Raw genomic sequence first — 57671 nt, 5'->3', positions numbered from 1 at the left:
TTTCATCATCTAAAGAAGACCTATCCTGCGGTAGAGGATACGTCGTCACAAGTTATGAGACGTTGGAAGAAAAGTATAAGACGATCTCTCACTGGACACCTAACACGTATCGCGGAGGTACGTACTATGACTTTAAAAATCGCATCATCAAAGGACACACGAGAGACAACCTAAAGCAGATCAACGTGATCGGTATGGATATCGACACAAAAGATGTTGACCTTTATGGTTTTTATATCGGATGTGAGGAGTTAGGACTTCCTCGGCCAAACTTGCTGCTTGCTACACCAAGAGGGTACCAGGTCTTCTTTGTGCTTTCCACACCTTTTTATATAACGAAGAATCATGATTATAAAAGCCTTCGAATCGCTGAGAGAATCTCTCTCAATATGCGAAAAGCATTATGTGAATATGCACCTGTCGATGTGAACTGTGTACCTTTTGGCTTCTACCGTATACCAAAAGAAGAGAACGTACTAGACTTCTATCCGGTGCCAGTTGAGACGAATGAACTCATGACATGGTCCCGTGAGTATGAAAAGAAGAACATGTTTCGTGTAATTTATTCAAATAACAGCAATGAGCAGAACCTGATCGGAACAGACTGGTACCAGACGTTGATCCGCTCTGAACATATTGACTCTGGCCATACTGCGGCAAGCAGGAACAACGCACTATTAACTCTTTCTCTAGCAAACTATGTTAGCGGAAGGAACATGGAAGAGGCGTACGATGAACTCGATCAGTTCAACTCCAATCTATCCAAACCACTCTCAAAACAAGAGTTCGAGAGGACTTTAAAGAGCGCATACTCGGGTAAATACAAAGGAGTCAAACGGTCATACGTCGAGCAGCTCTTAGAACTCTGGACAGAAGGGAACGTAAAGTTCACAGGACGGGAGGGCTGGTATAAGTTCAAGAAACCTCGTGAGGAGAGAACGCGCTCACACTATAACGAACGCGAAGAAGATGTCATCAATTACTTAAAAGTGAACACCTCAGAGACCAATCCCTACTTAGAAGGTTCTCTGAAATTACTCGCGGAAACGTTCGGTATGGCGGTATCTACGTTAAAAGAAGTACTGAAGCAATCTAAAAATCTCGTAAAACGAACGATCGGAAGAGGACGCAACGCCGTGACCCAGATTGCAGCAAGAAGTATACTCTTTCATCACATCATCGAACTGAAACAGCTGAAGAACCAAAAAGCGCAATTCATTTTTCAAGATGTGCTGCAAGCAGATTCTAGTAGATTTGTGAATTCTATCGATCATGAGAATCTCGTTTCCCCATATTACGGAAACAGTTCTCCACCGAAGGCCAGATCAAGCTGATAATAAATGAGCCAATGTGCCAATACATATCAAAATTCTCCTGGTACTGTTTTGTTTTTGTTGTGTGTTTTATATTCTCGATACTGAGACTTTACTTCTTTATCGTTTGGGAGAAGAAGGTTCTTTGTTGGCATGTTTGTTAAGCGGAGAAGAACTGTTATGAGTATTGTAGAGCTTGTTTAGTTCTACTGATTTTTATGCATAGTCTAGTTTTATTTACAGAGATTAAATTGTGTCTTTTGAGGTGGTAGGTGAGTGTTTTCGATAGGGGGAGTAGCAAGTCAAAGATCTAATAGAGAATGAGAGATTTAAAGATGGTAAGAAATTCTTATTCTAAAATAATATGTAGTAATATGGAATGATTTACCTTTGAATCTATTGCCAAACAGATGTGCGTATACTATACTTGCGTTGAATTCAGAATATTAAAATAATATAGAAATAATGACGTAAATAAATGGTTAATCAATTTACATCTCGTTTGCGGTTTATAGTGAGTCTCATCCCACGTATTTAAAGGATTACGGGCTCCTGTTCATTTCGTAATCAGCAGAAGACCTCGCCTATACTACGTAAACATAGCCGAGGTCTTCTGCTACTACATGAAGGCGGAGCCAGTTTAAAAGTTTAAGTGGGATGAGTAGTAGTAGTTTTAGAGGTTAGTGAATGAATTGTGAGTTCAAAATAATAAGTTCTTAGAGATTCAAGTTCAAGAGAGTATAAGTTCAAGTTCAAAAGAAGGATCAAGATCAAGAGAGAATTTCAAGAGCGAAAGTAGAAAGAAAGGTAGTTTAATTATCTTGTGTAGAGGTTTGTATTTTAGGTGGAAAAGGATTGTTAAATGTATAAAAATGTTTATCATCTCTTATTTATGCAAGGAGGTGTTCTGTGTTCATAGGGCTTAATCATTGGATAAGAGCGTACTTAGGCATCTTGGTCATTTTATATGGATTCGTTTTCTGGATGGGTATTAAAGCGTTACAGTTAGTTGTGTTTTTAGTTACGGTGTTAATTTCGTTTGTTGTGTATGGAATAAGCTTCTGTTTTGGTCAGCTGCTAAAAGGGAGAGTGGTTCCTATTTTCGCTAAAAAAGGATGATGTTTTCCATGTTGAAGTATACGTCGCTAAAAGAGAAGGATATCGAGTATCTTACGTTTATTTTGAGAAATGGCATGGTCACAGCTAAGCAGATCATGTTGAAATTTAGAGAACCAAATATTCATCGGGTCTACCGGCGCTTAAGAAAATTAGAGGAAAAGAAATATGTGAGACATGAGAGAATCGCTCACAAGGTCGGGGTTTACTTGGGAACACTTGAAGCTCGAAAATTAACAAATGTGAGTGTAACGGTTCCTACTAAAGCTTCCGTTTATACGATGCAACACGATCTTCTATTGACGGATCTGGTACTGTACTACGAGTTTCAAGCAGAGAACCAAGGGGTTGAATTTAAATATCGAACCGAAAGAGAGATTCGCCACTCGATGATCGGAGAAGGGGATAATCAGACTAAATTAAAAGTGTACAACGCTAAACGAGACAGGATACCAGATGCGGTCTTCTTCTTCAAAGCTCTTGACGGTAGAGTAACGACGACTTGGGTAGAACTAGAACTCAATAAAAAAGAACGAAAGCGATATGATGAAAAGTTTAAGCTGTTTGAAGCCTTCCTTTCAGATGGACGAATCACAGATCAGCCCTATAGTTACGATCAAGTTATGTACTTTGCGGATGATATTAAAATCCATAACGTGATCAATGAAGCCAAAGAACGAATGATCAATGCCAACAAGATAACCATACGAAAGATTCCACCTGTTATTATCAACGAACGTTGGGAAGAGGTGATGCCACGTGGATCCGATGGCGAAACATCAAGAACAGACACAGCAGACTGAAACGGACAGAATGATCGGTGACCTTGTCATCTATGGTTTGATCGGAATCATTGGAATTCTGTTTTTTCTTCCGGCCCTACTCGGAATGCTGATCTTTGCCATTTTGCACTTGTTCAAACGGGACTGGCTTTTTTATGCAGCACTTGTATCAGGAATTGTGATTCTTTTTTGGCAAGTTCAAACCGGGAGTATCCTCACCTATTTTGGATTGATCTCAGAAATGAACGCACCTTACCTTTCTACGGGTGCTGAACGATTGTTAAATGACGGGAATGCTATCACCGTCTCCTATTCTTCCTATGTGGTATTAGGAGGACTCGCTTTACTCTTTTCATTTGTATTCTTCATCTTTGCTAAGTTTTTTTGGAAAAGAAGAGTGACGACTAAATCGGGTGAAGTACAGAAGCAGAAGGCGGAACAACGTTATAAATCCTTCCGGAAAAATCGTGTGAAGTTTCTGGCCAAAAAACAACTGCTCTATCGGAAAAGACCTTCTAAGGAAGTGTTTGTCGGGTATACCGATTTCAAAGAGCGTGTGTCTCTTGAATCGAAGGAACTCAACTACCACATGCTTGCGACAGGTGGAACGGGTACAGGGAAAACCACGTTAATCGCATCGTTAATGGAAGCCGCCTTGCAACAAGATAAACCCATCATCTTCGTTGACGGTAAAGGCGAACGAAAATCTATGCTAGAGTTTAAAGCTCTGTGCGAAGCATATGGCAGAAACGTATTTCTTTTTTCTGAAATGGATGATCTCACGTATAACCCCATCAAGAATGGAACCCCTACCGAGACACGAGATAAGCTCATGTCCCTGTTTCAATTTTCGAGTGAAGGAGACGGAGCGTATTATACAGACATCGCTTCTCGGTATCTGCAACTCATCATCAAACTAATAGATGAAGCAAACGCGCCTCGAGACATACAAACCATTGCCAAGTTAACCAACCTCAAGTATATGAATCAGTTTTTTAAAGAACATAGCAGCACGGAAGAAATTGAGGAAGAGTTTGAAGTGGAAGTAGAAGAAGAAGTCGTAATCCAGAAAGATAAACAAGCTTCTTTGGATGATGATTTAAGTGATTTCATGACTTCTCCCACCCCCCAAAGAGAGACTGTGAAAAAAACCGTTAAAAAGAAGCGTATGCGATCTGTTACAACCCTTCAAGAGGGCTTGAAACGTATCAAGAGCATACTAGATGATGAATTTCCTGAAGAGATCGTGGAAGGTTGTCTCACTCGTCTGAAAATGCAATTAGGGGAACTTCTAGAATCTGATTTAGGACATTTGTTCATCGAAAGTGAAAATGGAATCGACCTTCAAAAGATAACCGATCACAACGATGTCGTGATCTTCAGTATCTCCGGGAGTCGTTATGCTGATTATATTCGGAAAATTGGGAAAATGATAATCTTAGACGTTAACAGTTTGGTCGCTTATCGCCAGGCGAGAGGACGTAAATCTATCTTTGGTATCTATGATGAGTTTTCAGCTTATGGTGACCGTCGAATCGTCGACATCGTTAATAAGTCACGTTCGGCTGGGTTCGAATGTATCATTTCTACTCAAACGTTATCAGATATAGACGCTGTTGACCCTATCATGACGGAGCAAATCATCTCAAACTGCAACGTAATCGCGACAGGACGTGTCAATTCTTCCAAGGATGCAGAGCGTATCGCGCAAGTTTTCGGTACGTTTTCTGATCAAGAGATCACGCAGCAGATCGAAAAGAAATATCCTCATCTTCGTTATGAATCAGAGATGGGTACGGTACGAGATGTTGAGCGATTTAAAGCGAACCCAAGTGAGATAAAAAATCTGCAGATCGGTGAGATCTTTATCAATCGAAAAATGGTAGAGGAAGAAGACAGTGATACTTATTTCCGCCGTGTCTATGTACGAAACGCCTTAGAGTTGGGAGGGATTAGATGACTTTTTTCGGCAAGTTGAAAGGTGGGCTGAAAAGAAGCGCATTTCAAGGAAGAAAGAAGGTCTTGAAAGATGAAAGGCGATTGAAATCTTCTCGTTTTAATGCAAGGATGGCGTTCTCATTCGTGTTTTGGATGGTCTTAGTTGGTGTTATCTTTATCAGCTTTCAGTCATGGGCTCGGACGGGTTTTTTAAACGAAAAAGTAAACGGATATCAGAACAAATCAAGTGAGCAGATCGCCAGTCTAAATGAGGTTGGTTTTGCCAATTCTCCTGCAGGAGAAACCTATGCTAGCCGGTTTATCGATACGTATATCAATGTCTCAAACGATGAAAAGGAACGAGAAGAACGAGAGAAAGCACTTCAAGGATTCTTGGCTGAGGGATTAAGGGTAGGAGGATTAGAGAACCTCACAGACTTCCAAGGTAAACGAGTTTTGAAGAGTGCTAGTTTGTATGATGTAAAGGACGTTGGGGAAGAAGCTGCCAGTTATGTTTACGAAATCGAATATGAGCTCTTCAAGACATTAGAGAAAAAAGAACAGGTAGATGTGAAGAAAGAGAATGCAGGGAAAGAAGAAGTTGCAAAAGAGGAAAAAGTGACGACGCAAGAGGAATCGCTTGGAACGAAGAAACAAATGATCGTCGTTCGCCTTGGAACGGACGGGAACTCATTCAATGTCATCGAACAGCCCTATTACCAAGCTCTACCGAGTGAAACAAGAATGACAGCAGTGCAGGACCAAACCGATCCATCCAAGAAGAACGTGAAAGTCGAAGATGAAATACAGCAGTTTGCCACACAGTTTTTCACTTCATACACCACGAATTCTACTCAGGAAATGTCTTACTTGATGGAGAACCCGGAATCTTTAAAAGATCTTTATCAATACAAAGGGCTTGAAGACTTTGTTGTTTATGATGGGGAAAAGGAAGGACAGTATATTGTGAAAACCCTTGTTCTCTTACAGGAAGGTGATACGGGACTTCAAACGAAACATCCGTTTACCCTAATCGTGTCTAAAGAGAACAATAAATTTTATGTGCAAGCACTCAAACACACATTAGGAGGATGATTCAAATGCCGGATATTACAGGTCTTACCGATTACGTTTCAGGTCAGGTTGCAGCCGTCCTATTTATCATCATGGTCGTCATGATCGTTAGAGCGTTCATCTCACAACGGTGGGGACAGTTCTTTTCCAGCTTTATCTTTGCGGTTGTCTGCTATGTGATCGTGGCGAATCCAGGGGAATTTGAAAGCGTGGCAAATGCGATTTGGGATCAAGTGAAAAGCGGTGGTTTAAATTGAGGTCAGCTGCCTATAACTACCGAAAGTTCTTTAGGTATCCTTTGAAAATCTGGAAGATCGGAAAAGGCGAAAAATCACTCGTTTTCTCTAAAGGAATCGAGGTTAGACAAATCCTTGTGGCTGCTTTGCTTTTTGGTATTCTATTTCTCTTCCGAGGAAGTATCAATCAAGTTTTACCTACGACTCTACAGCTCGCCTTTTATGCCGTTTTGCCGTGGATAATCGCAGGGGCAATCTGTAGAAGCCGGCTCGATGGTAAACGTTTAGACCGTTTTTTCATCGGTTACTTTCGTTATCTGTTCAATAAACGGTTCAGTTACAGCAATCATAAACCCGTTTATCAGCCACAAATGAAAAAGGCGCAAACTTACGAGCAATTTCAATAAGGTGGTGGACCCATGATACAGTTTCCGATCCAATCGTACCAAGATAATGTCATCTATACGCATGATATGGAGGCCTGGGCTTATTACCGTCTGCACGAAAACACCGTAGGCGTAAATGAGCAAGAAGCTGAGAACAATCTTGTAAGTCGACTTCAGAGACTCGCTTGGCAGCTCTCAGCATTTGAGGAGATCGATTATAAAATCGTTCCGATCCCCGTTGATATCGACAAAAGGATGGAAAGGTTAAAAGCGCAGTATGAAGGAAACTATGCCGAAACAGGAAGATATTATGCGGAACGCGCGAAAGAGATCTTACGAGAAGAAGCGAAAAACGTTGTAGAATATAAATTCTTTATCGGTGTGAAACTGAAACGCCAGGAACTAGATGATAACCTAATCAGCACCTTCTCTTCCTCCTTTAAAAGTATGAACCGTTATCTACAGAAACTTGCCGGTTTTGGAGGGCATGAAGTCGATCATTTGATCGTCGACATGTTCGCGGAATCAGAAGAGGATGCTTATACGACGATCAATAATTATTCAGGCGCGTATCGGCTAAAAGAGAAAGAATTACGTTATATCATCCGTCATCAGTTTGTCAGAGGACAGATTCAGCCCGATGGTGAAGGCAGTGTTTACAGCCTCACCGAAGGGATACTTGATCCCGGAAAAGCTGGCTATGTAAACATCAAACAACTGGATGAAGAATCGTGGTGTGCGTTTCTTCCGGTTTCAGAGTTTCCGATCGATTTAAGTTATAAGCAGTGGGCTTATTTCTTTCAGTCGTATCATTTTCCTGTTGAAGTAAACATGCGTACCGTCTACAAACATAAAAAAGAGGACGAGAACCAAACGAACAAGATCAAAAAGCGTTTTCGTGATCAGGATGCTCAACTCATTGAAGCAAACGAAGATGATGACAGCTTAATCAATACGGGGCGCGAACTGTTGCACGAATTAGAGAATCAAATCAAAAATCAAGGAAAACCACTTCTTAGAGCGCACATCAACTTGGTTGTCTATGGCAAAACAAGAGAAGAAGTACGAAAAAGAGCGAGAAGGCTCAAAATCGACTTTAAGGATCAACAGATAGAGATTGTGCAACCATTAGCCGATCAACTCCTATTATTCCATCAATCATTACCTGCAGCTAAAATCGTAGCCGAAGATTGGGAGCAAATCCTTACTCCTGAATCTTTCGCGGAATCCCTTTTTTCACTGACACGCAAAATTGGCAACACGGTCGGTTTTTATCTTGGGAAAAACATCTCCCATGAGGGTGAAAGTATCGAAAACTCTCAATCTCTTGTTTTTTACCATCCCTTTTTAGCTCACTTAGGTTTAAAAGGTTCCAAATATTCCTCTCCACATGTCACCATCTCTGGACCGACAGGTATGGGGAAATCGTATCTCTTAAAAGACATCTTACTCAATTCCGTGTTTTTCGGGGCAAAGATCTTGATGACCGACCCAAAAGATGAAGTGGAAAAGAAATTCAAGCAGTCGCTTACGCCTGAAATGCAGAAAACGGCTCCATTTTTTAAAAAGTTAATCGAAAGTTTTAACTACATCACACTTTCCAGTGAAAAGAAGGACGCCGGGAAACTGGATCCTCTTACCTTTCTTCAAGGAGAAGAGGCGCAGGATGCAGCTGTTGGTGTTTTAGAATATCTATCCGAACTTCAGTCCAACGAACGGAACGTGAAGACCGCCATCTATAAAGGGGTCCGTCACATCATGCAACAAGAGAAAAAGCCAGGACTTCTAAAAGTCGTTCGTTATTTACAAACGTCTAGTGACCAAGATGTAAAAAATGTAGGCGATCTTCTTTATGAAATCGGAACGAACGGGGTAGCCAAGCTCATGTTTTCTGAAGGGGATGTAGAAGGGATCAGTCTCAATGAGCAGGTCAACATCCTTCAGATCCAAAACTTGAATCTTCCGGATGAAGGAGAAAAGGCTGCCACTCGTGACGAACATATTGCCGTTGCACTCATGCAGCCGTTAGCCAAATTCGCAACGAAATTCGCGCGTGATGATTCCGTTGTAAAAATGACCATCTTTGAGGAAGCCTGGATGCTGATGAATACCAATGCAGGTGATCGGTTGATCAATGAGTTGCTGCGGACAGGACGATCTTTACGCTCAGCCGTTTATATCATCACGCAATCTACTTATGAATACAACAAACCACAGATCAAAGAAAATATCGGGACGAAGTTTGCATTTAAAGCAAAAACAACTGAAGAGGCGGCGAACATCATCGAGTTTCTTGGCATGGAGGATAACAAAGCGAATCGGGATATGCTAAAGAACCTCACGGAAGGTCAATGTATCGTCGAGGATATGTACGGGCGGACGGCCAAAATTCAAACAGACGTATTGTTTGACGAATGGATCAGTGCCTTCAACACAAAAGAAAACGATCGTGGAAGAGCAGAAACCGAGGAGGCGTTCATCTAATGAAAAAACTAGTATTCTTATTTATCACTTTAATTGTAGTTTTAACAGGATGCAGTCAAAATACATCTCCTGAAGAGATAGCAGATACCGCATATAAGTGGGAAAAGGCAAAGTTTGATAGAGATTATAAAAAGGAACAAAAATTCATTTACGAAAAGGGCTCATATGAAGTTCATAAGACAGCAAAAAAAGTTAATTCAGGGTTGAGATATGAAGATATTCGTTTTGAAATATATTACGACAAAGAACTAGAGCAATATTATGTACTTGCAGATTTTGATAATCCCAATGGTGATAATGCGGTAGAGGAAAATATTGTATTACGCGAAAGAGATGATATGTGGAAGATCGACATAAGTAAAAGTTCGGATATTGTCAGGGATGAAATTAAAAAGGATTATAAAAGAGAAGCTTGTATCCACTGTAAATAAGGAGGGATTAGATGAACTTCCTAAAACGTTGTATAGCTTTATGTGTAGCTCTGCTGTTCCTTCTTATACCAACGGCTTCACTTGCGGAAGATCCTTCGCCAACTGTTCAAAAAAAGGAAGAAACTGTAGGGCGCGTGACACTAGAGAGCAAAGAATATCCCCTAGATCATTATAAGATGGAAGCTGACATTGGAGACGGACTGAAAGATACAGGCGATAATGCCTTACACTCTATCAATCAAGGAATGTGGGGATTTAATAAAACGATCGCAAGCTTTATCTTATATTCGATCAATCAGCTCATGTCTTTTGATTTAATCAGTACCATAGCAAGTGAAGCAGGTATCATGAGTGAACGAATCTATGAAATTATGTCCGGGACATTCCTTTCCTTGTTTATCATTATTGTTGGAGGAACAGCTGCTTGGAGATATTTTGTTAATCAACAAGTCGGTCATGCAGTAAAAGCCATTGTAGGAGCTTTAGGTATCATGGTTATCACCTTTTGGTTTTACTCAGATGCGACCGGAAACATTAAATGGCTGAATGAAAGGGGCGCAGAACTTGAAGGGATAGCAAGCTCTGCAAACGTTCTTGTTAGTTCCGACGAATTCAATAGCAATGCAGCTTATAATCCCAACGAAGGAATTGCGGTATTAGAAAATCAATTGTTTAACCTGATGGTGAAACGTCCGTATCTACTCTTGAATTATGGTTCGACAAAAGAGAGTGAAATAGTAAGTGAAGATCCGAACAGAATAGACAAACTTCTAGAAATTAAACCATATTCAAAGGAAGGAAAAGAAGAAAGAGAAAATATTGTAAGTGATGAAGTAAATAACTTTGATAATAAGCAAATGACACCCGATTTTAGTGGAGAACGATTTGGTTTCTTAAGTGTCACTATTATATCTACAGTCGCCCTTTCGATACCGGTCTTGTTATTAGGGATTTTTAAGTTCTTGCTTCAAGTATGGTTTTTGGCACTCGTGATTTTTACTGCCATTCCACTAGTTCTTTCACTTATCCCTTCTTATAGTGAAAGTGCCTTAAATCATGGAAAGAAAATCGTAGGAGTTCTACTCATGAAAGCAGGATTGGTCCTTTTAATCGCGGTTATTACTGGAATTGTTACTTTGCTTTATGAATCGGTTAAAGTCACCAACGGAGTAGAAGGCTATGCGTTTGTTGTTTTCCTTATTTGTATTACTATGTGGGGCTTATTCAAGTATCGAACTGAGGTCTTTGAGGTCGCTTCTAGTGGCATGATTCACGGCCAACAAGTCGTAGAAAGAGCGACAACTAGTACATTTGGCAAGATGAGCGATACGGGAGAGAAAAGCGTTAAAGGAGCAAAGCGTATGGTTGGTACAGCTTATAAAAACCACCAACATAAAAAACTGCGTGAAAGTTTTCAGTCAGGAGAAGAAGGTTCGGGACGGAAAACTTCTACAAGGAGTGCAGCAATGATAGCAGGAACAGCTAAACGATCAGCATCACGAAATGCAGGAGTACCTATCGTTCATTTAGATGATTACAAAAGTGGAAAAGGTGAAGGAGTTAGTAAAAACCACAACTCTACTCGCAAGATGCCAAATGCTAACCGAGAGGTTTCAGAAGCTCGAAATCCTCATTTAAAAGTGTCAACAGAAACAAGAAAAAACGGAGAGACTCAACCTCCTAAGCAACACACAGTAACTAAACATCAGACATCCTCTTACCGTATGCCGGCTGGAAGAATAGATAGCAAGAGGGAAGTGGCAGCTGCAAGAGAACCCCATAAACATCTAACAAAGTGGGAAGCCCAGCAACAGATAAATAAGAGAAATGGGAATCCTCCTTCTGCAACAATCAAGAGGTCAAAAGAAAGAAACCCGAGAGTAAAGGAATCAAAACATCAAAAATGATGTTGGAGAAAAGCGTTTTGACGTAATTACATAGTGATTCATGAACCATTACCTGTGTGGTTGCGTCAGGATAGCTTTTAGAAAGGAGAGCATATGCAAGGCGTTTTAAAAAAAGGTGCAAAGTCTGCAGCGACCATAACCATTCTTAAAAACCCTCTGACTTGGATCATTGCAGGTATTCTTCTTCTTCTCACATCTATTTTTGGTATCTCACTATTCCTTTCTATCAGTTTAGGTGGTGAGAATCAATTTGAATCAGGTATGACAGGTGGAGCAGGACAAGTATCTGCTGAAGTATTACGATACGAACCACTGATACGTAAATATGCAGAGGAATATGGGATCGGAAAACATGTAGGACTAATTATGGCCCTTATCCAACAAGAAAGTGGAGGCAGGCATTTAGACGTTATGCAGGCGTCTGAATCGATTGGTCTTCCTCCTGGAACTATTACAGACCCTGAATATTCCATACAAATCGGTGTGAAGTACTTTGCAGAAATCTTAAAGCAAACTAAGGGTGATATCCAGTTATCTTTGCAAGCTTATAACTTCGGAAATGGGTTCATTGGATATGCTATAGAACGCGGGGGTTATTCTAAAGAAGTTGCAGCGGAATTTAGTGAGATGATGGCAGTTAAAATGGGATGGTCCAAATATGGTGACGTAAATTATGTTCAGCATGTACTTCGCTATTACAATACCGATAACGGAGAAGTAGTGGTAGTAGGAGATGGGACACAACGATTTGATGTTAAAGAAGTTCATAACATCATGGAAGAGTTTCTTGGCCGACCTTATGTGTGGGGGGGCAGGACGCCTGCTGCAGGAGGTTTTGATTGTTCAGGATTGCTCGAATATGCTTTTGGACAAGTAGGAATTGATCTATATGGTACAGCTGAGTCCCAATACAACAAAACCGTCCCAATCTCTGAAGATCAAATCAAGCCTGGGGACCTAGTGTTCTTCTCCACGTATAAGCTAGGACCATCTCATGTAGGTATGTACGTAGGAAAAGATCAGTTCATTAATACAAACAGCAGCAAAGGAACATCTTATTCATCTGTAGAAGAATGGAAAAGGCTATATCCTTTCTTAGGCTTTAGACGAATTCAGTAACGGAGGTGAAAAGGTTATGGAGTCTAGACAAAAGAAACACTATGTATTACTAATGATTGGATTTTTCGCAGCTCTGGTCGTTGTCATGTATGTTTTTAGTTTGCGGTCACAGTTGCAAGAAGTAAGAGCCAACCAAAATAATTATGAAGAGAAAATAGCCACACTATCTTCTATCCAGAACACGGACGCATTAGAAGTGAATCGAAAGTTTTTAAATAGCTTTTTCACCTACCAAACTACTACTGAAAGGTATGAAAAAATTAAGCCATTGATGACGGATCAGGGATACAAAGCAACTCATCCTTCTGGAACAGAACTACCAAATTCCGAGCAATCCGTAAAGTCTTTAATGACAGGATTAAAGGCTTATGAATATCAATCTTCCAAAACGGAATTTGAATTTTTCAATGAATTCAAGCTTTCCACAGAGTATAATAATGTATCTAATACTGAAACGGTGATAGTCAAAACCTTTCTTATTCATGTGAAACAGCAAGGTTGGAAAATCGATGATGTAGAATTTGTCGGGGAATTAACCGGGCGTTCTACTTCTTAAAGGAGATATAACTAGTGTTGTAAGAAAAGTAGAGGAACTAAGCAGAAGCTTTAGTCTTATTAAAGTAAAAAGAGTTACGATGATTGGAATTGAACTTAATGCCTATCTTTCTGACCAATCTTCATTAAAAATGCCAAAGCCTTCTGCAAAACCGATACATTCTTCAATTGAGTCAAGAAGATAATCATTTTGCACTTCCCAAACCTTGTCACACAGAAATAGATAGTATCTGTCGTCTTTATCGTATTGTGCAATTGCTAATGCGGTTATTGGTACTTCATTTGTTGAACCATCTTCCTCTTTAAAAACCATTAAACTTAGTTGTTTAGTAGTGTCGTTTTTGGTGTACATTAATACCTTTGCACCGTCTAATTCAAGTGGAATACTCATAACACCCTCCTAAAAAAAACACCCGTTACATGAAAGGGTTTTTAAAGATAATTAACAGATTTACCGATTTCTACGTACCCATAAACCCTGACCACATCATTTAATATCTCTCCAGGAACGTGAATGATATTAAGTATTTCTAAAACATCATTCATTATTTCTTCGGTTTCTGCTTTTATCTCCAACCATTCAATGGTCTTATATCCGCCCAGCTTAAAATGATAGTACCATTCCCCGTCCCAAGGGCAAATGTAGCCAGTTTCAATATCTTTTGTTCTCCATTGTCGATTGTTTGGATAGTCATACATTTCTATCCTAATTTCTCCCACTTTGTATCGTTCATTACTTGCTGGTATTGATTAAATTCCACTATTTAAACACCACTATTCATGAATATCTCTTTAAGACAATTCTATAATTATTAATGGGAATCCTTCTTCAACTATCTTGCTACGTTTGTTTGTTTAATAATTTCATCGGATTTTTACTCTTACTTTTAATTCAGTTCAACGGCCACTTATTCCTTTTACATGACCATAGTTATTGTTACCTTGCTAAAACCTATCCGAATTAGGATTTAAGATAAAAAAGCGGTCTATATCCATCTGGAAATTCAACTTTCTGTTATGTGTGGATTGGACTTTACCCTCTGTGAGAACCTTTTAACGTTAAACCTCGCTCAGGAACTTCTCGCTGAAAAACGTTCACTGTTTCTTTCCCTGTGTTCTGAATAGCTATGGATCTTTAGGTCTATGTGATCCTTCAGAATCTAAGTATGTTTCATTAAATTCATAAAGTTTTAAAACTATGTAGTTGAAAGGTATTTTTTTATTTAACAGTTATAAAATATATTTTAATATACAAATCATTGTTAAATATGACATATAAATATATGTCATAATTATTTTATAAAAGTTAAGTTTATACATCTCCTGAAAAATTTATCTGATTGGAATATGAACGGATGATTATGCTAGAGGTTCCTTCAAAATAGATATTCTATATTATGGTAGTTTATAATGGAAATAGAATGATTTAAGGATCTGGAGGATAAAATGAAGAACGAAATTAAGCTAGTTGGGGATATGATTCAAAAACGTAAAAAAGAAATTGCAGAACAAGTTCATTCAGACCGGATGTCTGGAGTGGTCATGACACGAACAGAAAAGGAAGAGTTCGAGAAGATCGAGCCAAATATCATGGAATTGCGTGCTTCATTCATCACTCTTTTTGGGGAAGCGTTAACTAATATGGATGAAAAAGAAAAATCAATTGAAAAAATATCAAGATGGGGGAAAGACACTGGAGAATATCTATTTCAGTTAGGAGCCCCTCTTGATGAAGCGTTAAAAGATACTAGTTTTTACCGGGAACACATATGGAGAGCCATTGAAGAAGAGGCGATGAAACAAGGAATGTCAGCTGCGACCATCTTTCGGATCATCGAGATCCTCGACCCGCTTTTAGATCATGCGGTATATTGTTTTAGTTTAAACTATGTACAGTCTTTTCAAAAAGTTCTCGAAAAGGCCAAGTCTGCTTTCTTAGAGTTATCGATTCCTGTTGTTCCCTTGATCAAAGGGACGGGAGTACTCCCACTTATCGGTAACATTGATACGGAAAGGGCACAGTTATTGATGGAAGAAACGATGAATCAGGCTATGAAGTTAAACTTGGAACACTTGATCATCGATGTATCCGGTGTGTTGTTCGTCGACACGATGGTTGCTGATCAGTTGTTCAAAGTCGTGGACGCATTATCGCTATTAGGGGTAAAGACAGTTCTGACAGGAATTCGTCCAGAGGTGGCACAAACCATGGTCGGATTGGGGTTGAAACTAGATAGCCTTCATATAAAAGGTAATCTTCACCAAGCCTTTATCGAAATAAAAGAGCAAAGATAAGAAGCGGGCCCTGCCGCTTCTTTTTTTTAAAAGTATAAAAGAATCTTCTGTTCAGCTTATCAGATTTTTTATAGTCCCGAGGCTTAAGGGAGCACAGTTACTTAAGAGATTGGATAATAAGAGCATAGCGTGCGGTCATTTCTTCTTTAACGTATAGCAGGATAAAGCACGATTAAAAAGCTTAAAGCTTCTTGAATCTAGGCATCATGACTCCAAATCTAATATCTTGCTATGATGTCACATGTTAACCTCTCTATGCTTTTTTTGATTATAAAATAAAAACTATCGTTAATTCGTCGCAATTAAATAAATACACTTTTTAAACATAAAACAACTCTCCAGGAACTAGAGAGTTGTTATTTGTTCTTATTCATAAAATTGCTGCCATTCTTCGGGTGTTAACTCATCGGGTGTGATGCCTTTTTGTTTACAATAGGCTAACATGGGACGCAGTTTGGTACGTGGCTTCTGGAGTCTATTCAAGGTGAAAACTCCATCTATAAATACATCGTCAAAGTGCTGCAAGTCTTTTTTTATATCATGTTCACTCACCCTTCTTACTCTTAGGCCGCGTTCTGTCCTCTCGATTACCTGTATCATCTTATCCATGTTACACACCTCCTGATAAGTATGTATTCACGTTCTTTTTAGAACTCTGAGGATAAAAGATCATGGGATGTCCGCCATCTACGTCGTCCTTGAAACCACCAATGAAAGCTCCCATTCCTTGATAGAGCGGAACTTTACTGGTTTTAGAGGAGAGCATCACATGTCCATCAAAATGTTCTAAGCTATACCAGCATGCAAAAAACACTAACGTTTTTCCGACACCCATGTATCTTCTGTAATAATCATATGCTATCCATTCTTCATTCCCTCTTTTTATGTTGTCTCAATTGTAACATACCTGTATATTTCGTTGGTTTGGTAATGATTATTGAGGAGTTTTGATAATATATTTATCTTTTTTATATAAAATAACATCATATATGTATATGTTAATATATATGAAAAAATCAATTGAGTAAATTCATAAGACCTTATTTATAAAGGTAAGTAAACCTATATAGTTATTATTGTGTGATTTACGAACTATCATTAATCATAATAAACAACTAAATAAATGCGTTCACAAAACTACTAAAGTAAATTTACAAACGTTCATATTAATTACATGCTTTAGCAAACGATTTGCAGCTATGGATTCTCATAAAAACTCATTTACAATAAAATACATTTTAACCAATAATATGATATAATTTTTTAATAGGCTAGTAGGTAAAGAAACAGAATAATATTGCTTGCAGCCAGAGTTGATCGATAGTTGGATGTTATTGGATATTTAGTGGTAAGGTCAGGACTATTGAGTGGATTTAAGTTTATTTTGTAGGAGTGTGTATAAATGAGTGTAAAGGAAAAACATTTTCAAAAAAGAGACATTCAAACAGTACTTAAACATATCTTACTTGAAAATTATTTAGTTCGATGGGCTAAAGTATTAAGTAACGCTTCTTTCGGAACAAATTTAAAACGAGTCCACTTTGTGGATTGTTTTGCTGGTAAGGGAACTTTTGATGATGGAGATCACGGTTCACCTAAAATTGCATCAGAAAATCTTTTTCATTTACAAGGGTCACTCCAAAAAAAATATGAGAAAAGTATTAAATTTTTCATCCACACAATAGAAGCACATAGAGAATACTACAATGCGCTGCAAAGTTTAAAACGACAAGCCCCTTTCCCTGAACAAGTTTCAAACAATTATGGGACTTTTGAAGAACATATAGACAATATGTTAAGAAAGACTAAAGGTTATCCATCGTTATTTTTTATTGATCCATTTGGATATAAAGGATTACCTATGCCGAAAATTCAACAAATTTTAAATCAACAATCACATGAAATACTAATAAATGTTATGAGCTACTCCCTTGTAAGAAATCATAATATTAAAAATAACCAGTTGCCTCTTAAGGAATTTTTTGGACTTAATGAACTTAATGAGGATATATCAGAATATTTAGAGATAGCAACAGAAAATAATATTACTACATTACAAACTAAAAACTTGCTTCAATTAGAAGATAAAATTATTGAATTATATAAAAGCCAATTAAAGAAAAACTCAGGAGAAGAACTCTTTGTATTAAGCAAAAGAATTTTTAGTAAACTTAATCCTAATGTTTATTTTCATCTCGTATTTGCTACTAAAAACTTAGAGGGATTACGACAAATGAAAGAGTCAATGGTAGATTTTGAACAATTGAAAATAACTGCAGAAGATAAGTACATACGCAATTATCAATTAGGCGGAATCACCGTAGAAAATGATCTTTTTTCTGATGACGTACAATCTTCTTCTTATGAATATAGAGATTTTTTGAATGATTTTTTGAGTCAATTCAACAATAAAAAAACAAGCTACTTTGAATTTGTTAAATTTTATTTAGAAGAAACTCCACTTCCATTTAGGTCAGACGTGGATAAATCAATCTATAACTTTATGAAAAGACTTTCAAAAACAAAATCACTTACCTTTTTATCCCAAAATAATACGATATCTACAATAAGAAATGCTAAAGAAATTATATTCACTGCTCGTTTAAATAAAACTTTAATTGATGATCTTTGTGAAAGCGATAAGATGGAACAACTGAAACTATTTTAGACAAAACAGAACATAAGTTCTGTTTTGTGGTATAATTTACTTATAAAGGAGGGATGATACTATGGCTGGTTCTTCAAATATTGAATGGACGGAAGCTACATGGAATCCCGTTACAGGCTGTACAAAAGTGTCTGAAGGTTGTCGTAATTGTTACGCACACCGGATGTCAAAAAGACTTCATGCTATGGGAAACAATCGTTATGTTAACGAATTCAAGGTAACTTTACATCATGATTTAATTAATAAACCTTTAGAATGGAAGAAACCTAAAAGGATATTTGTTAATTCTATGTCTGATTTATTTCACAAAGATGTACCTGATTCTTTTATTTTATCTGTATTTGATACCATGATTGAGGCTTCTCATCATACTTTCCAAGTTTTAACGAAAAGAAGTGAAAGATTAGCAGAAATGGGACATAAACTTCCCTGGGCACCAAATATATGGATTGGTGTTAGTGTTGAAAATGATAGAGTCATTAATCGAATTGATCATTTACGAAAGGTACCAGCTGATGTACGTTTCTTATCCTGTGAACCTTTAATCGGTCCTTTAAACAAATTAAACTTAAATGAGATTCATTGGGTAATAGTAGGCGGAGAGTCCGGTCCTGGTGCAAGACCTATGAAAGAGGAATGGGTCACTGCCATACGTGATCAATGTATAGATCAACAAACTGCATTTTTCTTTAAACAATGGGGTGGTGTTCAGAAACACCGTTACGGTCGTATATTAGAAGGAAGGACTTATGATGAATATCCTGAAGAAGTGATTCATTAGACCTTAATTTAAGGTCTTTTTTTATTTATTTTCTCAATAATACTGTTTTTTTCTAACTAATTTTTCATTCCGATTACTTGTTATACATGAATGCCTTTTTTTAGATTAATATGGATAAATAGTATGAAAACCTAATTATCATTTATCCGTAATTATCCTTTCTTGATAAGATTTTATGCAAGATATTAGAAAGTGACAAGAACAACTTTTTATAAAAAAATAAGTTTAACGGATAAAGTTTAAAAGATCTTGATATTGAACTCCTTTGGCCGCTCATGCGAAAGAAATAAGACTAGTAGGTGATTTAAACAACTGGGGATGTGAATTTTACCGTTATCTTATTGAATTATCGACCATTGATTTAGAATTCGAAAATGATGTTTATTATCACAATAATGATGATATTCAGGTTTGGATATATATAATAAAAGATGATTAATCATTTTAATTCTAAATAATCTATAATCGGGTGCATTTTTCATGAAGTAGGTCTTTCTAGTCGAGGGCTTTAAAACGTTCTTTATCAATCTGTCCTGTTATGAAGTCAATAATCATTCTTCATTCCCTCTTTTTTGTTATCGAAATTATAACTGTTAATTCTAACAAAATTAAGTTCAATATTTTCCTGCTTTTTAGGTAAATTATAAATAAATCCTTAACTTTTCCTGGGAATATTATGAATTTTATAAAAAGGACGATAAAATAGAATGAATTGATTAAGTCATATGGTAATAAACTGAGCTAGGTAGGTTCCTAGAATGTTTCAAAATATCTTCTCCTTTAAAACGTGCATTATAAATTTATTAACCATAGCCAACTTAACAGGGATGCCAATTAAGATAGGTTTAAAAATACATTGAAATAAGAAAGAGGTTAATTATGTTAGAAGTAGTAATCCCCTTTTCAGAATATAATAACGATGATGAAGCTATAGCATTCGTTAAACACTTACAGGAAAATCAGAAAAACCTAAAATTAGAAAATGCTACAATATATTATAAATTTCCGATGTTTAAAGAGTTTGATGAAGAAGTAAAAGCTCCTGGATTTTTAATAATAAGTCCTGTTCACGGAGTTATTATAATTACTAAGGAAAATAAAAGCCACAGAATGTTAGATGATGAAGCAATAGATGTGATCTATGAAGAAATAGACTCTATCTATAGTTTAATTCTTTCAAAATTAATAAAAATAACGGGATTAAGAAAAAAAAGATCAAGAAATGAATTGAAAATTCCTATAAACTCAATTATTTATCTTCCCAATTTTGAAGAAACATTAGAGGAAAACGAAGGGGATAATTATTTTGCTAATAGCTTAATTGGTGTAACCCAAGTATTAAATGCTATTGAGGTTAATCCTATAGATGAAGCAGTGTTAACTGATATTTACTCTGTAATAGACGGGACACGGAGTATGCCAAGGCCGGTAAAACGTGATGTAACTGATGTTGAAGACAGAACAAAGGGAGCAATTTTAAGTAAATTAGATTTACAAATCGCTAAGTTCGACCAAAAGCAAAAAATAGCAGCACTTACAATTATAGATGGCCCTCAAAGGATTAGAGGTATGGCTGGCTCGGGTAAAACAATTATTTTAGCGATGAAGGCAGCACTGATTCATATGGAGAATCCAGATGCAAAAATTTTATATACTTTCTATACAAAAAGTTTATACGATCAAATAAAACAATTAATAACTAGGTTTTATAGAATGCACGAAGACCATGATCCTAATTGGGATAATATTCATATATTGCATGCTTGGGGTGGAAAGACATTGCCCGGTGTTTATTACAATACATGTATTTCTAATGGCATATCTCCCTTAAATTTAGGTGAAGCTAAATTTGGTGCGAGTAAAGCTAAAATGAATAACTTTGAGTACGTGTGTTATGACCTTCTTTCAAGAACAAAAGGGAAAGTTAGAAATACATATGATTACGTACTAATGGATGAGGGACAAGATTTTCCAAAAACATTCTACTGGTTATGTAGAAAACTGGCGGTTAATGATCGTTTGGTTTGGGCTTATGATGAATTGCAAAATATATTAGATATAGAACTTCAGGAAACGATGGAACTTTTTGAAAATGAATTTGGAGACAAAGGGTTTTCATTATCAGATTTACAAGAAAATCACCCATATCAAAATAACGATATAGTTCTTCATAAGAGTTACCGAAACCCAATGGAAATTCTATTAGCTGCCCATGCAGTTGGTTTTGGTTTGTACAATGATAAAGCCATTCAGATATTAGAGAACAAAGATCATTGGGAAGATTTAGGTTATGAAGTAAAAGAAGGGAAATGCTTTAAAGGTGAACACACGGTTATCCACCGGTCAAAACAAAACAGCCCTTCTATTATTTCAGATTATTTCACCTTGGATGAAATTATACAAACGCATAACGCTTCCGATGCTGATGCCGAAGCAAAATGGGTTAGTGATTTAATCAAAGAAGATATTGAAAAAAATTTATTACCTGAAGACATCATGGTAATAAGTTTGGACGATAAGTATGCAAGAAGGTATTTTGAAAAAATTGAAATGTTATTGGAAAAAGAGAATATTTATGTAAACAACTTGCTTAATTCGTATAGTGGTGACAATTTTATCATTCAAGGGAAAGTTACACTAACAACTGTTTACCGTGCAAAAGGTAATGAGTCAGCAGCAGTATACGTAATAGGAGCTGATAGTTTAAGTAATGGAAGATACGATATTTTATCAAGGAACAAATTGTTTACGGCTTTTACGCGCTCAAAAGCTTGGCTAAGCTTATCGGGCGTTGGTACGAATTTCAACTATATAATTGAAGAAATAAATAAAGCTAAGATTCATTTTCCTGATTTGGTATTCGAATATCCAGGATTTGAAGAAATCAAAACACTACGGAGAGAATTAGCTTTAGAAAATGCAGAAATGAACAAAAAGCGTGAAAAATTATTGGAAAGATTAGATGAGCTTGGCTTAGATAGAAACACAGCATTAAACCTATTGCAAGGTGAGAATGAAAAATGACAATTTCACCTGCAAAAATTTTTATAGATTATAAAGATGCTAAAAAGATATTGAAACAATTAGAGATTAGTTTTATTGAAGAGAAAGAGAAGGCGACCTCTCTTCGTAAGTCTGATCTTACTAAAGAATTTATTACTCATTCTTACAAAAACGATTATAGAAATACCTACAGGATTGCTAGAGAAAATTTAGATTACAATCTTCTAATTGAAGAAGACGGATCAATCTTTCAGTTTGGTTATGAATTGGACGGAAATGAAAAAATTTGTGATTTAAGATATGCCTATTATGAAGCACCCTCAATTCAAGTTAGTTATGAAGAATATCTACATGATTTAGAACTAAACATCGAGGAATGTGGAGAGGTATTTTTTGAAGAATACTCTCAAGCATTAAGTGAGGGTGAACTAAAGAAAAATGTAACTAGTGTTAGGTACGACTTTAGCATTGAACATCGGCAAGAGTTAATTCATCCAGTATCTCATATCCATATTGGTCAACAGAACGACATAAGAATCCCTGTTTCATTTATCATGACACCGAAAAACTTTGTAGCTTTTATAGTAAGGCATATCTATTGGAACAAATGGAGAATTGGTATGATAGATCCACATTTTCGAGAAGACTATTTATCTAGTTATTCTACAGGAGAAGTAATGGGAAGTGTATTGTTCTCAGCTGAAGAAAAAAGGGATTTATGTTTTAAATTTAATGTCTAACTGCATTAAGCATTTTTTTTTGTTAGTAGTCATTAGTTCAGATACTAAATTATTGGTATTTATAAAAATTAATTGATAGAGTTTCAATAGAAGAATTAGAAGAGAATTATTTATTTTTTGTAATAGAGTTGTTGAGATAATAGATATCAGAAAGGTAGAGGCGAAGGAGTAAGTAAAACTGGTTGTTATTCCACAATCAGAAGATACGTTTGTAAAGATAGATATAAAATAAATAAATATTTTATTTGGTTATTTAGGTCAGTGCATTACTTTATTTCTTCGTTTTTAAAATTTACCACCTGGGCTACAACTTTAAAACATTTTAAAATACACTTACTTTTTAAATGAATTGATTTTATGCGGTTTTACAGCATTATTATACTTAGAAATATACATTGTATAGTTCCTCTCTCAAGTTCACCCTTCGGAACCCCATCCATATCGTTTCGTGCCAACTGAACTTGAAAAGCATTGATATAAAATAACAATCAAAACTTGAAAAACCCTGATATAACAAGGCTTTTTCATCTGTTGAGTACGTTATGAAAGCCTTCATTAATCAAGTTCGAGATGGAAGGTTCTAATTGAATAATATCTAAGAGACGTAGTATCAGTACAAGCATAAAAATTGAAATTGGAGGAATCTACTTCTACACCAAAGATGACATCTTGGATTCGACACCTCCTACCCATCTAATGAAGAGTAGTTATTGATATGCAATGGACTGATTTTTTGGCATAGATTCAGCACAAAGCTGATTTCCCTTTCTATGGAATTGAATACTCTTGAAAAAATTTTATGACAAAAAAAATCTTTTAAAACGGAGTAACAAATCTTAGTAATAACATTAAACTTGAATTTTTATTATTTCTAATGTCTTACTTATAAAAAGCGCGAGTCGAGGGTAAATTATTGAAATTGTTTTACTATATCAATTCAACTTCTAATTATTTTAGGAGTAAATCCTTTATTTTTTATCTAGGTTAAAGTCAGAAAGATAAAAGTATTAGAACAGAGAAAGAGGCTGTTCTATGATATACTGACTACATACAGTTACATATGCAGGGTGGGCAGTGGCAATCCCCGGTAAGAAAGGGGGTGTCGCTGATGGTTACTGTTTCTGACACACTAACGCTCATGATCTCTTTTGCAACACTGATCGTTGCAGTAATCGCGGTTACGACAAAAAAGTAACCCACCCTGCTGGCCGCTGGTGATAGGTTACTTTTTTGTATCTCTATTTACTTAAGCCACTGCACTTCTTGCAGAGTAGCTGTTGTTGGGGGTATCGGTTGGTGGCCGATGCTCCCTTTTTTATACTATGTTCATCTTATTCTTATTATAAACCTTAAAATTAAAATTTACAATGAAGTGCGGTTTATGAGAATTAATAGTAACTTTTGTATAACTTACCCCCACATCAGAAAGCTTACAAACAGTGCACACAAGTGACCACTGAATTAAAAATCACTATAATATATATTATTTTATAATGCGTTTTTGACATATATGTATATATCCGATTATATATTGTTTATCCGAGTGGATTATTAATATAATCGTTAACCCATTAGGAATTCTAGTACGTAACTGTGCTAAAGAAATAGCGAATCAGGCTGCAGAAAAAGCCATTGGGCATATTAAAGAAAATGGTGTGGAGTATGAACAACAGATCGTAAAGACTATCATAATGAAGAAGAAGTAATATGGTATACTAACAAGACAAACACCTCGCCCAGGGAACAGCGCCTGGGCTTTTTTTCTCCCTTCATCGAGAGAACTTCTAAATTTTCTTTTTAATTGTTGGTACTAAAAATCCACGTATTGATTCGTATCAGTATGACAGACGACAACCTTACATATTAATTTGTAAGACTAGATGATTGAAGATGGGTAAGATCAATTATTCTGATCATCTATATTACGAAAGAGTTCGTGATGGAGAAGAATAAAGCGGAGTTCGCGATTCGAGTTAAGTTTCATTAAAAAGTGTTATTAAAGGAAGCAGTCATACTTGGCTGCTTCCTTTATATATGAACTCATCATCAATTCCTGTTAGCACGATCTCATCCTTAAAGATTAACCTGTCCATGTACTCGTTAAAATATAAAAGCTTGTGTTCTCTGTTTTTGTAGGGGTCTTTTGCTATACCTAATCCTTCAGAGAACTCACCCCAGAACACTTCTATATCAATACCGTGCAGCATGCCATGCGCTTGTATTCCATATGATTTCCAATCTCACGTCCTAAAGTGAAGAACAGTTCTTTAGCGAATTCTTAACTAAAAGCATACATAATATTTCTGTACTCACTGTAAACAAAGATGTCTAATGTTAATGATAATTGAAACAAGAATAATCATATCTTTTATGTTCAAACTAACCTTAGAGGTGGGGTTATTGAAAAAGCGAGAAATCAAAAAGCTACTTTACAAAGAGGTTCCTGGTGAGAAAGAACAACAAATCATATCCGATATTCCACTAAGTTCTAACAAGTTAAAAGAACTGTTGATTCAAATATTCCATAATACCTCAGATTTGAAGTTTATTACGATATCAAATCTAACTCTATTTTATATTGATAATCAAATCGATAAGCATGAATTAAACAAAAATATTATAAGTAAGTTACAGAAAGAGGAACATTCATACACAATATCTGAAGCTTTATCAAACCTCGCCGTCAGTGACTTGGAAGAATCTAATGAAATACAATTCGTTATCCTTTCTGTTTTGAAAGGGAGTGCAGGGGTTTACATCGAAGGGGAACGAAAAATCATACTAGCTAAGATTCCTGCTGAAAATAGCCGGGCTCTAACAAAGCCGGAGAATGAATCTCAAGTGGTTGGGCCCCAAATTGGTTTTAATGAGAACCTTTCCACTAACGTATCAATTATCAGAAAATATATTAAAACACCTGACCTTTGTAACGAGCTGTTCTTATTCGGAACTCGAACGAATACGCCTGTATCATTGTTATACATAAAAGGAGTAGCTTCTGAGGATCTTATAATCCGTCTACGAGAGAAGTTAAAAAAAATAAAAATCGATGGTCTACTGGACAGCGCAGTTCTCAATCAATTAATCAATGATGACTATCTATCGATCTTTCCTCAGATGTTATTAACAGAAAGACCAGACCGGATTAGCGACGGTTTATTAAATGGAAAGATAGCCCTAATTGTCGATGGAAGTACAATGGCTATCTTGTGTCCAATGTCTTTTCTTGAGTTCTTTCATAGTAGAGAGGATTATAATGTACGCTGGCCAATCGCCACATTTGTTAGGCTGCTTAGAATTATAGCGATGTTTCTCTCGGTTTTCTTTACCGCCTTATATGTGGCGGCTTTAACGTTCCATTATGAAGTAATCCCGCAGGCCCTTTTGTTACCTCTAGGTGAATCTAGGTCAAGAGTTCCTTTCCCTCCACTCTTTGAAGCTGTACTCTTAGAGTTTATCATTGAACTTCTTCGAGAAGCTGGTGCTAGGTTGCCGACTAAAGTAGGTCAGACAATGGGTATTGTCGGCGGGATCGTTATTGGGACTGCCGCAGTTCAAGCAGGCTTTACGAGTAACATCCTCATTATAATAGTCGCTCTTGGTGCGTTAGCTTCTTTTACTACTCCAAGCTATACGATGGGTAGTCTAATCAGGATCATTCGCTTTCCTATCCTCTTTTTAGCTGGGTTTTGGGGTTTTTATGGAATCATGTTCGGTTTCTGTCTAACGTTAATCCATTTATTACGACTTTCTACGTTAGAAAGTCCTTACATGGCACCATTCTATCCGCCCCGATTGAAGGATTGGTCAGATAGTGTTATCCGTTTGCCCTTTAATTTAACTTATAAGCGACCTGCATTAACACGTCCGGAGGACGACCAAAAATATGATCCAGAGGAAATTAAATAGGATGGTGTAGATAATGGAGGTGGCAATTAGAGTAAAATCAAACTATCTGTTCAACGCATTCTTAATATTCTTTGTAGTTCACGCGACTCAGCTAGGTGTTGGTGTGCAAGGGTTTCAGAGAATTATCTTTCAAGATGCCCAACAGGATGCCTGGATCTCGGTCCTCATATCAGGTGTTGCGACAAACCTACTCGTCTTTTTCATTGTAAAGACGTTAGAATTGTACAGCTCAACAGACATATACGGAATCCATCATGACCTTTTTGGTCTCTTAATAGGAAAACTCTTAAATGTAAGTTACATCTTCTACTTGCTCATGAGTTTCTTTGTTGTATTACGAAACTATATAGAAGTTATTCAAGCTTGGATCTTTCCGGAAATTCCTTTATGGTTCTTATCTTCATCTATGTTGTTACTTGTCATTTACGGTATAAGTTCAGGAATCCGCAGCATCGTAGGAATCGCTTTTTTTAGCGTGACCCTATCACTATGGCTTCTAATCTTTATCGCGTACCCTCTGCAATATGCAAATTGGAAGCAGATGCTACCAATGTTTGAGTCGGATATTAAGGGTTTGTTAAAAGGCGCTTATAATATGACGTTCACGGTATTGGGTTATGAAATCCTTTATACCATCTATCCTTTTGTAAAGGAAAAGAAGAAAGTACAAAAGTTCGCTCAACTAGGGGTGGTCTTTACAACTTTTATCTATACGTCTCTGATGGTAGTTGCAACTGTTTATTTTAGTGGTGAACAGTTGGAAAGAACAATATGGGCGACCTTGTCCTTGTTTAAAGTAGTTAGACTTCCTTTTATCGAAAGATTTGAATATGTGGCGATTACTTACTGGATGTTAATCATTTTGCCGAACTTAATTCTATATATGTGGTCAGCTTGCAGGGGATTGGAACGTGTTTTCAACATCAAGAGTAAGAATGCAATCTGGGGCATATCTATACTCATAATTATTTGTATACAACTCTTTGTGACACGTAACCAGGTAGACGCTTTAAATGGAATATTTGCTAAGTTTGCATTCTTTGTAGTCGCTGGGTATCCCGTAATTCTATATCTATTTGCAATGTTTAAACGTAAAATTTTTAACAAAGGGGCAAGTTCATGTGACTAGGTGGTTACCATGGTTCGTTTGTCTTATTTTACTGAGTGGTTGTGCTGAAAAAAAAATCCTAGAAAAAATCGGTCTAATCACAACAGTTGGTTATGATTTAGAAAATGACAAAAAGGTTAAATCGACTGTAGTTGTTCTTCAGATCAACCCCGAAGCCGCAAAGAATATTGACGTTATAACAAGTAAGGGGAAAACAAGTAAAGGTAGCCGTTTAGACGCTAATCTTAAAACATCAAAAGAGCTCCTATCAGGGCAGTTAAGGGTAGCCCTGTACAATGAGGAGATTTCTAGAAAAGGGATAAAACCTTACGTTGATACTTTGGCTAGGGATCCTTCTATCAGTGACCTTGTCAATATCGGAGTAGTCGAAGGCTCTACAGAAGAGATCCTAAAACACGACTATAAAAATATTCCTGATGTCGGGCAACATTTGTTCAATATGATCGAGCAGCTGACTAAGAGGGAACAGATACCCAACTCGACACTACAGGATTTTCGACAAAGTTATTACTCCCCAGGAATAGATCCGGTTGTACCATTGATCAAACGAAGTGGTAATTCAATAATCGTATCTGGCAATGCGGTTATGAGAAATGATAAGATGGTCGGTAAACTATCACCCGAAGAAAGTTTTTTTGTAAAATTAATTCGCGATGATTACCGTGCGGGAAGTATAGAACTCACATTCCCAGTAAAAGATATACGTGGTGAAAAACACAACATAACAACAGTCATTGATACCATTAAGAGTTCTAAAAAAGTAAAACTTATGGATAAGACACAACCTCGGTTTGATCTGAATTTAAAGGTAAAAGGAAGATTGTTGGAATTACAGGGAGAATTCGATCTTAAAAACCCCAAGAACATTCAATTATTAGAAAATGCCATAAGTCTTAAGTTAAAACAGGAAACACAAAAGGTGATTGCCTATTGTCAGGAGCGTAATTCTGATGTTTTTGGATTCGGGGAGACTTATAGAAGTTCTGTTCGGTTCGCGCACCTAACAAGAAAGGGATGGCATCAAAAATATAAAGCTATGAAATATGATATCTCAGTTGATTTCAAACTCATTCGAACAGGTATTACAGAGTAATAATTTGAGTAGGCAGTTGCAACTATAATCATTATAAATAAGTTTCTTATAAATGATCATACCTCTTCTCTAAACAATTTTGTTATGCTTACTCAACCTACATCATCGTCTAATAATTAGCACCTAAAGTTTATGAAGCGTTGAGTGCTGCACATTTTGTTGCCTTTAGTTCAGGTTTATTTGGGTATACAATGATCTTCCTGGCGATTTAATTCCCGTTTCTTTTTGAAGAGAAAAAAATAACACCATTATTCATATAATATATGTATTTTTATATGTTATTAATGAAAACAATAGTAATATATATAAATTATGTTGTTTTTTAACAAAAAATATTTCTTCTTCGATTCTTAAGAATTTTGGGCGGCAGCACGACAGAGTGATCAGAAAAGAAAAGCTTCTTTCTGTCACTCTTTAACGTGTCGCTTCGGTATTAAATGAATCGATAACCACGGTCTGTACGGTTCATACTTCACCTACACACCGATAGGTTCCTGTTCCATTTACAGGTAACCGCCATACCGAACGAGCCGAATGAAAAATGCAGTTATAGTGGAGGGCAGCCCGAGTGGCTGCCTTTTTGTATTCTGCCCTTTGTCTTCCGAATCGTAAAACGACCATAATCGGACTAACCTTACGGCAGGAAGGACACCGGAACCTTACCTGTCGTAAGCCAAGCCGCTTTGCCATGCGGTAAAGGGGCACAAAAATTTTTTTCGCAATGCTCATTTCTAAAATTTTTTGTGCAGAGACCCTTGACCTCTGTCCGTCTTCGTTTTTCTCATCTCCACGTCAAAGGGGCGAAAATCCTCCCCTTTAGGGGACAGGAATCGCTTCGGAAGACAAAAGATGTTGAGGAGGAGATACACATGAGAAAAAGTGTGTACGAAATGGTGACAGAGAGAATCATCGAAGAGCTTGAAAAAGGGACAGTACCGTGGCAAAGGCATTGGTTGAACGGAGGAGCAGTAAACTGGAAGACACAAAGACCATACCGGGGCATCAATGCTTTTTTACTTCAGAGCGGTGAGTATGCGACGTTTAAGCAGATTACAGAAGCAGGCGGAAAGGTTAAGAGAGGAGCAAAATCTCATATCGTCGTGTTTTGGACATGGCTCGATAAAGAAAATTCCGAGAATGGAGAAGAGGAGAAGATACCTTATCTTCGATACTACCGGGTGTTTGATATTGCGGGACAAGTTGAAGGATTAGAGAGCAATCGGACCACTACTGAACTTGAACATGAACCAATCGATAAAGCAGAAGAGATATTTAAAGGGTATCAAGAGGAACTAACTTTTACTTTTTTTTCAGGGCATCCCATGTATATTCCGAGTGAAGACCGGGTGAACTGTCCGCCTCTCGAACAGTTTACGGTTCCGGAAGAATATTATTGTACACTTTTTCATGAAATGATCCACAGCACCGGTCATCAATCCCGTCTCGCGAGGCGGGGGGTAACCATCCCACATGTGAAATTCGGAGATGAGAATTATTCGAAGGAGGAACTCATTGCCGAGATGGGCGCGGCAATGTTGTGCGGGGTGGCAAACATCCACAACACCATAGAGAACAGCGCAAGTTATATTCATTCCTGGATAAAGGTGTTGAAAGATGACAATCGATTGGTCGTACAGGCTGCAGCACAGGCTCAGAAAGCGGCAGACTTCGTTTTAGGAGAAAAAGAGAGCGGGATAAGGATTGATCCATAAAAAATAGTCGTTTCAATCAGTTCCAAGAATTTGGAGCTGATTTTTTTCGCATGGAGAAAAAAACTAAAGTTTTTTTATTCATTGGCAGGCATCGAGCCTGCTGAATACATCATAAAAAAAATAGAGGAAACAGCTGATGGTCTTCAAACATTGTAACGGATCGTTTAAGAAGGATTCTCGTTTCTTTTATTGAGTTTATGCTAGTAATAAAACAGGTCTGTTGCACGAACGAGCAGAATAGTTCAAGAAGGGATATATTTAATCATAGTGTTGTTTAAGGGAGGAGATAATAAATGGCAAAAGAAAACCATTTTTTTGCAACAAGAAATGATTTGGTTTCTAATCTAATGGCTCTTGAAGAGAACCGTCCACTAAAATATATAAGATGTGGTTCATTTGAAGATATAGACTTTATTGAATATACTTCTATATTTGAATTTCAGGATCTAGGTATAAATATATCTGGAAATCGTCTTGATGATGCTTTTTTAGTCATTGACCAGTCCACTAATTTAAATTATCGTGCGGTAGAACAAGAAAGAGATGGTAGTTTAAGATATTTCATCGACCAATCGGCAAATGATGATTCGATTGTTTTTAGTCAAGGTGGAATATATAAAAATGACTACTTCATATGGGGAAGAATATCATCAGTTAAAGATAACGAACATTCAAAAAGTTTATATAAGGATTTTATTAATTCTTTTAAAAAGCATTATAAAAAAGTGAAGGGGGTTTATTTTGGTCAGGAGGCTTATGAAATTGCCCCTCTTAAACGCTTGATTACAATGGATTTCCAACAAGATTTTGAATATGATTTTAAGATTTAGTGTGGTTGTGCGGGATGTTTTTTAGTTCAACATCTCTTTGAAACTTTTTTTGAAATAGGCATCTCTGGTTTTGTGTATTTTATTCATTATTTTTTGAAAGACCGAAACTTTGCCGAAAATACTCAACACTTTCCGAACATAGGAGAAGAACCTAAAATTTCAGTTACATAATTTGTTGCTCCCGATCAGCTTCTGTGGGTCGGGAATTTTATTCTTCTCTTTGTTTCTCTTCAGTGTAATCGTTTCTTCAGGAGAGCAGTAAAGGGATGCTTCCGTTTTCCTCCAGCAAACTTTGTGAACTTTTTTGGAAAGAGCACTCAAAAAACTTACACAAACTTCCCTAGCCCCTTGACTACTCTTTTCAGAAAGATTTTTGGCTCCTCAAACAAAGAAAGGAGCTGTTAAAGCTATGAAGAAAGTGTATGAAATTCAACGAATCAAGCAAGTGATCTCGGAAATCGACGGTGGTGAGCGTTACATCGTCCGCAGTCCGGAAGACGGGGCGAAGGTTGCTGCTTCGTTTATCGGGGAGGACGATCGTGAGGTGTTCTTCGTGATGTGTCTGAATACGAAAAATCGCGTTGTTGCGGTCCATCGGTGTCATGTTGGAGCTTTGAACACGAGTGTTGTGCATCCTCGCGAGGTGTTTAAGTGTGCCATACTGAACAATGCTTCATCAATCATCGTGTATCATCAACATCCGAGTCAGGATACGCAGCCATCCTTTGAAGATGTCTCTGTCACAAAGAGGTTGGTGGAAGCGGGTAAATTGATCGGGATCGAAGTTCTAGATCATTTAATCGTAAATGCGAAAGCTGAATACACTAGCTTAAAAGAAAAAGGTCATATATAGACTATCGAAGAGGAAAGAGCGAACTTCGTTCTTTTCTCTTTTTTTTTTTTTGAAAAATCTAATGTGAGAAAGCTTTATCATGTAATCCAGGATGTTAAACACAAAATCGTATTATGATCAGTGTGTTTTTGAAGGGGGGACTAATCGTTCATAAACACACTGACCCCGATGGGGTGAACCGCTTATAGCGGTGAGGGGAGAGCGTATTCTCCCCTAATAATGTTATTGTTTTTAATGTATATGATATTGTATACATATAAGAATTATCGAAGCTACGAAGAAGAATATCTAAGTAAAAATAGATTACCTATCTTTAACAGAATCATAGAGTATCCATTCGTTTTTTATCGCCAGTACGACAGCGGCAGTTCGATCTTTAACTTTTAATTTATGAAGTATTGCACTTACATGGTTCTTAACTGTATTTTCGGTAAGGTACAATTCTTTTGCTATTTTACTGTTTCCATACCCCTTTGTTAAACAGATCAGGACTTCCTTTTCTCGTTTAGTTAGTGTCCTATTCAAATCTTGATTAATAATAGGTATAACAACATCTTCTTTTCCTTCTTTGTGAATTTCGTAAAGATATTCTTTTAATAAAAGCGAGCTCAACCGTGGATGAAGATAAGGGGTATCATTAAAAGCGTTTTCTATCGCTTTTAATATCTCATCCTCTTCAATATCATTTATGAGATAACCTAAAAACCCTTTTTGAAAAAGAGACCTAATAGTCGTTTCATCTGAAAAGTCCATCCAAATGATGATTTTCACTTTGTTTTTTTGTAAATAATTTAGTCTATGTAACGTTTCATCTGTTATAAACTGTAAATAGATAATGATTACATCGTCTGGTTGGATGAGATCTGTGTTGTAATCTTCAAATGATGAAGATTGGTTAATAACATAGTCTTTATAGTTATTTTGAATACATGAATATAATCCTTTTCTTAATATCGAAAAAGGATGGAAAATAAAAATATCTCTCACTTCAAGCCTCCTTTGGTTATAGTTCGTCCACTTGGATTGAATTTATAGATATGTTACTCGCTTCAAGAAATCTACACTAACAGTAATTTTTTCGGTCTTTTTAAATTACTATAATACTTACTAGGTAGCTAATTTCATTGATGGCATTTTTTACTCAACGACAAAGTAGACTGCATATTCATTTTTATCGGTAAGTGATAAAATTTCTATAGGAATTTAAACACATAATTTTATATGATTTAAAAAGGAGCAAATATCAATGACAAAAATTAATTTGTGTGAAGCCTGTAAGCGAAAAGAGATACATGTAGTGGAAACGTCTGATGACCCTGATCAGCCATACAAATTATGCAATCATTGTCACAAAAGGCTAGTTACATATTCATTAAGACCCTTAGAATGGTACAACCTTGCTGTTATCCATTCTCCAAACAAATTTTTATTACACGATGATTTATATGAAGAAGACGGAGTCGCATGTCAACCTGAAGAAAATATAGATGTAAGTAGTAAAGATAAAGCCCCAACGTTAAAAAATGTTCAAGATGATTTGGAGTCACTATTAGACTTTTCTATAACCAGGTGGTTTCTCGAGGATGATGTGGTCAAATGCCTTAAGAAACATCCTGACCTATCGATCTTGAATTCTGTAAGATCAAGATTTTATGGAACTGAAAATTACGAAGTAAAATCACGGATGCTGGAAATCATAGCTGATGTTTTAGGTGCTATCGCTTCTGAGTGGATAAAAGAACTTTGGATCAATTATGATGAAACATATCTTTATCCGCTTTCTAGGGCAACGGCCAGTAGTTTACCAGCCGAGGAGGGATTAAATCATGTATTTGAGAAACTGAGGCAGGTAAATGAAAAGGAACTCCCAATAGCAGCTTTTACCTGTTTGAACCGTTTTCGTACAATCGAAATACTTGATTGGATCGAGTCAACTTGCACATCTTTTAACGATAACTGGGGAAGGTTGGCTGCCGTTTGTCTTCCGACCTGGGAAAGAATGAAATCTTGGCTTTACAAAGGAAGGCCTTTTAGTTTAATCGCATTGGATACGATGGCGAACTGTGTAAAAGGTTATGGGGATTATTATGTTGAACGATTTTCTCCAAAGGTACTCGGAACGAACAAGGATGAGATCGAGAAAGTATTGAGAGATTATTATCAACAAGACGGGGTTCCTCGTGTGAGAATGAAAGTTAATTTTATCTTGGAGAACAGAGAGGAAATATTTGATTAAGAGAATCTATAAAAACTTGCGGTTCCATTTCAGAAACACCTATTAAATGAAACATGAACGGTGAATGTTTTTATTATATGAAGCAGTCTTTAGAGGAATCTATTTATTGTAGTGACTAAAAACAATTAAAATAAAGTAAAGAGGCTTGAATCATTACAAGAATAGATTCAAGCCTAACAGGTTTGTCTAATTCATTTGATTAAGATACTTTTAATCCCATGATTCATGGTTTGCCACTCAGGTGAGTGGCTACCTGATAAAACCATATTTACTCAATGTAGTAATGCTAGAAAAACTAAAATTGGAAACTAGCAGACCAATATTTTTGTGGATGAGCAGGTTCTAAATACATCGCACCCATTAAATCATGTCTAAAAACTGTAGTACTATAATATGTTGCACCTGGTCCTTTAATATACATCTCATGGTTTGGCATTTGATCATGACTACCATGTAAATAAACAGAACCATTTTGTCTAAAAGTTCCCGAATAATCATAGTCTATATCTGGGGAACTCCATATTAATACATTATTGGAAGCATGTAATAATGTAAAACCAATAGCACCTGCAGTTGTGTAATCAGTCCGACCAATGTAAATTTCTTCTGGAGTATCTCTTGCCTCTGCCATTAAGTTATAGTTCGCATCGTACCCCTTTGACATACCTATTGCTCTTGTTGGTAATGTTACACTACGTGTAGTATCCGAAACCGTCACATTGGTTACAGTCTTTGTCTTATACCTAATATCAGTATCACTCGAACTATAAGATCTTGCATCCCCATTAAAATATGCATATTCATTCCCGTAATAAGGATAAGGTTGTTTATAAATAGGGTTATAGACATATTGAGAAGGAATAAAAGTTTTGTACATTATACTCCAATTTTTAGTTACACCTTGTACTTCATTCTCAGTTTTCTTTGGAGATAGATTGAACATCATTGATAAATCTTCGTAGTAATATTTTTCTCTCTCGCTCATCGTAATAAATGGATTGTTTTCTATAGACTTATCTATCTCTACTTTCTGCTTTTCATCGACCATCCTTTTAGAAAGAATGTTATATTGAGAATCCTCAGAAAGATTTGGTGAATAATCTATAAATTCACTGTTTTTTAAATTAGTGATTTGTTCTCCATTAATTGATACTTCATAAGTTTTAACCTTCATAATATCTTGCCAATCTAACTTTAAGACATTTTCCGATCTATCAATTATGCTTGTAATTTTAGAATAATTAAAGGGGTTCTTTTGTTCCTTCTCTGACATTTTAGAAATATCAGCAATTGTACTGGTCTTTATTTCAACAACATCTACAACATTATTTTTGTTATCATATGCTTTCAATTCATAATTATATTGACTTCCTTCATCTAACATTTTATGTGAAAAAGAATTACGAGATCCTTCATAAATTTTTTCACCATCTTGTAATACTTCATAACGACTTCCGATATTACTCCAAAGCAATTTGACATTATCAGTCTTTGTATTAACTTTTAATGATTTAAGTAATCCAAGATTTTTCACAGCAGCTGCGGATGTTTCGGTTTGAAATGCAAAAGAGAGAGCTAATGTTAACATACCCATGCCCAGTACTTTTTTAATTTTCACTTTATCATCTCCTAGTGCGTTTGATATTTGATTTGAGTAGCTAGATTGAATCTCCTTTCTTATATACTGTTGGTCGAATCTAAGTCAATTAAATCAAAACTGACTATACAGTTTATTATATTTAAGTTAATAAAAATATGTCAATTACAAAAGGTAAACATTACCAAAAACACTCTAATGGAACTATATATAGGAGATTAGTCTTAGTAAATAAAGAAAGGAAAGGAAATACTCGAATATCAATTCTTTTGAGGGCAAAACTTGTTTACCAATATAAATCTTCTTTTTTTCGTTCAAGAATAGTTATATGTTCGTTCTCAAAGAGGAAATCTTTACACGTTCAAGTACAAACAGACCATTGGGGTACATTACAAAGGAGGAGAGGCGTAATATAAATTATACTAAAATGCGCATGTGTGTATATTAAAATTATCAAAACATGTATAGCCATTTTTAAATAAAAGTGAGGTTGAGATGGGAAAGTTAGTAAAAAAAAGTTCTGCCGTCAAATTTTATGTTGACTCTTTATTTAAAATCTAAATTATTTTATATATTAATGCTATTAAAATAAATTTAATATTTTTTCTAAAAAGAATCCTCCGGGCCCCATTGAAAAAAAGAATGACCAGAAGAAAAAAGCGAATATTATATTTAATATAAAGCCTGAAAATCCAATAAATTTATACCTTTCTTTATTTATTGAAATAATACCAAAAACTACACCAACAAGGTTTAATATATACGGGATTATTCCAATGATTCTTTCCAGAGTGGATAAGGACCAATCTGAGAAGTAGATAGTATAAATATTGTTGATAATAAATATCACAAAACAGGCAAGAGAGAATAAACCATATTTTATATTTTTCACAGATACCACCCTTAATAAAATGACTTCACAGTTTATTTTAAACCCGGAATATTGATTCTATTCAAAATGCAAATGAAAATACATTCCATTAGCCGAAGTTTATAGCTGGGAAATTCAGGTACAATTCTATTGTCCTATGATGATTTTAAAGAAGATGATACGTCCTATAAGCAGGCTCTTCCTGTTAAATTTAACACTTAGCTTTAACTACAATTGACAATAAATTTTACCACCTCTAAAATAAACTATACATTCAGTTTTTTAACTGGTTGTAACATTGAAATCAGGAGGACAACATGAAAATAACGAATCAAGTTAACTTGGTGAAAAAGGCTATTGCTAGTGTACTGACAGGTAAAGATGATTTGGTCGAACTGACCATGATCTCTTTGGTGAATAAAGGACACCTTCTATTAGAGGATGTTCCTGGCACAGGGAAGACGGTACTCGCTAAGAGTCTCGCTAGATTGATAGGCGGAGATTTTAAACGCATCCAGTTTACTCCTGATATCCTGCCCGCAGATATTACAGGAATTCAGTTTTTTCACCCTAAGCATCAGGAATTTGAAATGCGCCCGGGGCCGGTCATGACAAATATCTTGCTAGCCGATGAAATCAACCGAGCAACTCCGCGTGCACAATCGAGTCTCCTGGAAGTAATGGAAGAGCGGCAAGTGACGATCGATGGGGAGACCCTAAAGCTTCCTTCTCCATTTCTGGTTATCGCGACACAAAATCCAATCGAATCACACGGGACGTTTCCGCTTCCCGAAGCGCAGCTTGACCGGTTCTTTATGAAACTACCATCAGGCTATCCGGACTTCACAGAAGAAAAGGAAATGCTACATATGTACCGAGCGCAGAATCCGCAGGACCTTCTTGAACCCGTGTTCACATTGGAAGATATACTCGAGATGCAGCAAGAAGTACAAGAGGTATTCGTAAGTGATGAGATCGAGAACTACTTATTAGCCATCGTTCATGCGACCCGTCAACATGCATATATCGAAAACGGTGTTTCTCCCCGTGGGACGCTTGCTTTTATGAGAGCGGCTCAAGGATCTGCCTACGTGAAAGGCAGGACGTTCGTTTCTCCGGATGACGTCCAGCTTGTAGCTCCTTTCGTTCTTTCTCATCGCCTAGTCCTGTCAATGGAAGGGACTATGCGAAAAACAAAGGAACAGGTGTTGAGGGAAATTCTAGAGTCCATCGATGTACCGGTAGAATCTGAGGTAGGAAGATAGATATGAACTGGAACCAACAGATTACGATCAAACCTTTGTTCGTCGCTTTGATGTCAGCAGGTGTTTTCGTCTTGGTCATCGGTTTCTACAAGGAGATCTCGTTTCTATTTAGTCTTGGGGTAATCATCCTCCTTCTTTATGCAACCTCACTTATGCAGTTCAAATTATCAACAAGAGACCTAGGAGTGGAACAAAACAAACAGGTTTATCGTCTCTTTCCTGGAGATCAGGACGAGTTTTATATAAAGCTCGTGCATACGGGCAAGTGGCCATCTTATCGCGGTGAGGTTACTCTTTCTCACCACGATATTATATCCAGTTCTCTGAACGAAGTGGGTTCACAACCACATGGAAAGGTCGAACAAACACGACCTTTTGTAATTAATAAAAGAACAGCCTACGAAGAAAAGGTCTCCTTTGTAGCGAAGAAGAGGGGAATCACAAAAATCTCCAACCTAACACTTCGGATTGATGATCCGATGCAGACGAGTTTAACGACCTTAAACTATCAGTCTCAGATCCCGCTTGAGTTCATCGTTTATCCTTCCCCCATGATCGTCCAGGGAATCGAACAACTCTTTCAAGAGGGAAGCGGAAACAAATCTCGGCCGTTTGCACTTTATGAAAATGACTCGTTGCCAGCGGGGAACAGGGACTATACATCAGGCGACTCTTTTCACAGAATGCACTGGAAGGCAACAGCTCGGACAGGAACACTTCAGACAAAACTCTTTGAGAAGTCAGTGGTCTATCATTGGACGTTCGTGTATACCATCCAACACGACCATAAAGGAACAAAATCTACTGATACGATCGAAAGGGAGATCAGTTATCTAGCATTCATGTGCCAGTATGCCACTGTAAAAGGAATCCCGTTTGAGTTATACATAAATGTTAGAGTACCAGGTCCTTCTGGGTTGTATCATCTATCTTCTGAAAGTGGACCGGATCAATTAAGTAGGATCTTCGAAGGATTAGCTCGTATCGATCGATTCAACATTCCTGTGATGCCGGATGTTATGTGGAAGAGAATTGATCAAAACTTATACACAACTCCGTTTATCATACTCCTCGGTCATATTCCATCAGATTCTGACTCAAGAGGAATCATGAACAGATGGATCAGAAGAGGGGGAAAGGTTTTTTATGTAGATCATAGTGAGGGTGGCGCTCTGCTGCGATCATACTCTTCTTTGGAGGTGCTAACATGATGAAGAGCAGGAAAGTTTTAATATTGGCGATATACCAACTGCCTGAAGTACTTCTTTTATATTCAATCTATGCACCTTTCTCAGATCAATTTTCTTGGTATGAGCTGTTGTTACTAATTCTTTCATATACCTTGGTGATCTCCATAAGTGGATTTCTGAATTGTTTTTTCAAATTATCTTTACCTCTTCAGTATACGGTGATCATATCCATGACTTTTGTGGTTTCGTGGTTGGTCACTTCTTCGTTCCTATTCTCTATTCCTTTTTCACTATTTTTGGCGGTAAGAAGTAGAAATAAGTGGATGGGGGAACTTGAATCAAATATTGAGGCAGTGTTAGCTTTGAATTTAGTGGTGGTCGTTGGGTATATCTTTTTGATGAAGCAAGGGCTTACCCTTCTTTTGGGTATCATCGGATTACAGTTCGCTTTGTTGGTAGGAATGAAAATAGGTATTTATTTCACTATTCCTAAAGAAGACAAAAACGTATGGAATGAATTCAAGGTGCCTTTTATAGTCATTCTGATCGGTGTGTGTAGTTTTGTCATGATAGAACCATTGAAGCGATTCTATGTTCATTCTATAGATGGAATTCTTCTTTTGTTGTATTACGTCCTCTATATACCGGTCTGGTTTGTTTTTACTTATATATTCATCCCCATTATTAACCTCTTCAAAAAAGACTATGTACCTTCAAAAACAATAGGGGAGGGGGATGGTACGGAGGTCGTTTTATCGGAAGTATCATACAGAATTCCAACAGCTTTCTATTGGGTATGTATTGCTTTATTACTCTTAATGATTTTGTTATTGTTTTTGGTCTATCGAAAACGGGTGAATAAAATATCTAGTGGAACCATGGTTTCCTTAGCGACTATTCCAGAACCTCGAAATATTAAGTCTAAACAAAAAAAGTGGTTATACTCAAACGATCGTACTAGAATGAAATTTTTGAAGTTTGAGAAGAAGATGGAAAAAATGGGGTATGGCAGGAAGATAGCGGAATCGCCTTCGATATGGTTTAGGAGGTTACACCTAGCCGGATTAAACGCAGAAGTGGTCCTAGCGGGATATGAAAGAGTTCGCTATGGTGAGATTAGTCTTGAAAAGGAAGAATTCGACCTGTATCATATGGCAATTAAGGAATTAGAACGCACCCTCTTAAACAAAAGAGATTAAGAGGAATATTTAAAAGCACTTTACGACATTTTATGCGTAAAAGGTTTTATATAACTATCCATTTATATTGAATCGTTTTGATAATAGTCTTATTACAGCTTATACCGTGTAGTTTCCACTGAATCTTCTCACCTCGTTCTTGACCGTATTCACCCTGATCACCCTCTTCAAGTAACAAAACCTGCTACACTTGTTAAAATGCAGCTGACCAAAGGGAGAAAGATGTCGGGGTAAAAAAATGTAATATGGAAGTTTAACAACTGTTTAAATTCATTAAAAAAAGCACGCTTTTGGCGTGCTTTTTTTCTTTTCAATTATGAAGTTTTCTAGTTGTATACCTTTTTTTGACTAGAGTTTATGGGACTATTTATTAGTTAATATTTTCAATGCCTCTTTATCTTTACTAAAAATAACGATTTTATATTTATATTCTTTAATCAACTTTAGTGCTTGTTCTGAATGAAGGAAGTCTTCGACTGTGTTCCTTATTTTATTTATTACTTCTACTTTATCTGGATCATCCGATGATAGAGTTGTTCTAATTTCAATGTAGAAATTTTCTTTTGATTTATTGGAATATCCGACTCCGTCTACTTTAAAGTCAGTGTCTGCAGTCAAACCCTTAGTAATTGTTCTATACAAAGGCTCTAATCTTTCTTCTCGTTCTTTAATCTTTGGATCATAGAAGTGTACTTTGAATGAGTATTCTTCCATTTGCTCTTGCTTTAACCTTTCATTAATTTCATTTAGAATCTCTTTAACCCTTGTCTCTGTATTCGGTAGTTGCAAATAAAATAATCCCTCTTCTTTCCCGGTTTCGTGTCCAAAAGAGTTATATCCGTATTTTTTTAGCACTCTAGAGGCTAAATCCATAACCTTCTTAAACTCTTCATCTTGTTCTGTCGGATTATTCATTTTGCTCCATTCTTGAGCTAGGACTGGATCATTTAAAACATTTATCTTATAATTCTCCTCATTTCTTGCCTTCAATATATCTTTAATCAGATCTTTAATAGGTGATTTCACTTCGGTGTAGTATTCTTCCGAATCGATAACCATAACTTCTACCTCTTTATCTTTAATACTGACACGAACACCTACATTTTTATATTCTTTATTATATAGTGCTTGAGTAATTTCTTGATTTAGTGGTTTAGCATCAAGCTTATTTTCAAATATTAAATTTAGATACGGAATAGTAGAAGCCATTTGTGCTACAGATGGAGAAACAAATGCACCTCCAATGAAAAGACAAAAAGTTGCAACAAAGGCTAATGAAAAAGTAATCCTTTTTTTTCTCAACCATTTGGCTTTATTATTAGAGGTGTAATTCAATGTATTCTTATTCATTTTCTCATCTATTTTGTTTTTTTTCACTGTACTTGGTACTGTTTCGATAAACTTATAAAGACTTTTTGGAACATCAATTTGTTCTAACTTAGTATGTATCTCTTCTTTTAGCTTCCTGTCAATATTTTTCATTTGCACGCCTCCATCCCTTTCCTTAAGATGAAATTTCTACTTAGTACTTCTCTTGCTCTTCTAAGATGAGTTTTCACGGTTGATACGTTCACGTCCAATATTTCTGCAATTTCAGAAACTTGGAGTTCCTGATAGTAATACATGACTAGTACTCTTTGATAATCTGCATTCTCTAGTGAATCAATTGCCATTCTTACTTCATTATTCGTTTCTGTTGCAATAACTTCTTCAAATGGATTCGGCCGGTTACTTTGAAAGGAATCGTTATCTCCAATATCAAGATTCCTTCTTTTTTCCTTCCTCAGCATGTCAATCGACCGCCGAGATACAAGTTTATGGAACCAAGCCGGGAAATTATTTATTTTATCACTCGAAATAATATTTGAATAAGATTCGATTAGTGAATTTTGAACCACATCTTCTGCATCTACCCTTGAGCCCACGATGAAAAAAGCTGTTTTATATGCCTTATCTATTAAAGGTTGAACTAGTTTAGTAAATGCAGAGTCATCACCATCTCGTATTCTCTCCATTAATAATTTTGATTTCTCCATTACAATCTCTCCTTCCAATTAATAGTCGTAAATAATAAAAAGTAGGATTCAATTAAATAATATTTATTTAAAAAACTGACTGGGCATTTTATAATATTATATATGTAATCAATTGGGAAGTTTAAAAATAATAGAAGTTATGGATATGTTCAGGAGGATGGAAAAATGATATCAAAGGCAAAATTGATACACCTACCGTACTCGGGACAATACTTAGAGAAGACGTATGATATTTCAAGTCCCTGGAACTCCCAAGATTGGACATGGGTGAAATTTGAAAATGAAGACTTTACGGAATGGTGTGGTGTATTCAGGGGTTCACCAAGAGCACTTGCGATCTCGAAAAAGCATAATAGTGTTTTGGTCCTTACATCTGATTACTTTTATCAGCTCGACCGTCTTAACGGAAAGTTAACGGAATATGAAACGCAGCCTCAGTATCAGAGTCTGACCGTAACACCATCAGGAGATTTCCTAATCGCTGATGACTATTACATTGAAATTATTGGGTCGACATTAATAGATAAGAAGATGGTGGAGAGTCCAATAGAAATGGACACAATTAGATTCCATAGTTGGACGGAAAACAAATTATCAATAACTTCTCATGAATTTCTCAACTGGGACAATCAGTTGGAGTTAGAATTTGATAGTAAAACACTTAAATTAACAATGATCAGTTCTTATCGCTAAGAAATAGAAAATAAGGGCAAGAGTGTATAGTTTTGTGTATTAAAAACAAACTTACCTAAATATGTGTTCAATCTTTACTCAATTTGAGCAGTCGTTATGGAGTGACTGGAACTCAATTTGTTTCGGAAAATAGTATCTTTTTTAATTACTTGTTTAATTTTGAAACAAACTTCTCTGTTCAAATTGTTAAAAATGTTTCTTACAGTAGAGGGGATGAATTTGTTGCTACGGCTATTTGTCACAAGGCATGGTGAAACTATATGGAATACACAACAAAAACTTCAGGGATGGAAAGACTCCGACCTCACAAAAAATGGAGTTAAAAATGCTTTATCACTTGGTAGTAGGTTAAGGGATTTAGAATTTCAATCTATCTATGCTAGCCCCAGTAGACGAACCCTAATAACTGCTGAGCTAATCAGAGGTGAAAGGGAACAGGAGATTATAGAAGATGAAAACCTTAGGGAGATAAACCTAGGAGATTGGGAAGGACAAACGCACGACTACGTAAAAGGGCAATATCCGGATGAATACTCAGCCTTTTGGAACACACCACACCTTTACACTACCTCATCAGGGGAGGATTTCTACCAGCTGCAAGAGAGAGTAAATCGTTTTTTGAATAAGATCTTATCAAAACATGATAAAGGAGATATTCTAATCGTTACACATTCCGTTTTTATCAAGGCATTATTATCACAATGTAAAAGATTATCTATCGCGGATCTGTGGAATCCCCCACACATACATGATACCAGCCTAACGGTCGTTGAGGTTCATGGCAATCAATTAGAAATTAAGCTAGAAGGAGATGTAGAGCACCTAAATGAAGGCGTACAGAATGGTTAGAAATGCAGTCGGGGCCATAATCTTTCAAGGAACGAAGTTTCTATTGGTACATAAAGTTAAGATAAGTTCTATAAAAAATGCAAATAAGAACATAAAGGGTGAATGGGATTTCCCAAAAGGTGGAGTAGAAGAAACTGATAAGGATCTAGAGGTTGCAATCTTACGAGAACTAAAAGAGGAAACGGGTTCGACTCAGTATAAGTTAATCAAGCGACTAGATGAAGTATTAAGTTTCTCGTTTGATGAAGATATCGCGAAGAGAACAGGTTTTAAAAAGCAAATAACTACGATGTTTATTGTAGAGTATGTTGGAGATGGATCTGATTTGATTCCGCTTGATTGTGAGATCAAAGAAGTAAAGTTTATCAATTTTGAAGACGTACTAGAGAGACTAACACATGACATTACTAAAGATTATTTTAAGGGAATTCCATTTAAATTTAATAGGGACTAGTCAGTGTGATCCTCTTCATCCTGGAATTAAACTATTGTTTAAAGCAAATAAACAAAATGGATCGTTGATATGCAGCTCTTGAACAAGAAAAGGTTAAATTTACATTTTATATAGTTTATATTTATATCAGCTTATTCAGTAAACGAGCAGGATTGCGGAATAATTGATTTTCTAAATTAATTTTGAGGTGAATAATGAACGATAATAAAGAAGTTTGGAAACCGCTTTCTATCAACGAGATTCATAATATGTTCAACAAAATTCCTCTGCAGTGGTGGATTGCTGGTGGATTGGCACTCGACTTGTATTTAGAAAGAACCACGCGGGAGCACGGTGATATAGACATTGTGATCTTAAGGTCTGAGCACTTGATCTTACAAAAATATCTGTATGGAGATTGGGAAATGTTTAAGGCGTCCAAAGGACGATTAATACCTTGGGAGCTGGAAGAACAGCTTGATTCCCAATTCGATAACGTTTGGGTAAAGAAAAAAAGTGAAACAACGTGGGCTTTCCAAGTGATGATATTAGATACAGAGGAGAACCATTGGATTTATAAACGGAACGATACTATAAGAAGATCTATAGAGGATATCGGATTAGAATCTTATTCTGGAGTACCGTATTTAAAACCAGAGATACAGCTTCTTTATAAAGGTGGAAGTTCATTTATTAGAGAAAAAGATATTATTGATTTAACAAATGTATTACCGGTAATGAGTGATGAGTATCGTCATTGGTTAATAGATTCATTGAATATTCAGTATCCTAATGGACATCAATGGATTGATTTATTAAACTCATTTACCGTAAAACAATTTAATGACAAATAGAAGATAATGTTCCACATAAGCTGTTTAGATTCCAATGCATCGTTTCATAATGTTATTGATTGTACTCATTGTGATACATGCTGGATGAGGGTGTAATTGCTGTGTCTTATTTCGTAACTGTGATTACAAAAACATGTTAAATACGGAGGATTATTTTTATTAAGACGAAGACCCTGTTTCTTTTTTTAACCGATTGGCAACTCAATTTTTGGAAATAATTTTAGTATGAGTGTGTATTACCATAAAGTGAATTTTGACAGAGTAAAAAATTGCTTTAATGACTGGTTTATAAATTCCGCTTTGAAAACAAAAGCTAATTTTATGAGGAGGGCTAGGGGGAATATGTTGCTATTATCGGTAGTGTTAATCATCTTAGGGGTACTATCTATAGTCTATTCTTTTAAGTTTGATAAAAAAAATTTACATGGATCAACAGGAGAGATTATGGAGTTGATAATAAGTGTTTTACCTAATATGATGGGTAAGATCTTTTTCTTTTGTATTGGTTCCTTCTTGATATTCATGGTGGTTTATAGCTGGTTGGTAGAGCGCAACATAATAGAGTAATGAAGAAATTATTAATAATATAGTGGGTCAACGATTTTCGTCATAAATCTACATCATTCTTTGTCAAAGGCTCTTTTCGCATAGATTGTTGCTATTTTGACCGCCATCCTTATAAGAGGTGATAAAATACTCTTTCAGGAGGCAGTTACTCAATAATTAAAGACATCTATGCCACGTTTTCGGACTTAACTAAAGGCGAGCAAAGCCAACTATTCAACCTATTAAAAGAAGACTTTATCGATAATGAAGATGCTAATATGAAAGATGCATATACAACAATTAGAGAAACCCCGTTTTAAAGAGGGGGTAGGCTGCATACATTGCGGAAGTGTGAAAGGTAGAGCGATAGACGTTTATGATAGTTTATTTACGTTTTGCAAATGCACAGATACAGCTACGAACTACAAGAAATTCGCCTAAATCAAGGCACTTAAACACGAGCTTATAAACCTGAGCAAAGAGGACAAAATTCAAGAAGTATTATTTACCGTCAATTTCCCTGCGTAAGGTATAAAAAAACAGCCATTCCTATATGGAACGACGAGTGTGTTCCCTTGTGCATTAAGATATAAGGAAGAAATTATAGATTGTTTTCGTAAATAACTTTACCTTCTTTGTCGTAAATCGATAACTCAAGTTCATTGTTAATTGTTATATTATTTTTGGTTTTGTCATAAAACATTAACAACCCTTTATTGCTGCCAAATTGTCTAGTCGTAGCATTCCCATCACTAAACTTAACTGTTGCTTTATATGCTTCGTTTAATAATTTTTTGTCTTGAACAATTACATAAGCGTGAGGACTTCCAGTGCTGGTCATACCTAATTGCACTTTCTCTTTGCTATTGCCGCCCCATACAGTTTTATTTACTATAATTTCATCTTCATTTTTAGATAAATAATAAATGCCACTTTGATATAAGACCATTGTAGAGTCTTGCGCTTCTTCTATTGCAAATGGTTCAATATTTTTTTCTTCAATAAATTGTTCAACTTCAGATTTCGATAAAGAAGCGTAATTAAGTTCTTCTCCGCTTTTAGAACATCCGATTGCAATTCCACCAAAGGAAATAAAAAGCATCAATAAAATAAACCTTTTCAACGAATTCCCCCTTTTTATCTTAACAAGATTTCATCAAACTGTCCCTAAAGCTTAATATGCCTTTGTTTATATAGTACCATAAAAAGTAAAGTATTCCTTGTACATACTTATAAGCAACAATCTTTACGAAAAGAGCCTTGTCAAAAAAACCTTCCGGCCATGTGGAAGGTTTTTAAGGGCTACAATCTGAATTTAATTTATAAAGTTTTATATAATTTTGATACCAATGGAAGTATTGAAAAGAGTTTTCTCAGGTTCCTTGATAAATCATATGATTGATATATTCTTTATCAATCCTCTTCCGATTTGATTAGTCCTAGTTGTTCAGCGTCTTCTACACGATAACTAATTAAAACATATTGAAAAGTTCCTTCTTCATCATCTCTTACATCAGTAGGGATTTCTGGCCAGGGATCCTGAATATCCTTGTTTTTACCCATAGCTTTCATGATAGGTTCAATGGATTCTCGCCACTCTTGACCAGTCATTTTTGAAGAAGAAGTATCGATTGAAACCTGGAAGGGAAGTTTCTTAAAAGTTTTACCGTTCTTTTTTTCTTCGCGTATCTTCTCCAACGCCTTTTGGTAAAGATGTAATCCGGGATCAAGACGTTTATGTAATAAGGAAAGTGCTAAATCTACATGCTCTGCCTGTTCCTCGATGTTCCCTTTGTAGATAACATCACTTAAATTAATCGTTTTGTAATACTTCTCTGTAAGATTTCCTATCTGCCTCGTTTCAACCACTTCCAATAAATCTGCATTGACCAGCATCTTTATATGATAGTAAAGCCGAACGGGTTCCTCATTCATCTCTTCAGCCAATTTTTTAACTGTTACAGGTTCTTCAGAAGCTAGATGAAGAATCTTGTTTCTTCTCGGATCCGAAAGTATCTTCATTAGTTCCATCGATAACATTTTCCACTTCACATTTACACCTCCACATTCACACTCTTTTATATTAAGATAACACAAAATTTATTTTTTTCGCTTAATCGATTGTCCATACGATTCTCACCCTCCAAAGAACCATTAATGAAAACAATGCCATTAGTGTGCAAGAGACGAACATAATATGAGATATCGATACTTCAAAGGATAACAAGACGGACACGAGTGCAAAAGATAATGGAGCCAGACCGGCAGAAGAGGTAGCCATCATGCTTTGAACTCTCCCCATCATCTTCGTCTCAACGAGTTCTTGCGTGAGAGAAGGGCTTATGATGTTGCTGATAGAAAGACAGAGACCTGCCGCACTGAGGATCAACAGACCTTGCCAGAGTGTATCTATCTGACTAAAGAGTGCACACAATATTCCTAAGAGAAAGATCAAAAATAAACTTATAACTGACCGTTTTCTTCTGATGTTCAAGATGCCAACCAAAACGGCCCCTATGATCATTCCGATCGCTATAGAACTTTCTAAATAGCTGAGGTCTAGTGCATCTCCACTCAAAGAGTCCTTCACAAGAATTGGAATTCCAATGTTCAACGGGCCTACCAGTAAAAGGTTAACAACAACAGAACTGCACATCGTAACAATCAAGAACGGTATCCCTCTTACATATAAGAAGCCTTCTTTTAAATCTTGAAACACAGATCGTTTTTCATTTCTATCAGATCCCTTACTCGTTTCTTCGTTCATGTTTCGAACAAGAAACGAACTTAATAAAAGCAATACTCCTGTTAATGCAAATGCTTCTTCATACGACCTAAACTTCATCATAAAACCAGCAATAGCAGGTGCTATCATAAAAGTCATCTGGTTAGTCGTCTGCAAGATAGAGTTAGCACGTGTGATTTGTTCCTTTCTTATTACCGCAGGGAGTAAAGAGCTGCTTGACGGCCAGAAGAATGCATCAAGTATGCCAAAACAAAACGCAAAAGCAGCAAGTATCCATATGTTTAGACTACCTGCGTAAAGCAGTACTACAAGTCCGAATACTAAAGAAGCCCTGATCAAGTTTAAGATGAATAATACTTGTGAGCGTTTTTGTCGGTCTGCAAGAACCCCTCCAAAGACCATCAAGAAAACTCTAGGCAGGGTGGTCATCATCATGATGATGCCTAACCAAACTTTCAAGTCCATCCCATCCACCACGAGCCAAGCTTCAGTCGTCAAATATATGGAGAATGCCAGACTAGAGAAAGCAGAGGCTAACCATAAAACAACAAATTTCGGGTTTTTTATAACAGAAGGTTCCAGGTTTTCGGTTTCCAACTTTTCCATTCTTTTCTCAGCTTCCATAAAATTACCTCCATTAAAATAAATTTAATCGTTGTAATTTATTTTAATGATAATTACTTATTTTGTAAATAACAATTTTTTAATGAAAAAAGGAAAGATGTTGGATGAAAAAACTGAGACTTCACAGAAGAAAATATTAAAACTGACTATTCATTTTTCCGGCTATTTATTATAATAAGATATAAAGTGAAACGTAATTATCTCTGATCGAAGGAGTAGTTTAAATGAGAATCGGAGGTTGTAAAATTGTATATATTTACTAATCGTTTATTCAGTGAGGTTAATACAAGTTTTTCTATATCCTATAAAGTAGATTTAAAGATCAGAGAATATTTAAATGAATACATCTGCCCTTATCTGAAATTTCCAGCTAAAGAGCAGAATATGGACTATATGTATCTGTCGGTAAGCACTAAAAAAGACGTAAAGGAAGTAGAAGTAAAAGGTCCTGATATCTCTCGAAAAGATAAGGAGGTCGTCTGGGCCTTGTGGCTGCCGTATCATAAAATCTCTAATGAGTCAGATCAGAGAGAGAGGTACATCAAATTTTATTTCGAAGCTCTAGTAATGTTATTTGAAAGATATAATATTGATGAAGAGTTAATACGCCAAGTCCAAACGAAAATAGAAAAAGAAGTAATTGGGAATAAAGAGTATGAATTTGAAGAAGAAGATGTTCTTGAGGTCGATTTGTCAGACCTTGATTTGGATTGATAACAAGAAAATTTGTTAAACGCATATTCAGTCAGACGACCTTACACTTTTTTTAACAATAGGGGAAGAAATAATGTTTGGACCGTTAAGCGTACGGGTAGCTAGAATTCACAAGTGAAATTGGAGAGTGAAAAAATGGGTAAAATGGGTGCAGCGATAAAAGATGTTATAACGCTCCTCAAAAGTGATAATGAAGAGAAACGTTTTAAAGGGTTAAATATCCTTCAGAAGTTAAAAAAGAATGAGGAAGAAACGATAGAGATCGATTTGTTGGTAGATTTTGTAAAAGTAGCCGCTACGAAATTTCAATCTAGTGGAGAAGAATGGGATGATCCAAGTTTTCATATCATCGATTTTATCTCGGATTATAGAGACGAAAGGCTAGTTAAAGCCATGCGGGACAATTTTAAAAACCTGAGTCCAGATGCAAAGGATCGGGTGATCGATCATCTTCTTGATAACACTGATGACACCAGCATGTTTGCTCTAGTAGATATATTAGAAGAAAACATGCCGAATGGCGACGTAAAGTTACCGCTTACTTTCTTGCAGGAAAACACATTCTGGACAAAAAGAGTTGTTGAAAAAACATATAAGTATCTTAAATCAGATACCTATAAACTCGATCTTTACAAGCTGCTCTTAAAGCTCCATGAAGATGATGTTTTCTATCAATTCAAAAGAGATGAAGTCATTCCAGTGCTGATTGAAGATTATAACAAAGCAGCAGATAAGATCCAGTCATATAACGAGGCGTACTCAAGAAAAAACGTGTATTGCTCTTGGAAAGAAACTTACCTAGAATTACGGATAGAGCTTGAAACCTATCTGAATCTATTCGAATATTATTACACCGATGAACTAAAAGAAAAAGTAAGGGAAGCGTTGGGGTTTAACGACCCTACGCTAAAAGCACGAGCTGTGATCACATCACTGCGTAAAGACTTGCCGGTATCTGATGACGTACTTCGTTATTGTGCAAAAAACATCGAATCATCTGAGATGTTTCAATGGGAGCTGATGCGTATTAGGAAGGAACATAAGAACCCAGTCCCAAAGAAAAAACAAGAGACAACCGCTCCAACTCACTTATTTTATCATCTTTTGTATGAAAGAGAAGAACCGGTTTACGCTACACAAATTAAGGTGATCGATCATGTTAATACAGAAAATGCTTACAGTCAACCCGTACGATATTACATGTGCAGCTTTACCGATCAATCTAACGAAGTATTTGTAGCTTGGGTAGGAGCATACAACCTCGAAGAGGGAAATGATTCTTTGTTCATGTGGGAAGGTACGTATACTGATTTAGTATTATTCAAGTCTAAAACGGTTGAACAACACAAGGAATCATTTTTTAACAAAAGACGAGAAAATAATGAAAAAGATGAAAAAGAAATCCACTTTCAAACAAGTACTAAAAAAGAAGAAGAGATTTCTATCATCGGTCGTGATTTAGTAATCGCATCAAAAGGCGAAAAGAGGTCGATTCCTCTTGCTGAGATTAAAACCATTACGATTGAATCTCGTAAATCTGGTCTGCTCGGGATGATTAAAAAAGACATGATCGTGATTTACACGAAAGATAAAAAGGTGTTTACAGAAATTCCTGAAAAAGAAATCGATTATGCGGAACTCGGTGTTGCTGTATATGAATTAACTACACACTTAACAGAACCACCTCACATTGAATATCTTGAGATCACAGAAGAATAAAAATAAAAACGTTAGAGATATTGTCTCTAGCGTTTTTGTATATTTTAAAGTAGAAAAAAGAGATAACAAAAGACTTTCTTTCTAACAATAATATCTATGACCTCAGTGAACATGAACAAAATAAGCAAAGGCAATGTTGTAATTCATGAATGATTAAAAGTTTTAAATTGAGTTGTTATAATTAGTTTTCTTTTTTATAATAAACTATACGGTCAGTTTTTATGAACTAAACAAAAAGAAAAAATGGAGGATGAACATGCGTTCAACATTTCATGGGTTAGAAACTGCAAGACGTGCCATGGCGACTCAACAGTCAGCGCTTCAAACGACGGGACATAATATCGCCAATGCCAGCACACCAGGATACACGCGCCAAAGGGTTAATTTTGTACAGACCGAAGCATATCCAGGAGTTGGGATGAACAGACCCAGTATTCCCGGTCATCTGGGGACAGGAGTAGAAGCAGGCTCGATTCAACGCGTCAGAGAAGGGTTCTTAGACACTCAATTTCGAGGGGAAAACAGTAAAGATGGCTTTTGGACCGCAAAATATGAAGCTCTAGCAAAAATAGAAGATATAATGAACGAGCCTTCTGATAACGGTCTATCAAAGACGTTAGATCAATTTTGGCAATCTCTCCAAGACCTTTCGGTGACAAAAGAAGGACGTTCGGTCGTTAGGCAGAGAGGACAGGCCGTTGCTGAAACCTTTAACTATTTATCAAACTCTCTTTCTACGATTCAAGAGGATATCAGACTTCAAACTGAGTTGGCTGCTACAGAGATCAATTCCCTAACCACCCAGATCGATAACATCAACAAGCAAATCAAGGAAGTAGAACCACATGGTTATCTACCAAACGATCTATATGATGAGAGGGATAGATTAGTAGATCAGTTATCTGGATTAGTCAACATAAGAGTAACGACCACGCCATCTGGCGGACTGGCATCCCCTCTTGCCGAGGGTCAGTACAACATCGAACTGCTGGACAAGAACGGCAATCCCTTCACGACTCCGATCATGTTACTCGACTCTAATACAACTCCTTCTTCAAACACTGTTTCAGTAGAATTTAATCCGATCAACGGTATGATCGATTCTGTTTCTGTCGGAAATTCATCAATCAGCGTAATGGATTTAGCGAGAGGGAGACTACGAGGGAATATCGAGGCGTACGGATATAACAACGGATCTACTGTTGTGGGAATCTATCCTGAGATGTTGACCAAACTAGATGAGATGGCTTTTGCGTTTGCTAACGCGTTCAATGATATTCATTCTGAAGGTTGGAGTTTAGACAGCATTGATGCGGGAGTTAAAAAAGCATACAAGTTCTTTGATGTAGGGACGGCTGCAGCAGGAGCTGCAAGAAGCCTAAAACTACATTCAGACATGGACGATCTTGACCATATTGCAGCTGCTAGACCGGTTCCTCCGGAAACGGTAGCATACAGCGGGGACGGTAGCAATGCGTTATTGTTATCAGGTGTTAAAAATAAGACTATCTCTTTCAGTACCGGAACATCAACCATTCAAAACTTTTATAAAGGTGTAATCGGTAAGCTTGCCGTTGAAACACAGGAGGCTGATCGCTTATCTAACAACTCGCAAGTATTAAAGAATGCTGTAGACCAACGACGTGCATCCGTCAGTGGTGTTTCAATTGATGAGGAAATGTCGAACATGATTCAATACCAACATGCATACAATGCTGCTGCACGTAATATTTCAGTTGTTGATGAGATGCTAGATACTATCATAAAAGGAATGGGTATTGGCGGAAGGTAGGGATAGGATATAAATGAGAGTCACACAATCTATGATAACAAATAACATGTTGCGTCATATCAACCAAAGTTATAAACAAATGTCCAAGACTCAGGAGCAGTTGGCGACGGGAAAAAAAATCTCTAGACCATCTGATGACCCCGTCATTGCGGCAAAGGGTATGACATATCGGACAGAACTGGCAGAAGTTGAACAGTACAAACGAAATCTTTCAGAAGCCTACAATTGGTTGGATAACAGCGATGAGGCCTTGGAAAAAGCGTCACAAGTTTTAAACAGGATAAGAGAGTTAACCTTACAAGCTAGTAATGGGACGTTAGATCCTCCTCAAAAAGCAATGATCGGAAAAGAAGTAACACAGCTAAAAGAGCATCTCGTTACTATTGCAAACACTCAATTATCTGGAAAGTATATTTTTAACGGTAATGACACGGGAACTATGCCAGTCGACTTATCTACCGGAACAGTATCGAAAAACACAAACAAGGTGAGTTTTGAACTCTCGAAAGGAATACTTATTTCGGTAAACATAGAGCCGACAAAAGTTTTTTCTTATAATCCTGGCCCGCCAGAATCAGGTCTGTTTGGAGATATTCAAGAATTAGAAAAGGTGTTAAACGGTTCGAGTAGTACACCGATAGACAGCTTCTTAAATAAACTAGACACAAACATCAACAATATTCTTTCTGAACGTGCAGAACTAGGTGCGCGGTACAATCGTATAGAACTGATCGATTCCAGATTAGGTGAACAAAAAGTCACAGCAACCCGATTACTTTCAAACAATGAAGATGCAGACATTGCACAGGTCATTACGGAACTAAAGATGCAAGAAAGTGTGCACAGGGCAGCACTTGGAGTTGGTGCTAGAATTATGCAACCCTCACTAATAGATTTCTTAAAATAATTGAAAGAATCAGAGAAATCAGCTTTCTTGATGGTTTGAGATAAATTATTCCGACATTCTGTTTAAAAGTTATCCATCGTGAGGTTTTATAAACATCTTAAACCTCAGTTCAAATTGTGTTACGTATATTTAGTGGCGTATCGCTGAAAGGTTATATACGTGGAACAAAGTAGAACTTTCCAAACAATTATATCTAAGGGTATATTACTTACGGAGGAAGGATATATAGTTTAATACACTTTCATTACAGTACCCTTTTTATCAGTTGAACGACACGTTGAGTTTGACCATCTCACGTGTCGTTTTATCTTAATACTTGGCTCTGTTAAAGCTTGATGTTGATATCTAAACAATTCGAACAAGTGTTCTATAATAGAGATACCAAATACAAGAGATTTATCAGTTCAAATCAGACGCTAAAATCCGCACCAAGGGGCTTTATCACATCCAGAACGTCAACAACTACCACCGTAGGCTGAAAGGGTGGATACAGCGATTTACCGGTGTGGCGACCAAGTATCTGAACAATTATCTTACGTGGTTATTAGAGAGCATTCATCACCAAAGAAACGGAGTCAATATGAATGATATGATTATAAAAGTAAATTTAATTCCAAGTGTGGAAACCTTTACACTTAGATTATCTAAGTTTACTGTATAAAAGTCTTTCTTTATTCAACTAAAGAGGTAGGATTGTAGAATAAGACAATCGATAGTTTTCATTTATCTATTTTTTGAGGGGGAGAATTATTGAAGAAAGCACTACTTGTTATAGATGTTCAAAATGGCATGTTTCAAGAAGGTAACGTTGTATATGAAGGGGATAGGTTACTTCAAAATTTAAAGAATTTAATTAGCCAAGCACGCTTTAATAAAATACCAGTTTTTTATATACAGCATAATGCACCTGCTGGTAAGCCTTTAGAATATGGCAAAAAGGGTTGGGAGATTCACCCTGAAATTACTCCCAATGCTCAAGATGTAATCATTCAAAAAACTACTCCTGATTCATTTTTTCATACTACTTTAGATGAAGAATTGGAAAAACAAGGGGTTGAACATTTAGTAATTGCGGGAATTCAAACAGAAGCTTGTGTTGATACAACTTGTAGAAGAGCTTTTAGTATGGAGTATAAGGTTACTTTAGCTTCTGATACACACAGCACTTGGGATACAAAAGATATTTCTGCCCAGCAAATTATAAATCATCATAACGGCGTATTACGTTGGTTTGCGGATGTTTATCCGAGTAAGGATATTACATTTGATAGTTGATCGAGATTTTTTTTGATCTTTCACATAAAAATGACTAACCAGTATTTTTTTTCTTAAATAGTGCAAAATATAAAAAAGAATTACTATTTAAGGAGCGTCAAATGAAATTAAGAAGAATAATCATCATTTCTACCGTTGCCGTCATTAGTATAATCATTATAGTTTTTATCCTTTTGTTTACGGTCGGTCTACCTTCTTCTCTGTTGTATTATCCTGAAAAAGGAATATATGGACAGGTCTCTACTTCACCTGATGACAGTAAAATTATATATTCTTATTTCGTTGATGGCCAATCGGATTTATACGAGGCCGATTACGATGGAGGGGATGCTCATAAAATTACTAGCACTAAAAAGACTAATGAGATAAACCCTGTGTTCTCATCAGATGGTAAGAAAATCCTTTATCTGAAATCTTCTTATGATTCGACCTTAAAACAGTCCTTATGGATAAAGAGCTTAGATAAAAACAGTAACAAACAACTTACGAGTAACGATGAACTCGTTACCGAAGCTATTTTTTCTCCAGAAGGACATAAAATCTATTTCCTAAAAGCTAAAGAGTTCATTGCTGAAACACCTGCGGAGGAAAAAGTTTCGAGAAAGTTAGATCTGTATGAGACGGACTTAGAGGGCTCTAAACAAAGAAAACTCACAAGCTTTGATGCGGACATCATGTCGGACCTGTCCATAGATAGTTCCGGAAAGAATATCGCTTTTTTATTAGCTATCTTTACAGAGCGAGAAGATTTCAGAGAACAAGTCAAAAAGATAAAAGGGACTAATGAAGGGATTGATCTCGTTTTGTTCAGTACTGAAACCCGTTCATTTAAAGCGCTCAATCCATATAAACATGATCCTGTTTTTCCTGTCATATCACCAGACGGAAAAAAATTCGTATATGTGTCTGAAGCGAAAATCAAAAAAGATCCATCAACAAGTTATTTTGAACTATATCGGATGAATAGTGAAACCCTAGAGGATCAAAGGATTACAAATATTGAATCAAATATTAAAGAACCCTTCTTTACAAAGAAAGGTGATATTTTATTCCTGTACGATCGAAATTACCCTGAGGGGCAAGAACAACTCTTTCTGGGCAAGATAGACAGACATGGAAATTTTAATAAGGTCCCGTTAAATCATTGATTTTCTTATAAACCTGAAAATAGAAAATACTAAACTATTCGTATGTGTAAAGCATCTTATTCGCTCGAACATGAACACTTTCCAGAACGTAACACTCTAGACTTTGATGATTTTCAAAATGAATGTTCCTGTAAGCTCAATATACTAATAAAACAACAACTAAAAATGATTGACGAGTAATGAATAGTATGATTAAATTATATTAAACTGGTCGGTCAGTTTTATTTTATCCTGTTAGGAAAATCCCTCTTTGAGTTTGACCATCTCAAGGTGGGATTTTCTTTGATTATTTAAAGCTACATGTTAATACATCGGAAAGAGAGCGTGTCTGTATGCTTACTGAAAGTGCTTTACACCAGTTAAAAATTGCTGTCCGTTCAGTCATGGAGCTTTGTGAACAACTGCCTGAGGAGAAAATCGACCTAAGTCCTATCCAGGGAATGAGATCTTTGAGGGAGCTGTTGAGTCATCTATCGATCCTCATGAAGGCCGATCTATTAATCTTAAGGGGGGCCTCTAGTGAAGAAATGGGTGTGTTCTATGGAAGTAGCGAACCCGAGACCATCGCAGAGATGAGAGCGGCCCTAGTAGAAGGGTATAGACTTTTGCTGTATGAGTTTAAA

At 36.4% G+C, this 57671-nt stretch carries 52 protein-coding genes and 2 pseudogenes (2 of these 54 cut by a window edge); 41 read left to right on the top strand and 13 right to left on the bottom strand.

Features of this window, described 5'->3' with window-relative positions; all coding sequences use genetic code 11:
• From EV282_RS18515 to EV282_RS18460, 12 genes are all read left to right on the top strand, one after another.
• On the top strand, nt 1-1334 hold the 3' portion of the coding sequence (locus EV282_RS18515; RefSeq protein WP_130297376.1) for a primase C-terminal domain-containing protein. 178 nt of this gene lie to the left of the window's left edge; the window shows 1334 of its 1512 coding nt (coding positions 179-1512); its start codon lies off the left edge, out of view; its stop codon occupies nt 1332-1334.
• Nucleotides 1335-2222: 888 nt separating this feature from the next.
• On the top strand, nt 2223-2432 hold the full coding sequence (locus EV282_RS18510; protein ID WP_130297375.1) for a hypothetical protein: 210 nt from the start codon (nt 2223-2225) through the stop codon (nt 2430-2432).
• A gap of 8 nt (nt 2433-2440) precedes the next feature.
• The gene (locus EV282_RS18505; RefSeq protein WP_130297374.1) at nt 2441-3232 is read left to right on the top strand and encodes a hypothetical protein; all 792 of its coding nucleotides are present in this window, start codon (nt 2441-2443) and stop codon (nt 3230-3232) included.
• Nucleotides 3198-5171, top strand: coding sequence for a type IV secretion system DNA-binding domain-containing protein (locus EV282_RS18500; RefSeq protein ID WP_130297373.1), 1974 nt, complete (start codon nt 3198-3200; stop codon nt 5169-5171). Before EV282_RS18505 ends, EV282_RS18500 begins: the two co-directional genes overlap by 35 nt.
• Nucleotides 5168-6244 carry a conjugal transfer protein gene (locus tag EV282_RS18495; protein WP_130297372.1) on the top strand — a complete coding sequence of 359 codons (1077 nt, stop codon included), beginning with the start codon at nt 5168-5170 and terminating at the stop codon, nt 6242-6244. Before EV282_RS18500 ends, EV282_RS18495 begins: the two co-directional genes overlap by 4 nt.
• 5 nt (nt 6245-6249) lie before the next feature.
• Nucleotides 6250-6480 carry a TcpD family membrane protein gene (locus EV282_RS18490; protein WP_130297371.1) on the top strand — a complete coding sequence of 77 codons (231 nt, stop codon included), beginning with the start codon at nt 6250-6252 and terminating at the stop codon, nt 6478-6480.
• Complete coding sequence (locus EV282_RS18485; RefSeq protein ID WP_165389538.1) at nt 6477-6866, top strand: TcpE family conjugal transfer membrane protein; 390 nt, start codon at nt 6477-6479, stop codon at nt 6864-6866. Before EV282_RS18490 ends, EV282_RS18485 begins: the two co-directional genes overlap by 4 nt.
• A gap of 12 nt (nt 6867-6878) precedes the next feature.
• On the top strand, nt 6879-9329 hold the full coding sequence (locus tag EV282_RS18480) for an ATP-binding protein (RefSeq protein WP_130297369.1): 2451 nt from the start codon (nt 6879-6881) through the stop codon (nt 9327-9329).
• Nucleotides 9329-9760, top strand: a complete 432-nt coding sequence (locus tag EV282_RS18475; protein WP_130297368.1) for a lipoprotein — start codon at nt 9329-9331, stop codon at nt 9758-9760. Before EV282_RS18480 ends, EV282_RS18475 begins: the two co-directional genes overlap by 1 nt.
• An 11-nt stretch (nt 9761-9771) precedes the next feature.
• Complete coding sequence (locus EV282_RS18470) at nt 9772-11667, top strand: CD3337/EF1877 family mobilome membrane protein (RefSeq protein ID WP_130297367.1); 1896 nt, start codon at nt 9772-9774, stop codon at nt 11665-11667.
• Nucleotides 11668-11760: 93 nt separating this feature from the next.
• Complete coding sequence (locus EV282_RS18465; RefSeq protein ID WP_130297366.1) at nt 11761-12786, top strand: bifunctional lytic transglycosylase/C40 family peptidase; 1026 nt, start codon at nt 11761-11763, stop codon at nt 12784-12786.
• 16 nt (nt 12787-12802) lie between these two features.
• Entirely contained in the window at nt 12803-13342 is a 540-nt protein-coding gene (locus tag EV282_RS18460; RefSeq protein ID WP_130297365.1) for a hypothetical protein, read from the top strand.
• 102 nt (nt 13343-13444) lie between these two features.
• Here the strand turns inward: EV282_RS18460 and EV282_RS18455 are convergent, their stop codons facing one another.
• Together EV282_RS18455 and EV282_RS18450 are read right to left on the bottom strand one after the other, a co-directional pair.
• A complete protein-coding gene (locus tag EV282_RS18455; protein ID WP_130297364.1) occupies nt 13445-13732 on the bottom strand; it encodes a hypothetical protein in 288 nt (95 codons plus the stop codon).
• Between the two features lie 41 nt (nt 13733-13773).
• Nucleotides 13774-14040, bottom strand: a complete 267-nt coding sequence (locus EV282_RS18450) for a DUF6678 family protein (protein WP_130297363.1) — start codon at nt 14038-14040, stop codon at nt 13774-13776.
• 747 nt (nt 14041-14787) lie between these two features.
• Between EV282_RS18450 and EV282_RS18445 the strand changes: the two genes are divergently transcribed.
• On the top strand, nt 14788-15636 hold the full coding sequence (locus EV282_RS18445; RefSeq protein ID WP_130297362.1) for an STAS domain-containing protein: 849 nt from the start codon (nt 14788-14790) through the stop codon (nt 15634-15636).
• Between the two features lie 366 nt (nt 15637-16002).
• On the opposite strand, the gene EV282_RS18440 is transcribed toward EV282_RS18445, so the two are convergent.
• Both EV282_RS18440 and EV282_RS18435 read right to left on the bottom strand, forming a co-directional pair.
• Nucleotides 16003-16245 carry a hypothetical protein gene (locus tag EV282_RS18440; RefSeq protein WP_130297361.1) on the bottom strand — a complete coding sequence of 81 codons (243 nt, stop codon included), beginning with the start codon at nt 16243-16245 and terminating at the stop codon, nt 16003-16005.
• Nucleotide 16246: 1 nt separating this feature from the next.
• Nucleotides 16247-16471 (bottom strand): hypothetical protein, encoded by a 225-nt coding sequence (locus EV282_RS18435; RefSeq protein WP_130297360.1) that lies wholly within the window; start codon nt 16469-16471, stop codon nt 16247-16249.
• 567 nt (nt 16472-17038) lie between these two features.
• Here EV282_RS18435 and tcmP point away from each other — a divergent pair.
• The 5 genes from tcmP to EV282_RS20660 all read left to right on the top strand — a co-directional run bounded on the left by tcmP (nt 17039) and on the right by EV282_RS20660 (nt 24023).
• The gene (gene tcmP / locus EV282_RS18430) at nt 17039-18304 is read left to right on the top strand and encodes a three-Cys-motif partner protein TcmP (RefSeq protein WP_130297359.1); all 1266 of its coding nucleotides are present in this window, start codon (nt 17039-17041) and stop codon (nt 18302-18304) included.
• 61 nt (nt 18305-18365) lie between these two features.
• The gene (locus EV282_RS18425) at nt 18366-19085 is read left to right on the top strand and encodes a DUF5131 family protein (protein WP_130297358.1); all 720 of its coding nucleotides are present in this window, start codon (nt 18366-18368) and stop codon (nt 19083-19085) included.
• Between the two features lie 879 nt (nt 19086-19964).
• Nucleotides 19965-22109, top strand: a complete 2145-nt coding sequence (locus EV282_RS18420) for a DEAD/DEAH box helicase (RefSeq protein ID WP_130297357.1) — start codon at nt 19965-19967, stop codon at nt 22107-22109.
• Nucleotides 22106-22828 (top strand): DUF2290 domain-containing protein, encoded by a 723-nt coding sequence (locus EV282_RS18415; protein WP_130297356.1) that lies wholly within the window; start codon nt 22106-22108, stop codon nt 22826-22828. Before EV282_RS18420 ends, EV282_RS18415 begins: the two co-directional genes overlap by 4 nt.
• Before the next feature lie 1060 nt (nt 22829-23888).
• The gene (locus EV282_RS20660) at nt 23889-24023 is read left to right on the top strand and encodes a putative holin-like toxin (protein ID WP_231887798.1); all 135 of its coding nucleotides are present in this window, start codon (nt 23889-23891) and stop codon (nt 24021-24023) included.
• 814 nt (nt 24024-24837) lie between these two features.
• Here the strand turns inward: EV282_RS20660 and EV282_RS18410 are convergent.
• A complete protein-coding gene (locus EV282_RS18410; protein ID WP_130297355.1) occupies nt 24838-25035 on the bottom strand; it encodes a hypothetical protein in 198 nt (65 codons plus the stop codon).
• A gap of 193 nt (nt 25036-25228) precedes the next feature.
• On the opposite strand from EV282_RS18410, the gene EV282_RS18405 reads away from it, so the two are divergent.
• The 6 genes from EV282_RS18405 (at nt 25229) to EV282_RS18380 (ending at nt 32354) form a co-directional block, all read left to right on the top strand.
• Nucleotides 25229-26737 (top strand): spore germination protein, encoded by a 1509-nt coding sequence (locus EV282_RS18405; protein WP_242611951.1) that lies wholly within the window; start codon nt 25229-25231, stop codon nt 26735-26737.
• A 13-nt stretch (nt 26738-26750) separates the two neighbouring features.
• Nucleotides 26751-27866 carry a GerAB/ArcD/ProY family transporter gene (locus EV282_RS18400; protein ID WP_130297354.1) on the top strand — a complete coding sequence of 372 codons (1116 nt, stop codon included), beginning with the start codon at nt 26751-26753 and terminating at the stop codon, nt 27864-27866.
• Entirely contained in the window at nt 27859-28959 is a 1101-nt protein-coding gene (locus EV282_RS18395; RefSeq protein ID WP_165389537.1) for a Ger(x)C family spore germination protein, read from the top strand. Before EV282_RS18400 ends, EV282_RS18395 begins: the two co-directional genes overlap by 8 nt.
• Before the next feature lie 869 nt (nt 28960-29828).
• Entirely contained in the window at nt 29829-30671 is an 843-nt protein-coding gene (locus tag EV282_RS18390; RefSeq protein WP_130297352.1) for an ArdC family protein, read from the top strand.
• Between the two features lie 293 nt (nt 30672-30964).
• Complete coding sequence (locus EV282_RS18385) at nt 30965-31501, top strand: hypothetical protein (protein WP_130297351.1); 537 nt, start codon at nt 30965-30967, stop codon at nt 31499-31501.
• Nucleotides 31502-31910: 409 nt separating this feature from the next.
• The gene (locus EV282_RS18380) at nt 31911-32354 is read left to right on the top strand and encodes a JAB domain-containing protein (protein ID WP_130297350.1); all 444 of its coding nucleotides are present in this window, start codon (nt 31911-31913) and stop codon (nt 32352-32354) included.
• Between the two features lie 303 nt (nt 32355-32657).
• Here the strand turns inward: EV282_RS18380 and EV282_RS18375 are convergent, their stop codons facing one another.
• Entirely contained in the window at nt 32658-33341 is a 684-nt protein-coding gene (locus EV282_RS18375) for a response regulator transcription factor (RefSeq protein WP_130297349.1), read from the bottom strand.
• A gap of 259 nt (nt 33342-33600) precedes the next feature.
• Between EV282_RS18375 and EV282_RS18370 the strand changes: the two genes are divergently transcribed.
• Nucleotides 33601-34590: a hypothetical protein gene (locus tag EV282_RS18370; RefSeq protein WP_130297348.1), complete on the top strand. Its 990-nt coding sequence runs from the start codon at nt 33601-33603 to the stop codon at nt 34588-34590.
• A 295-nt stretch (nt 34591-34885) separates the two neighbouring features.
• Here EV282_RS18370 and EV282_RS18365 read toward each other — a convergent pair whose 3' ends face one another.
• Nucleotides 34886-36208: a hypothetical protein gene (locus EV282_RS18365; RefSeq protein ID WP_130297347.1), complete on the bottom strand. Its 1323-nt coding sequence runs from the start codon at nt 36206-36208 to the stop codon at nt 34886-34888.
• 562 nt (nt 36209-36770) lie between these two features.
• Nucleotides 36771-37079: a hypothetical protein gene (locus tag EV282_RS18360; RefSeq protein WP_130297346.1), complete on the bottom strand. Its 309-nt coding sequence runs from the start codon at nt 37077-37079 to the stop codon at nt 36771-36773.
• Between the two features lie 296 nt (nt 37080-37375).
• Between EV282_RS18360 and EV282_RS18355 the strand changes: the two genes are divergently transcribed.
• Genes EV282_RS18355 through EV282_RS18345 form a run of 3 tightly spaced genes read left to right on the top strand, consistent with a single transcriptional unit; the run spans nt 37376 to nt 40712 of the window.
• Nucleotides 37376-38323, top strand: a complete 948-nt coding sequence (locus tag EV282_RS18355) for an AAA family ATPase (protein ID WP_130297345.1) — start codon at nt 37376-37378, stop codon at nt 38321-38323.
• 2 nt (nt 38324-38325) lie between these two features.
• Nucleotides 38326-39534: a DUF58 domain-containing protein gene (locus EV282_RS18350; RefSeq protein ID WP_130297344.1), complete on the top strand. Its 1209-nt coding sequence runs from the start codon at nt 38326-38328 to the stop codon at nt 39532-39534.
• Nucleotides 39531-40712, top strand: a complete 1182-nt coding sequence (locus EV282_RS18345; protein ID WP_130297343.1) for a hypothetical protein — start codon at nt 39531-39533, stop codon at nt 40710-40712. The genes EV282_RS18350 and EV282_RS18345 overlap by 4 nt, the downstream gene beginning before the upstream one ends.
• Nucleotides 40713-41075: 363 nt before the next feature.
• Here EV282_RS18345 and EV282_RS18340 read toward each other — a convergent pair whose 3' ends face one another.
• Together EV282_RS18340 and EV282_RS18335 are read right to left on the bottom strand one after the other, a co-directional pair.
• Nucleotides 41076-42194: a DUF4030 domain-containing protein gene (locus EV282_RS18340; RefSeq protein WP_130297342.1), complete on the bottom strand. Its 1119-nt coding sequence runs from the start codon at nt 42192-42194 to the stop codon at nt 41076-41078.
• Nucleotides 42191-42748 (bottom strand): RNA polymerase sigma factor, encoded by a 558-nt coding sequence (locus EV282_RS18335; RefSeq protein ID WP_130297341.1) that lies wholly within the window; start codon nt 42746-42748, stop codon nt 42191-42193. Before EV282_RS18335 ends, EV282_RS18340 begins: the two co-directional genes overlap by 4 nt.
• A 165-nt stretch (nt 42749-42913) precedes the next feature.
• Here EV282_RS18335 and EV282_RS18330 point away from each other — a divergent pair, with 165 nt between their 5' ends.
• From EV282_RS18330 to EV282_RS18310, 5 genes and pseudogenes are all read left to right on the top strand, one after another.
• Nucleotides 42914-43441, top strand: coding sequence for a hypothetical protein (locus EV282_RS18330; protein WP_130297340.1), 528 nt, complete (start codon nt 42914-42916; stop codon nt 43439-43441).
• 222 nt (nt 43442-43663) lie between these two features.
• Entirely contained in the window at nt 43664-44290 is a 627-nt protein-coding gene (locus EV282_RS18325; protein ID WP_130297339.1) for a histidine phosphatase family protein, read from the top strand.
• Nucleotides 44283-44744, top strand: a complete 462-nt coding sequence (locus EV282_RS18320) for an NUDIX domain-containing protein (RefSeq protein ID WP_130297338.1) — start codon at nt 44283-44285, stop codon at nt 44742-44744. The genes EV282_RS18325 and EV282_RS18320 overlap by 8 nt, the downstream gene beginning before the upstream one ends.
• 194 nt (nt 44745-44938) lie before the next feature.
• On the top strand, nt 44939-45577 hold the full coding sequence (locus EV282_RS18315; RefSeq protein WP_130297337.1) for a nucleotidyltransferase domain-containing protein: 639 nt from the start codon (nt 44939-44941) through the stop codon (nt 45575-45577).
• A gap of 719 nt (nt 45578-46296) precedes the next feature.
• Nucleotides 46297-46480: pseudogene (locus EV282_RS18310) on the top strand (IS1595 family transposase); the annotation flags it as partial.
• Between the two features lie 244 nt (nt 46481-46724).
• Here the strand turns inward: EV282_RS18310 and EV282_RS18305 are convergent.
• The 3 genes from EV282_RS18305 to EV282_RS18295 all read right to left on the bottom strand — a co-directional run bounded on the left by EV282_RS18305 (nt 46725) and on the right by EV282_RS18295 (nt 49493).
• Entirely contained in the window at nt 46725-47246 is a 522-nt protein-coding gene (locus EV282_RS18305; protein ID WP_130297336.1) for a hypothetical protein, read from the bottom strand.
• Between the two features lie 290 nt (nt 47247-47536).
• Nucleotides 47537-48175 (bottom strand): winged helix-turn-helix domain-containing protein, encoded by a 639-nt coding sequence (locus EV282_RS18300; RefSeq protein WP_242611950.1) that lies wholly within the window; start codon nt 48173-48175, stop codon nt 47537-47539.
• A gap of 61 nt (nt 48176-48236) precedes the next feature.
• Nucleotides 48237-49493 (bottom strand): MFS transporter, encoded by a 1257-nt coding sequence (locus EV282_RS18295; RefSeq protein ID WP_130297335.1) that lies wholly within the window; start codon nt 49491-49493, stop codon nt 48237-48239.
• 246 nt (nt 49494-49739) lie between these two features.
• Between EV282_RS18295 and EV282_RS18290 the strand changes: the two genes are divergently transcribed.
• The 8 genes and pseudogenes from EV282_RS18290 to EV282_RS18255 form a co-directional block, all read left to right on the top strand.
• Entirely contained in the window at nt 49740-50207 is a 468-nt protein-coding gene (locus EV282_RS18290) for a hypothetical protein (RefSeq protein ID WP_130297334.1), read from the top strand.
• A gap of 135 nt (nt 50208-50342) precedes the next feature.
• A complete protein-coding gene (locus EV282_RS18285) occupies nt 50343-51926 on the top strand; it encodes a hypothetical protein (RefSeq protein WP_130297333.1) in 1584 nt (527 codons plus the stop codon).
• A 256-nt stretch (nt 51927-52182) separates the two neighbouring features.
• Nucleotides 52183-53718, top strand: a complete 1536-nt coding sequence (gene flgK / locus EV282_RS18280) for a flagellar hook-associated protein FlgK (RefSeq protein WP_130297332.1) — start codon at nt 52183-52185, stop codon at nt 53716-53718.
• Nucleotides 53719-53731: 13 nt separating this feature from the next.
• Nucleotides 53732-54625 (top strand): flagellar hook-associated protein FlgL, encoded by an 894-nt coding sequence (gene flgL / locus EV282_RS18275; RefSeq protein ID WP_130297331.1) that lies wholly within the window; start codon nt 53732-53734, stop codon nt 54623-54625.
• Between the two features lie 391 nt (nt 54626-55016).
• Nucleotides 55017-55286, top strand: a pseudogene (locus tag EV282_RS18270) (IS1595 family transposase); the annotation flags it as partial.
• Between the two features lie 89 nt (nt 55287-55375).
• Nucleotides 55376-55900 carry a cysteine hydrolase family protein gene (locus tag EV282_RS18265; RefSeq protein ID WP_165389536.1) on the top strand — a complete coding sequence of 175 codons (525 nt, stop codon included), beginning with the start codon at nt 55376-55378 and terminating at the stop codon, nt 55898-55900.
• 101 nt (nt 55901-56001) lie between these two features.
• Nucleotides 56002-57048, top strand: a complete 1047-nt coding sequence (locus EV282_RS18260; RefSeq protein WP_130297330.1) for a TolB family protein — start codon at nt 56002-56004, stop codon at nt 57046-57048.
• 332 nt (nt 57049-57380) lie between these two features.
• Nucleotides 57381-57671, top strand: partial view of a DinB family protein gene (locus EV282_RS18255; RefSeq protein WP_130297329.1) — the 5' portion only. The gene runs 171 nt beyond the window's last position; the window shows 291 of its 462 coding nt (coding positions 1-291); the start codon lies at nt 57381-57383; the stop codon falls past the right edge of the window.

Origin of the sequence: Fictibacillus sp. BK138, from assembly GCF_004216955.1 — a bacterium.
Classification (GTDB): Bacteria; Bacillota; Bacilli; order Bacillales; family Fictibacillaceae; genus Fictibacillus.
The sequence above is the reverse complement of the archived record's forward strand: the minus strand, read 5'-3'. Positions and strand labels throughout refer to the sequence as shown.

Bases quoted from the DNA above. Each gene is read 5' to 3' on its own strand.
- EV282_RS18505 (WP_130297374.1), top strand. From the start codon at position 2,441: ATGTTGAAGTATACGTCGCTAAAAGAGAAGGATATCGAGTATCTTACG.
- EV282_RS18500 (WP_130297373.1), top strand. From the start codon at position 3,198: ATGGCGAAACATCAAGAACAGACACAGCAGACTGAAACGGACAGAATG.
- EV282_RS18495 (WP_130297372.1), top strand. From the start codon at position 5,168: ATGACTTTTTTCGGCAAGTTGAAAGGTGGGCTGAAAAGAAGCGCATTT.
- EV282_RS18490 (WP_130297371.1), top strand. From the start codon at position 6,250: ATGCCGGATATTACAGGTCTTACCGATTACGTTTCAGGTCAGGTTGCA.
- EV282_RS18480 (WP_130297369.1), top strand. From the start codon at position 6,879: ATGATACAGTTTCCGATCCAATCGTACCAAGATAATGTCATCTATACG.
- EV282_RS18475 (WP_130297368.1), top strand. From the start codon at position 9,329: ATGAAAAAACTAGTATTCTTATTTATCACTTTAATTGTAGTTTTAACA.
- EV282_RS18470 (WP_130297367.1), top strand. From the start codon at position 9,772: ATGAACTTCCTAAAACGTTGTATAGCTTTATGTGTAGCTCTGCTGTTC.
- EV282_RS18465 (WP_130297366.1), top strand. From the start codon at position 11,761: ATGCAAGGCGTTTTAAAAAAAGGTGCAAAGTCTGCAGCGACCATAACC.
- EV282_RS18460 (WP_130297365.1), top strand. From the start codon at position 12,803: ATGGAGTCTAGACAAAAGAAACACTATGTATTACTAATGATTGGATTT.
- EV282_RS18455 (WP_130297364.1), bottom strand. From the start codon at position 13,732: ATGAGTATTCCACTTGAATTAGACGGTGCAAAGGTATTAATGTACACC.
- EV282_RS18450 (WP_130297363.1), bottom strand. From the start codon at position 14,040: ATGTATGACTATCCAAACAATCGACAATGGAGAACAAAAGATATTGAA.
- EV282_RS18445 (WP_130297362.1), top strand. From the start codon at position 14,788: ATGAAGAACGAAATTAAGCTAGTTGGGGATATGATTCAAAAACGTAAA.
- EV282_RS18440 (WP_130297361.1), bottom strand. From the start codon at position 16,245: ATGGATAAGATGATACAGGTAATCGAGAGGACAGAACGCGGCCTAAGA.
- EV282_RS18435 (WP_130297360.1), bottom strand. From the start codon at position 16,471: ATGGGTGTCGGAAAAACGTTAGTGTTTTTTGCATGCTGGTATAGCTTA.
- tcmP (WP_130297359.1), top strand. From the start codon at position 17,039: ATGAGTGTAAAGGAAAAACATTTTCAAAAAAGAGACATTCAAACAGTA.
- EV282_RS18425 (WP_130297358.1), top strand. From the start codon at position 18,366: ATGGCTGGTTCTTCAAATATTGAATGGACGGAAGCTACATGGAATCCC.
- EV282_RS18420 (WP_130297357.1), top strand. From the start codon at position 19,965: ATGTTAGAAGTAGTAATCCCCTTTTCAGAATATAATAACGATGATGAA.
- EV282_RS18415 (WP_130297356.1), top strand. From the start codon at position 22,106: ATGACAATTTCACCTGCAAAAATTTTTATAGATTATAAAGATGCTAAA.
- EV282_RS20660 (WP_231887798.1), top strand. From the start codon at position 23,889: ATGCAGGGTGGGCAGTGGCAATCCCCGGTAAGAAAGGGGGTGTCGCTG.
- EV282_RS18410 (WP_130297355.1), bottom strand. From the start codon at position 25,035: ATGCTGCACGGTATTGATATAGAAGTGTTCTGGGGTGAGTTCTCTGAA.
- EV282_RS18400 (WP_130297354.1), top strand. From the start codon at position 26,751: ATGGAGGTGGCAATTAGAGTAAAATCAAACTATCTGTTCAACGCATTC.
- EV282_RS18390 (WP_130297352.1), top strand. From the start codon at position 29,829: ATGAGAAAAAGTGTGTACGAAATGGTGACAGAGAGAATCATCGAAGAG.
- EV282_RS18385 (WP_130297351.1), top strand. From the start codon at position 30,965: ATGGCAAAAGAAAACCATTTTTTTGCAACAAGAAATGATTTGGTTTCT.
- EV282_RS18380 (WP_130297350.1), top strand. From the start codon at position 31,911: ATGAAGAAAGTGTATGAAATTCAACGAATCAAGCAAGTGATCTCGGAA.
- EV282_RS18370 (WP_130297348.1), top strand. From the start codon at position 33,601: ATGACAAAAATTAATTTGTGTGAAGCCTGTAAGCGAAAAGAGATACAT.
- EV282_RS18355 (WP_130297345.1), top strand. From the start codon at position 37,376: ATGAAAATAACGAATCAAGTTAACTTGGTGAAAAAGGCTATTGCTAGT.
- EV282_RS18350 (WP_130297344.1), top strand. From the start codon at position 38,326: ATGAACTGGAACCAACAGATTACGATCAAACCTTTGTTCGTCGCTTTG.
- EV282_RS18345 (WP_130297343.1), top strand. From the start codon at position 39,531: ATGATGAAGAGCAGGAAAGTTTTAATATTGGCGATATACCAACTGCCT.
- EV282_RS18340 (WP_130297342.1), bottom strand. From the start codon at position 42,194: ATGAAAAATATTGACAGGAAGCTAAAAGAAGAGATACATACTAAGTTA.
- EV282_RS18335 (WP_130297341.1), bottom strand. From the start codon at position 42,748: ATGGAGAAATCAAAATTATTAATGGAGAGAATACGAGATGGTGATGAC.
- EV282_RS18330 (WP_130297340.1), top strand. From the start codon at position 42,914: ATGATATCAAAGGCAAAATTGATACACCTACCGTACTCGGGACAATAC.
- EV282_RS18320 (WP_130297338.1), top strand. From the start codon at position 44,283: ATGGTTAGAAATGCAGTCGGGGCCATAATCTTTCAAGGAACGAAGTTT.
- EV282_RS18315 (WP_130297337.1), top strand. From the start codon at position 44,939: ATGAACGATAATAAAGAAGTTTGGAAACCGCTTTCTATCAACGAGATT.
- EV282_RS18295 (WP_130297335.1), bottom strand. From the start codon at position 49,493: ATGGAAGCTGAGAAAAGAATGGAAAAGTTGGAAACCGAAAACCTGGAA.
- EV282_RS18285 (WP_130297333.1), top strand. From the start codon at position 50,343: ATGGGTAAAATGGGTGCAGCGATAAAAGATGTTATAACGCTCCTCAAA.
- flgK (WP_130297332.1), top strand. From the start codon at position 52,183: ATGCGTTCAACATTTCATGGGTTAGAAACTGCAAGACGTGCCATGGCG.
- flgL (WP_130297331.1), top strand. From the start codon at position 53,732: ATGAGAGTCACACAATCTATGATAACAAATAACATGTTGCGTCATATC.
- EV282_RS18260 (WP_130297330.1), top strand. From the start codon at position 56,002: ATGAAATTAAGAAGAATAATCATCATTTCTACCGTTGCCGTCATTAGT.